44 protein-coding genes and 1 riboswitch (2 of these 45 only partly in view) are annotated in these 57,671 nt (G+C 71.0%); of the genes, 26 read left to right on the top strand and 18 right to left on the bottom strand.

Annotation, left to right across the window (positions count from 1 at the left end):
- The 4 genes from groL to thrC all read right to left on the bottom strand — a co-directional run.
- Positions 1 to 991: the 5' portion of a chaperonin GroEL gene (groL, locus tag ACIOMQ_RS04520; protein ID WP_072487928.1), read on the bottom strand. 632 nt of this gene lie to the left of the window's left edge; 991 of the gene's 1,623 nt are visible here — the first part of the coding sequence; it begins with the start codon at positions 989 to 991; its stop codon lies off the left edge, out of view.
- Between the two features lie 321 nt (positions 992 to 1,312).
- Positions 1,313 to 1,519 carry a cold-shock protein gene (locus ACIOMQ_RS04525; protein WP_003967346.1) on the bottom strand — a complete coding sequence of 69 codons (207 nt, stop codon included), beginning with the start codon at positions 1,517 to 1,519 and terminating at the stop codon, positions 1,313 to 1,315.
- A 422-nt stretch (positions 1,520 to 1,941) separates the two neighbouring features.
- Complete coding sequence (locus ACIOMQ_RS04530; RefSeq protein WP_072487929.1) at positions 1,942 to 2,220, bottom strand: MoaD/ThiS family protein; 279 nt, start codon at positions 2,218 to 2,220, stop codon at positions 1,942 to 1,944.
- 29 nt (positions 2,221 to 2,249) lie between these two features.
- A complete protein-coding gene (thrC, locus tag ACIOMQ_RS04535) occupies positions 2,250 to 3,569 on the bottom strand; it encodes a threonine synthase (RefSeq protein ID WP_362195134.1) in 1,320 nt (439 codons plus the stop codon).
- 17 nt (positions 3,570 to 3,586) lie between these two features.
- Positions 3,587 to 3,713: riboswitch (SAM riboswitch) on the bottom strand.
- Between the two features lie 153 nt (positions 3,714 to 3,866).
- Between thrC and ACIOMQ_RS04540 the strand changes: the two genes are divergently transcribed.
- Entirely contained in the window at positions 3,867 to 4,811 is a 945-nt protein-coding gene (locus ACIOMQ_RS04540; RefSeq protein ID WP_362195130.1) for a glucosyl-3-phosphoglycerate synthase, read from the top strand.
- 54 nt (positions 4,812 to 4,865) lie between these two features.
- Positions 4,866 to 6,257 carry a trehalose-6-phosphate synthase gene (locus ACIOMQ_RS04545; protein WP_362195127.1) on the top strand — a complete coding sequence of 464 codons (1,392 nt, stop codon included), beginning with the start codon at positions 4,866 to 4,868 and terminating at the stop codon, positions 6,255 to 6,257.
- A 4-nt stretch (positions 6,258 to 6,261) separates the two neighbouring features.
- On the opposite strand, the gene otsB is transcribed toward ACIOMQ_RS04545, so the two are convergent.
- The 3 genes from otsB to ACIOMQ_RS04560 form a co-directional block, all read right to left on the bottom strand.
- A complete protein-coding gene (otsB, locus tag ACIOMQ_RS04550) occupies positions 6,262 to 7,140 on the bottom strand; it encodes a trehalose-phosphatase (protein WP_401262968.1) in 879 nt (292 codons plus the stop codon).
- 170 nt (positions 7,141 to 7,310) lie between these two features.
- Entirely contained in the window at positions 7,311 to 7,577 is a 267-nt protein-coding gene (locus ACIOMQ_RS04555; protein WP_362195121.1) for a DUF3263 domain-containing protein, read from the bottom strand.
- Between the two features lie 104 nt (positions 7,578 to 7,681).
- Entirely contained in the window at positions 7,682 to 8,980 is a 1,299-nt protein-coding gene (locus ACIOMQ_RS04560) for an extracellular solute-binding protein (RefSeq protein ID WP_362195118.1), read from the bottom strand.
- Between the two features lie 273 nt (positions 8,981 to 9,253).
- Between ACIOMQ_RS04560 and ACIOMQ_RS04565 the strand changes: the two genes are divergently transcribed.
- From ACIOMQ_RS04565 to ACIOMQ_RS04585, 5 genes are all read left to right on the top strand, one after another.
- Positions 9,254 to 10,162 (top strand): sugar isomerase, encoded by a 909-nt coding sequence (locus ACIOMQ_RS04565; protein WP_362195115.1) that lies wholly within the window; start codon positions 9,254 to 9,256, stop codon positions 10,160 to 10,162.
- 113 nt (positions 10,163 to 10,275) lie between these two features.
- Positions 10,276 to 11,208, top strand: a complete 933-nt coding sequence (locus ACIOMQ_RS04570) for an ROK family protein (protein WP_401262967.1) — start codon at positions 10,276 to 10,278, stop codon at positions 11,206 to 11,208.
- Entirely contained in the window at positions 11,208 to 12,362 is a 1,155-nt protein-coding gene (gene nagA / locus ACIOMQ_RS04575) for an N-acetylglucosamine-6-phosphate deacetylase (protein ID WP_362195105.1), read from the top strand. The genes ACIOMQ_RS04570 and nagA overlap by 1 nt, the downstream gene beginning before the upstream one ends.
- 170 nt (positions 12,363 to 12,532) lie before the next feature.
- Entirely contained in the window at positions 12,533 to 13,513 is a 981-nt protein-coding gene (locus ACIOMQ_RS04580; protein ID WP_401262965.1) for a 1-phosphofructokinase family hexose kinase, read from the top strand.
- A 76-nt stretch (positions 13,514 to 13,589) separates the two neighbouring features.
- Positions 13,590 to 14,441, top strand: a complete 852-nt coding sequence (locus ACIOMQ_RS04585; RefSeq protein ID WP_362195099.1) for a class II fructose-bisphosphate aldolase — start codon at positions 13,590 to 13,592, stop codon at positions 14,439 to 14,441.
- Positions 14,442 to 14,712: 271 nt separating this feature from the next.
- Here the strand turns inward: ACIOMQ_RS04585 and ACIOMQ_RS04590 are convergent, their stop codons facing one another.
- Positions 14,713 to 15,672 (bottom strand): CBM35 domain-containing protein, encoded by a 960-nt coding sequence (locus ACIOMQ_RS04590; protein ID WP_362195096.1) that lies wholly within the window; start codon positions 15,670 to 15,672, stop codon positions 14,713 to 14,715.
- 152 nt (positions 15,673 to 15,824) lie between these two features.
- Positions 15,825 to 17,468, bottom strand: a complete 1,644-nt coding sequence (cdgB, locus tag ACIOMQ_RS04595; RefSeq protein ID WP_362195092.1) for a diguanylate cyclase CdgB — start codon at positions 17,466 to 17,468, stop codon at positions 15,825 to 15,827.
- A gap of 370 nt (positions 17,469 to 17,838) precedes the next feature.
- Between cdgB and ACIOMQ_RS04600 the strand changes: the two genes are divergently transcribed.
- The gene (locus ACIOMQ_RS04600; RefSeq protein ID WP_362195089.1) at positions 17,839 to 18,345 is read left to right on the top strand and encodes a flavin reductase family protein; all 507 of its coding nucleotides are present in this window, start codon (positions 17,839 to 17,841) and stop codon (positions 18,343 to 18,345) included.
- A gap of 211 nt (positions 18,346 to 18,556) precedes the next feature.
- Here ACIOMQ_RS04600 and arfB read toward each other — a convergent pair whose 3' ends face one another.
- Complete coding sequence (gene arfB, locus ACIOMQ_RS04605; protein ID WP_362195086.1) at positions 18,557 to 18,982, bottom strand: alternative ribosome rescue aminoacyl-tRNA hydrolase ArfB; 426 nt, start codon at positions 18,980 to 18,982, stop codon at positions 18,557 to 18,559.
- Positions 18,983 to 19,238: 256 nt separating this feature from the next.
- Here arfB and ACIOMQ_RS04610 point away from each other — a divergent pair, with 256 nt between their 5' ends.
- Together ACIOMQ_RS04610 and ACIOMQ_RS04615 are read left to right on the top strand one after the other, a co-directional pair.
- The gene (locus ACIOMQ_RS04610) at positions 19,239 to 19,814 is read left to right on the top strand and encodes a TerD family protein (protein WP_072487943.1); all 576 of its coding nucleotides are present in this window, start codon (positions 19,239 to 19,241) and stop codon (positions 19,812 to 19,814) included.
- Positions 19,815 to 20,092: 278 nt separating this feature from the next.
- Positions 20,093 to 21,673, top strand: a complete 1,581-nt coding sequence (locus ACIOMQ_RS04615; RefSeq protein WP_362195083.1) for a M4 family metallopeptidase — start codon at positions 20,093 to 20,095, stop codon at positions 21,671 to 21,673.
- A gap of 28 nt (positions 21,674 to 21,701) precedes the next feature.
- Here ACIOMQ_RS04615 and ACIOMQ_RS04620 read toward each other — a convergent pair whose 3' ends face one another.
- Together ACIOMQ_RS04620 and ACIOMQ_RS04625 are read right to left on the bottom strand one after the other, a co-directional pair.
- On the bottom strand, positions 21,702 to 23,111 hold the full coding sequence (locus ACIOMQ_RS04620) for a M1 family metallopeptidase (RefSeq protein ID WP_362195080.1): 1,410 nt from the start codon (positions 23,109 to 23,111) through the stop codon (positions 21,702 to 21,704).
- Positions 23,112 to 23,178: 67 nt separating this feature from the next.
- Positions 23,179 to 23,736: a heme-binding protein gene (locus ACIOMQ_RS04625; protein ID WP_401936886.1), complete on the bottom strand. Its 558-nt coding sequence runs from the start codon at positions 23,734 to 23,736 to the stop codon at positions 23,179 to 23,181.
- A 211-nt stretch (positions 23,737 to 23,947) separates the two neighbouring features.
- Here ACIOMQ_RS04625 and ACIOMQ_RS04630 point away from each other — a divergent pair, with 211 nt between their 5' ends.
- From ACIOMQ_RS04630 to ACIOMQ_RS04640, 3 genes are all read left to right on the top strand, one after another.
- Positions 23,948 to 25,453, top strand: coding sequence for a sensor histidine kinase (locus tag ACIOMQ_RS04630; RefSeq protein WP_402187820.1), 1,506 nt, complete (start codon positions 23,948 to 23,950; stop codon positions 25,451 to 25,453).
- Entirely contained in the window at positions 25,450 to 26,079 is a 630-nt protein-coding gene (locus ACIOMQ_RS04635; RefSeq protein WP_362195071.1) for a response regulator transcription factor, read from the top strand. The genes ACIOMQ_RS04630 and ACIOMQ_RS04635 overlap by 4 nt, the downstream gene beginning before the upstream one ends.
- A 111-nt stretch (positions 26,080 to 26,190) precedes the next feature.
- Complete coding sequence (locus ACIOMQ_RS04640) at positions 26,191 to 26,688, top strand: hypothetical protein (RefSeq protein ID WP_362195068.1); 498 nt, start codon at positions 26,191 to 26,193, stop codon at positions 26,686 to 26,688.
- Between the two features lie 65 nt (positions 26,689 to 26,753).
- On the opposite strand, the gene ACIOMQ_RS04645 is transcribed toward ACIOMQ_RS04640, so the two are convergent.
- Positions 26,754 to 27,431: a pentapeptide repeat-containing protein gene (locus tag ACIOMQ_RS04645; RefSeq protein WP_402187822.1), complete on the bottom strand. Its 678-nt coding sequence runs from the start codon at positions 27,429 to 27,431 to the stop codon at positions 26,754 to 26,756.
- Between the two features lie 112 nt (positions 27,432 to 27,543).
- The gene (locus ACIOMQ_RS04650) at positions 27,544 to 28,020 is read right to left on the bottom strand and encodes a GNAT family N-acetyltransferase (protein ID WP_362195062.1); all 477 of its coding nucleotides are present in this window, start codon (positions 28,018 to 28,020) and stop codon (positions 27,544 to 27,546) included.
- Positions 28,021 to 28,266: 246 nt separating this feature from the next.
- Here ACIOMQ_RS04650 and ACIOMQ_RS04655 point away from each other — a divergent pair, with 246 nt between their 5' ends.
- Both ACIOMQ_RS04655 and ACIOMQ_RS04660 read left to right on the top strand, forming a co-directional pair.
- Positions 28,267 to 28,947 (top strand): rhomboid-like protein, encoded by a 681-nt coding sequence (locus ACIOMQ_RS04655; RefSeq protein WP_362195059.1) that lies wholly within the window; start codon positions 28,267 to 28,269, stop codon positions 28,945 to 28,947.
- A 61-nt stretch (positions 28,948 to 29,008) separates the two neighbouring features.
- On the top strand, positions 29,009 to 30,409 hold the full coding sequence (locus ACIOMQ_RS04660; RefSeq protein WP_362195056.1) for an FAD-dependent oxidoreductase: 1,401 nt from the start codon (positions 29,009 to 29,011) through the stop codon (positions 30,407 to 30,409).
- Positions 30,410 to 30,493: 84 nt separating this feature from the next.
- Here ACIOMQ_RS04660 and ACIOMQ_RS04665 read toward each other — a convergent pair whose 3' ends face one another.
- The 3 genes from ACIOMQ_RS04665 to ACIOMQ_RS04675 form a co-directional block, all read right to left on the bottom strand.
- A complete protein-coding gene (locus tag ACIOMQ_RS04665; RefSeq protein ID WP_402187825.1) occupies positions 30,494 to 31,402 on the bottom strand; it encodes an aminoglycoside phosphotransferase family protein in 909 nt (302 codons plus the stop codon).
- 85 nt (positions 31,403 to 31,487) lie between these two features.
- Positions 31,488 to 31,940, bottom strand: a complete 453-nt coding sequence (locus ACIOMQ_RS04670; protein ID WP_401936879.1) for an NUDIX hydrolase — start codon at positions 31,938 to 31,940, stop codon at positions 31,488 to 31,490.
- A 40-nt stretch (positions 31,941 to 31,980) separates the two neighbouring features.
- Positions 31,981 to 32,388, bottom strand: coding sequence for a hypothetical protein (locus tag ACIOMQ_RS04675; protein ID WP_402187827.1), 408 nt, complete (start codon positions 32,386 to 32,388; stop codon positions 31,981 to 31,983).
- 365 nt (positions 32,389 to 32,753) lie between these two features.
- Here ACIOMQ_RS04675 and ACIOMQ_RS04680 point away from each other — a divergent pair, with 365 nt between their 5' ends.
- Positions 32,754 to 36,056, top strand: coding sequence for a right-handed parallel beta-helix repeat-containing protein (locus ACIOMQ_RS04680; RefSeq protein WP_362195047.1), 3,303 nt, complete (start codon positions 32,754 to 32,756; stop codon positions 36,054 to 36,056).
- A 77-nt stretch (positions 36,057 to 36,133) separates the two neighbouring features.
- Positions 36,134 to 37,324 (top strand): S8 family serine peptidase, encoded by a 1,191-nt coding sequence (locus ACIOMQ_RS04685; protein ID WP_402187829.1) that lies wholly within the window; start codon positions 36,134 to 36,136, stop codon positions 37,322 to 37,324.
- 64 nt (positions 37,325 to 37,388) lie between these two features.
- Here ACIOMQ_RS04685 and eccCa read toward each other — a convergent pair whose 3' ends face one another.
- Entirely contained in the window at positions 37,389 to 41,363 is a 3,975-nt protein-coding gene (gene eccCa / locus ACIOMQ_RS04690; RefSeq protein WP_362195041.1) for a type VII secretion protein EccCa, read from the bottom strand.
- Between the two features lie 201 nt (positions 41,364 to 41,564).
- Between eccCa and eccD the strand changes: the two genes are divergently transcribed.
- The 9 genes from eccD to ACIOMQ_RS04735 form a co-directional block, all read left to right on the top strand.
- The gene (eccD, locus tag ACIOMQ_RS04695) at positions 41,565 to 42,971 is read left to right on the top strand and encodes a type VII secretion integral membrane protein EccD (RefSeq protein ID WP_401262955.1); all 1,407 of its coding nucleotides are present in this window, start codon (positions 41,565 to 41,567) and stop codon (positions 42,969 to 42,971) included.
- Between the two features lie 12 nt (positions 42,972 to 42,983).
- On the top strand, positions 42,984 to 44,465 hold the full coding sequence (eccB, locus tag ACIOMQ_RS04700) for a type VII secretion protein EccB (RefSeq protein ID WP_362195035.1): 1,482 nt from the start codon (positions 42,984 to 42,986) through the stop codon (positions 44,463 to 44,465).
- 198 nt (positions 44,466 to 44,663) lie between these two features.
- Positions 44,664 to 45,023, top strand: coding sequence for a hypothetical protein (locus tag ACIOMQ_RS04705; RefSeq protein WP_362195032.1), 360 nt, complete (start codon positions 44,664 to 44,666; stop codon positions 45,021 to 45,023).
- Positions 45,024 to 45,200: 177 nt separating this feature from the next.
- Positions 45,201 to 45,527: a WXG100 family type VII secretion target gene (locus tag ACIOMQ_RS04710; protein ID WP_362195029.1), complete on the top strand. Its 327-nt coding sequence runs from the start codon at positions 45,201 to 45,203 to the stop codon at positions 45,525 to 45,527.
- Between the two features lie 132 nt (positions 45,528 to 45,659).
- The gene (locus tag ACIOMQ_RS04715) at positions 45,660 to 46,157 is read left to right on the top strand and encodes a type VII secretion system-associated protein (RefSeq protein WP_401262950.1); all 498 of its coding nucleotides are present in this window, start codon (positions 45,660 to 45,662) and stop codon (positions 46,155 to 46,157) included.
- Positions 46,158 to 46,202: 45 nt separating this feature from the next.
- Positions 46,203 to 49,133, top strand: a complete 2,931-nt coding sequence (locus ACIOMQ_RS04720) for an AAWKG family protein (protein ID WP_401262948.1) — start codon at positions 46,203 to 46,205, stop codon at positions 49,131 to 49,133.
- Positions 49,134 to 49,281: 148 nt separating this feature from the next.
- Complete coding sequence (locus ACIOMQ_RS04725; RefSeq protein ID WP_362195020.1) at positions 49,282 to 49,779, top strand: YbaB/EbfC family nucleoid-associated protein; 498 nt, start codon at positions 49,282 to 49,284, stop codon at positions 49,777 to 49,779.
- Positions 49,776 to 50,099 (top strand): hypothetical protein, encoded by a 324-nt coding sequence (locus tag ACIOMQ_RS04730; protein ID WP_362195017.1) that lies wholly within the window; start codon positions 49,776 to 49,778, stop codon positions 50,097 to 50,099. The genes ACIOMQ_RS04725 and ACIOMQ_RS04730 overlap by 4 nt, the downstream gene beginning before the upstream one ends.
- 6 nt (positions 50,100 to 50,105) lie before the next feature.
- Positions 50,106 to 57,671, top strand: partial view of a hypothetical protein gene (locus ACIOMQ_RS04735; RefSeq protein WP_402187832.1) — the 5' portion only. 5,412 nt of this gene lie beyond the right edge of the window; only the first 7,566 of its 12,978 coding nucleotides appear in the window; its start codon is at positions 50,106 to 50,108; the stop codon falls past the right edge of the window.

Consider the following 57,671-nt stretch of genomic DNA (forward strand, 5'->3'; position numbering starts at 1 on the left):
CGATCGTGGTCTCGTCCTTGGTGATGACGACCTTGCGGGCGCGGCCGAGCAGGTCGAGACCGGCGTTCTCCAGCTTGAGGCCGACCTCCTCGGAGATGACGGTGCCACCGGTGAGGATGGCGATGTCGCCGAGCATGGCCTTGCGGCGGTCACCGAAGCCCGGAGCCTTGACGGCGACGGACTTGAAGGTGCCACGGATCTTGTTGACGACCAGGGTCGACAGGGCCTCGCCCTCGACGTCCTCGGCGATGATCAGCAGCGGCTTGCCGGACTGCATGACCTTCTCCAGCAGCGGAAGGAGGTCCTTCACGTTGCTGACCTTCGAGTTCACGATCAGGATGTACGGGTCGTCGAGGGACGACTCCATGCGCTCCATGTCCGTGGCGAAGTACGCCGAGATGTAGCCCTTGTCGAAGCGCATACCCTCGGTGAGCTCCAGCTCCAGACCGAAGGTCTGGGACTCCTCGACGGTGATGACGCCTTCCTTGCCGACCTTGTCCATGGCCTCGGCGATGAGCTCGCCGATCTGGGTGTCGGCGGCGGAGATGGAGGCGGTCGAAGCGATCTGCTCCTTGGTCTCCACGTCCTTGGCCTGCTCCAGGAGGGCGGCGGAGACGGCCTCGACGGCCTTCTCGATACCCCGCTTGAGGGCCATCGGGTTGGCACCCGCGGCGACGTTGCGAAGGCCCTCGCGGACGAGCGCCTGGGCGAGAACGGTGGCGGTGGTCGTACCGTCGCCGGCGACGTCGTCCGTCTTCTTGGCGACCTCCTTGACCAGCTCCGCACCGATCTTCTCGTACGGGTCCTCCAGCTCGATCTCCTTGGCGATGGACACACCATCGTTGGTGATCGTGGGGGCGCCCCACTTCTTCTCAAGGACGACGTTGCGACCCTTGGGGCCAAGGGTGACCTTGACGGCGTCGGCGAGCTGGTTCATGCCGCGCTCGAGACCGCGCCGGGCCTCCTCGTCGAACGCGATGATCTTGGCCATGTGAAGTGGTCCTCCCGGACAGGGGTGGATTTCTCCGGACCGAGTGGCGCCCGCGACGGACGGCCTGCGTGACCGGTGGTTCCTTGCCCCACCGGACCTGCGGGCCTCACCGGCCCGGTCCAAGTTCTGTCACTCTCACCTGGAGAGTGCTAACGCCAATGATTAGCACTCGACCCCGGAGAGTGCAAGCGTCCCCCTCGGGATGTGGACAACCACGCCCCCTCCCGGGCGGCCCCGGACGCACGGACGCACGGAGGGCCCGTACCCCAGGGGTACGGACCCTCCGTGCGTGAGTAGTGTCGTTGGCCGACCGCGTCGAGCTCAGCCGACGGCGAGCTTGACCATGTCCGCCTGCGGCCCCTTCTGGCCCTGCGAGATCTCGAATTCAACTCGCTGACCCTCTTCGAGGGTGCGGTACCCGTCCATCTGGATCGCGCTGTAGTGGACGAAAACATCCGCACCACCGTCGACCGCGATGAAGCCGTACCCCTTCTCCGCGTTGAACCACTTGACGGTGCCCTGAGCCATGCCTAACTCCCCTATTACTGGCCCTTGCACAGGACCGCACTTCGCGGACCCGGGTCAGAACTCACCCTCCGACAGGAGAGGGTGTGTGCGCCGGAACGCGTCGACCGCGGCCGAATGTATCTGCCCAACTGCCCTCTGCAACAGGTCAATCGGACGAGAATTCTGGGCAGCACCGAACGCCCGAATATGAGGGATTCATGAGATTCCAGGGCAAGTCGGGCCGGGCAAAGGCGACTTATGGCGCAAGGAGATCGAGCACTTTGGCTGCTTCTTGTCGCGACCGGGCGCATTCTCGTATGCGGGCGGTACGGGCAGCTGGGGGGACTTCCCACACTGTACCGCGCTCAACCATGCAGAATTGCCCCCTCCGCTTCTCTCGCAGAGGGGGCAATTCCGATAACGCCGTGAAACCGGACAGGGGGTCAGCAGCCGCCCGCGACCGCCGGGATGATCGAGATGCCGGCGCCGTCCGGCGTCGCCGTCTCCAGGCCGCCCTCGAAGCGCACGTCGTCGTCGTTGACGTACACGTTCACGAAGCGGCGCAGCTTGCCCTGGTCGTCCAGGACGCGCGCGGCGATGCCCGGGTGGTTCTGCTCCAGGGACTCGATGACCTGCGAGAGGGTCGAGCCCTCCGCCGGGACCTCGGCCTGGCCGCCCGTGTAGGTGCGGAGGATGGTGGGGATGCGGACCTTGACGCTCATGGCGGGTGCCTCTCTTCGGTCTCGGGTGGTCAGCTGGTGGCGAGGCCGGCGGCGCGGAACGCGTCCAGGCTCGGGCGGATCGTCGCGGTCGCCTGCGAGGTGGCGGCCACCGCGTCCAGGGTCTTGAGGCCGTCACCGGTGTTGAGGACGACGGTGGTCAGCGCCGGGTCGAGCAGACCGGCCTCGATGAGCTTCTTCGTCACGCCGACCGTCACCCCGCCGGCCGTCTCCGCGAAGATGCCCTCGGTGCGCGCCAGCAGCTTGATCGCGTCGACGACCTGCTCGTCGTCGACGTCCTCGACCGCGCCGCCGGTGCGGCGGGCGATGTCCAGGACGTACGGGCCGTCGGCCGGGTTGCCGATCGCCAGGGACTTGGCGATGGTGTTCGGCTTCTGGGGCCGTACGACGTCGAGTCCGGCCTTGAAGGCGGTGGAGACCGGGGAGCAGCCCTCGGCCTGGGCACCGAAGATCTTGTACGGCTTGTCCTCGACCAGACCGAGCTTGATCAGCTCCTGGAGGCCCTTGTCGATCTTCGTGAGCTGCGAGCCGGACGCGATCGGGATGACGATCTGGTCGGGCAGCCGCCAGCCGAGCTGCTCGCAGATCTCGTAGGCCAGGGTCTTGGAGCCCTCGCCGTAGTAGGGGCGCAGGTTGACGTTGACGAAGCCCCAGCCCTCGCCGAGCGGGTCGCCGATGAGCTCCGAGCAGAAGCGGTTGACGTCGTCGTAGTTGCCCTCGATGCCGACCAGCTCACCGCCGTACACCGCGGCCATGACGACCTTGCCCTGTTCCAGGTCGTGCGGGATGAACACGCAGGAGCGGAAACCGGCGCGGGCGGCGGCGGCGCCCACCGCACCGGCGAGATTGCCGGTGGAGGAGCAGGAGAGGGTGGTGAATCCGAAGGCGCGGGCGGCCTCGACGGCGATGGCGACGACCCGGTCCTTGAAGGAGTGCGTCGGGTTGCCGGAGTCGTCCTTGACGTACAGGCCGCCGGTGACGCCCAGCTCACGGGCGAGGTTGTCGGCCTTGACCAGCTTGGTGAAGCCGGGGTTGATGTTGGGCTTGTCCGCGACATCGGCGGGGACCGGCAGCAGCGGCGCGTAACGCCAGATGTTGTTCGGTCCGGCCTCGATGCGCTTCTTCAGCTCGTCGGGGGAGCCGCTCGGCAGGTCGTACGCCACTTCGAGCGGCCCGAAACACGACGCGCAGGCGAAAAGGGGGCCGAGCTCGAAACGCTCGCCGCACTCCCGGCAGGAAAGCGCCGCGGCGGGGCCCAGATCGACGGTGCCGGTCTCGGCGTCAGCGCCGGTGGAAGAATTGGTGCTTACTGCAACAGTCTGCGCAGCCATGGAGGCGAGGCCCTTTCTCCTCATCTTCCTCGCGGCGCATTTCGCCACGAGACGGAATTGGCACCTTCCCTACCTGACCTCGCGGTCGGCAGGAGGGTTGCCGGGACTTCAACGGGCCGTTCCCTCAGTCCCTCTGGATGAGCGCTGTGGCACCGGATCCACGATCCGGGCATTTATTGGCGGACTGACCCCGACATGCGACGGCCATCCGCGTTGTTCAAGACTGTAACCGAAGCAGCGGACAGTTGAGATAGTCGTCCGAACCGCGAGATGGATCACATACAGGGAGTATCGACCGTGCTGGAAGAGGTCGAACGCTGGCTGGCCAGGCGTTCCTGGTCGGTCGCCGACCGCCCGCTGGACCGGCTCCTCGCAGCCAAGGAACCGGGCCGCGGGAGCGTGAGCGTCGTGCTGCCCGCGCTGAACGAGGAGGCGACGGTCGGCGCGATCGTCGCGACGATCCGGCGCGAGCTGATGGAGAAGGTCCAGCTGGTCGACGAACTCGTGGTGATCGATTCCGGTTCCACGGACGCCACCGCGAAGGCGGCCCGGGAGGCCGGCGCGCGGGTGGTCCACCGGGACGACATACTGCCCCGGATACCTGCCGTGCCCGGCAAGGGCGAGGTGCTGTGGCGGTCGCTCCTGGTGACCGGCGGTGACATCGTCTGCTTCGTCGACGCCGACCTGAAGGACTTCTCGGCCGACTTCGTCTCCGGCATCGTGGGCCCGCTGCTGACCGATCCGGACGTGCGGTTCGTCAAGGCGATGTACGACCGGCCGCTCGGCGACACCGCGGGGCAGGGCGGCCGCGTCACCGAGCTGGTGGCCCGTCCGCTGCTCAATATGCACTGGCCGCAGCTGGCCGGTTTCGTCCAGCCGCTGGGCGGCGAGTACGCCGTACGCCGCTCCCTCCTCGAACAGCTGCCCTTCCCCGTCGGCTACGGGGTGGAACTGGGTCTCCTGGTCGACGCGCTGCACACGGTGGGCCTGGACGCGCTGGCCCAGGTCGACGTGGGGGTGCGCAAGCACCGCCACCAGGACGGTCAGGCGCTCGGCCGAATGGCGGCGGCGATCTACCGGACCGCCCAGCTCCGGCTGTCCCGCGGGCACCTGGTACGGCCTTCGCTCACCCAGTTCGAGCGCGGTGAGGACGGCTTCGTACCGCACACCCATGCGGTGGACACCGAGGAGCGGCCGCCGATGCGCGAGATCGAGGAGTACATTTCACGCCGCGCGGCCTGACGTGACCCGACTTCGCACGTTTGGGCGGTTCGTGATCGGGCTAGATTCCGCAACATGGTCTCCGAGCACGAAGCCCAGCCCGCCGCCCAGGTCCTCGTCGCGTCCAACCGCGGCCCGGTGTCGTACGCGCTGGGCACCGACGGGTCACTCGACGCGAAACGGGGCGGCGGCGGGCTCGTCTCCGGGCTGAGCGCCGTCAAGGACAAGCTGTGGGTGTGCGCCGCGCTCGGTGACGGGGACCGGGAGGCGGTCCGGCGCGGGGTCGGTGAGCCGGGCGTGCGGATGCTCGACATCGACGCGGCCGTGCACGCGGACGCGTACAACGGCATCGCGAACTCGGTGCTCTGGTTCATCCACCACCTGCTGTACCAGACCCCGCTGGAGCCGGTCTTCGACGCGGAGTTCCGGCGGCAGTGGGCGTCGTTCGAGACGTACAACCGGGCCTTCGCCGAGGCGCTCGCCGCGGAGGCGGGTCCCGGCGCGGCGGTGCTGGTGCAGGACTACCACCTGGCGCTGGTGCCCGGCATGCTCCGCGAGCTCCGCCCCGACCTGCAAATCGGCCACTTCACGCACACCCCGTGGGCGCCCGTCGACTACTTCCGCCTGCTTCCCGACGACATCGCCGAGCAGTTGCTGCACGGCATCCTGGGCGCGGACCGGGCGGCGTTCCTGACCCGGCGCTGGGCGGACGCCTTCATCGACTGCTGCACACAGATCCTGGGCGGCACCGGGCGGACCAGGGTCGGGGTGCACGGGCTCGGCGCGGACGCGGACTTCCTGCGCCGGCGCGCGCACGAGGCGGACGTGGACGAGCGGATGGCGGCGCTGCGGGAGCAGGTCGGCCCCGGGCGGAGGACGATCGTACGAGTGGACCGGACGGAACTGTCCAAGAACATCGTGCGCGGGCTGCTCGCCTACCGCGCGCTCCTGGACGAGCGGCCCGAATGGCGCGAGCGCGTCGTCCACGTCGCCTTCGCCTACCCCTCGCGGCAGGACCTGACGGTGTACCGCGACTACACGGCCGAGGTCCGGCAGGTCGCCGACGACATCAACGCCGCGTACGGCACGGCGGGCTGGACGCCGGTCGTGCTGCACGTCAAGGACGACTTCGCCCGCTCGCTCGCCGCATACCGGCTGGCCGACGTGGCGCTCGTCAACCCGATCCGCGACGGCATGAACCTGGTCGCCAAGGAGATCCCGGTCGTCTCCGACCACGGCTGCGCGCTGGTGCTGTCGCGGGAGGCGGGGGCGTACGAGGAGCTGGGCAGCGACGCGGTCGTGGTGAACCCGTACGACGTGTCCGCGACGGCCGCGGCGCTGCACGAGGCGCTCACGATGGCGGACGACGAACGGGCCGCGCGCACCGAACGGCTGGCCGCGGCGGCGGTGGCGCTCCCGCCGCAGCAGTGGTTCCTCGACCAGCTGGACGCGTTGCGGCGGGAGTGAGCCGTCAGACGCGCTCGGCCAGCGCCGCCAGGAAGGCGACGACGGCCCCCGGGCCGTCGAGCAGCAGGTCCGCGCGTTCGGCCAGTTCGGGCACCTCCGCGCTGCCGCTGCACACCAGCAGGCCGGGGATGCCGTCGGGGCCCTCGGTGCGGAGCTTCTCCACGGCGGCGTACGCGGCGAGGTCGCCCAGGTCGTCGCCCGCGTAGAGGACGGACTCGGCGTCCGTCTCCCGTACGTAGCGTGCGAGCGCCACGCCCTTGTCCATGCCCGGCGGGCGCAACTCCAGGACCAGGCGGCCCGGTTCGACGATCAGTCCGTGCCGGGCGGCGAGCTCGCCGAGGGGTTCGCGCAGGGCCTCGAACGCGGCCTGCGGGTCGGCGGCGCGGCGGGTGTGGACGGCGAGCGCCTGGCCCTTCTCCTCGATCCAGGTGCCGTGCCATGAGCCGAACCGGTCGAGCACACCGGGGAGTTCGGCGCGGACCGCGGCCGTGCCGGGGTGCGGGGCGGGGGTGCGGACGGTGCCGGTCACGGCGTCCCAGCGTTCGGCGCCGTAGTGGCCGAGGACGACGAGGTGGTCCAGTCCCCGTACTCCGGCGAAGCCGCCGTGCCGGACCGCGACGCCGGCCGGGCGGCCGGTGATCACGGCGATGGAGGCCACTTTCGGAGCGAGCGCGACGAGCGCGTCGACGGCGCCGGGGTGGGCTCGGGCCTGCTCCGGGTCGGGGACGATGTCCGCGAGGGTGCCGTCGAAATCGAGCGCGACGACGGCGCGGTCGGGGCGCGCGAGGATCGCGTCGAGGGCTTCTCGGCCGGCTGGGGTGGTGGGGGTGGGGAGCTCGGACGGGGTCTCGCTCGGCGCGGGTGCGTGCGGGTTGCTGCCCATGGGGCGAGCCTATAGCGGCGACGCGGCGCCGGGGGCCTGTGGCGGGCTTTCCCAGGGGCGCCGCCCCCGGACCGCCGCTCCTCGATCACCGAGGGGCCTGATGTCGCGGGGCGAAAACCGCAGCAGCAGCCCGGACGCGCTCACCGCAGCGGCGGCCCGGACACGCCCCCTCAGCGGCGCCCCCGCTTCGCGTCCCGTACGCGGCGCAGGCGGTTCACCGTCACGGGGTCGGCCTCCAGGGCCCGGCGGTCGTCGAGGAGCGCGTTGAGCAGTTGGTAGTAGCGCGTCGGCGAGATGCCGAGCCGTTCGCGGATCGCGCGGTCCTTCGCCCCGGGCCCGGCCCACGACTGCCGCTCGACGGCGAGCACGGCACGGTCCCGGTCGGAGAGGCCGCCGGGGCCGTCCGCGGTGCCGGGGCCGTTCGAGGAGGTGGTCACATCAGCCAACCTATCGCCCGGCCGGGGAGCCGCCACCCGTTCCCCCGGCCGCTCCGTGCTCCGGTGCCCGGTGTCCTTCGTCCGCCCTCCGCTCGCGTCCTGCGCTACTCGGCGCCCTCCGCCGCCGTCGCGTCCCGTGCGATCCGTCCCAGCGTCCTCGCGGGGCTGCCGCCCGGTTCGACCGCCTTGCCGATGTTCTCCTTGATCGACTCGCTGGTCCGGGCCCAGGACGTCTTGCCGTACGGGTAGAACTCCGCGTTCGGCAGCGCAACCAGGAACTTCCGCAGCGGCTTGTAGCGGGGGTCGGACTCCATCGCCGCGGAAGCGCTGTCGGTGACCGGCAGCATGTCGTACTCGTCGGCGAAGTCGATGACGTTCTTGTCGGTGAACAGGTAGTTGAAGAATTTGCCCATCTCCACCCGGTGGCCGCGCTGCTTGAAGCCCATGATCCAGTCGGCGACACCCATCGAGCCCTTGGAGGGACCGCCGGCACCGGGCAGCGGGACCATGCCGACCTGGATGCCCTTCTTCTCGGCCTCCTGCATCAGCGTCGGGTGGCCGTTCAGCATGCCGACCTCGCCGCGCGTGAACGCGGCGAACGCCTTGCCCCGGTCGAGCTTGCCGGGCGCGACCGGGCCCACGAGGCCCTTGTCGACCAGGTTCGTCCGCAGCCAGTCGAACGTCCTGACGTTCTCGGCCGAGTCGATCTCGTACGAGCCGGCGTCGTCGACATAGCCGCTGCCCCCGCTGAGCAGCCACATCATCGTCTCGCCCTGGGCCTCCTCCGGGCCGAACGGCAGCGCGATCGGGTAGGTCACGCCCCGCTGCTTGAGCACCGCCGCGTCCTCGCGTATGTCGTTCCAGGTCCGCGGGGCGTCGAGGCCGGCCCGCGCGAAGTACTTCTTGTTGTAGAAGAGCAGCCGGGTGCTGGCGACGAACGGCATTCCGTACTGGGTCCGGTCCACGCTGCCCGCCTCGGCGAGGTGCGGCAGGAAGTTGGCCTGGGCGGGGATGGTCAGCAACTGGTCGGCCCGGTAGAGCTTGCCGGCCTTGGCGTAGTCGGCGTACGAACCGATCTGGGCGATGTCGGGGGCCTGCCCCTTCTTCACCATCCCGGCGACCTCGCGGTCGATGTCCGTCCACGCGTAGACGCTGACATCGATTCTGATGCCGGGGTGGGACGCCTCGAAGCCCTTCACGAGCCGGGCCCAGTACTTCTCGGAGCTGTTGGCCGCGCCGGTGCCGTAGTCGGCCGCGACGAGCCTGAGGGTGACGTCCCCCGATCCCCTGCCGGTGCCCCCGCAGCCCGACGACGTTGCTGCCAGTCCCAGTGCGGCCACAGCCGCTATAAGTCCCGAGTAGCGCCGCTCCACAGCCCAGACCGTCCTTGTCCGTCGTGTCATCCGGGCCGGCCACGTCCTCGTGGGGCCTCCGGATGAGGTGCGATCCTCCCGCGGACGATCGCCGAAGGTCTACACCAGCGCGGTATCGCTTTCGCAACGTCGTCGGATCCGCGTCCGGTCGGCGCGCGAGGGCATTGCCCTTGATCGACGCCGACTGCTAAGCAGGTTGCGGCGCAAGGCACTTCCGGGTCTTTGGCGGTCCGGGCCTTGTTCCGACGCTGTGCCGCACCGCCCGCATCGCCACCCGTTCCATGCCGCAAGGAGCCGTTCAGCATGTCCCGTACCGCATCAGAGATTGCCACCCAGCCCGACTGCTGGCGGCGTGCCGCAGAGGCGGGGGCGGTGTTCGACGGACTGCCGCGGCCCGGTGAGCGGGTCGCCGTCACCGGGTGCGGCACCTCCTGGTTCATGGCCATCGCGTACGCGGCGCTGCGCGAGGCGGCCGGGCAGGGCGAGACGGATGCGTACCCCGCCTCGGAGTTCCCCGCCGGGCGGCCGTACGACCGGGTGGTGGCGATCACCCGCTCCGGTACGACGACCGAGGTGCTGGAACTCCTCGGCGAGCTGCGCGGCAAGGCCGTCACCGTCGCGCTGACCGCCGACCCGAGGACGCCGGTCATGGACGCCGCCGACGCGGTGGCCGTACTGGACTGGGCGGACGAGGAGTCGGTCGTCCAGACCCGGTTCGCCACCACCGCGCTGGCCTTCCTGCGGGCCGGTCTGGAGGCGTCGGGCCCGCTTCCGGCCGGGGTGAAGACGGTCGCCGCCGCGGCGGTCGACGCGGAGCTCGCGGTGACGGAGCCGCTGGACGAGGCGGTGGTCTCGGCCGAGCAGTGGACGTTCCTGGGGCGCGGCTGGACGTACGGCCTGGCGCAGGAGGCGGGGCTGAAGATGCGTGAGGCGGCGGGCGCCTGGACGGAGTCGTACCCGGCCATGGAGTACCGCCACGGCCCGATCTCGATCACCGGGCCGCACCGGGTGGCCTGGGTGTTCGGCCCGCTGCCGGAGGGGCTCGCCGGTGAGGTGGCGCGGGTGGGCGGCACCCTGGTCGCGCGCGCCGCCGCGGACCCGATGGCGGATCTGATCCGGGCGCAGCGGCTGGCGGTCGCGCTCGCGGAGTCGAAGGGGTACGACCCGGACCACCCGCGCAACCTCTCGCGCAGTGTGATCCTCTCGCCTTGAACCCGCCTGCCCGGTCCACCGGGGCGGGTGAGCGGACGCGATTTTGTATGGATGCGCAACAAACCCCCATAGTGGACTAGACCTTTTTGGCTCCTCGGGCGAAACTGTTTCCCGTGAAACACGTCATCGCCCTCGATGTGGGCGGCACCGGAATGAAGGCCGCACTGGTCGGGGCGGACGGCACCCTGCTGTACGAGGCACGGCGGGCGACCGGCAGAGAGCGCGGTCCCGATGCCGTGGTGGAGTCGATCCTCGCCTTCGCCGCGGACCTGCGGGCGTACGGCGAGGAGCACTTCGGCGAGAGCGCCGTCGCGGCCGGTGTCGCCGTGCCCGGCCTCGTCGACGCCGAGAACGGGATCGCCGTCTACGCCTCGAACCTGGGCTGGCGCGACGTACCCATGCGGCAACTGCTCGGCGAGCGGCTCGGCGGTGTCCCTGTCGCGCTCGGCCACGATGTGCGCACCGGCGGGCTCGCCGAGGGCCGGATCGGCGCGGGCAAGGGCGCCGACCGCTTCCTCTTCGTACCGCTGGGCACCGGAATAGCCGGGGCCATCGGCATCGCGGGCACCATCGAGGCCGGCGCGCACGGGTACGCGGGCGAGATCGGCCACATCGTGGTCCGGCCGGACGGCCCGGACTGCGGCTGCGGCCAGCGCGGCTGCCTGGAGACCCTGGCGTCCGCCTCCGCGGTGTCCCGGGCCTGGGCCACCGCGTCCGGCGACCCGACGGCGGACGCCGCGGACTGCGCGAAGGCCGTCGAGTCGGGCGACCCGGCGGCCATGGAGGTCTGGCGGAACGCCGTCGACGCGCTCGCCGCCGGACTGGTCACCGCGCTGACCCTGCTCGATCCCCGCATGCTCATCATCGGTGGCGGGCTCGCCGAGGCCGGGGAAACCTTGTTCACACCACTCCGTGCGGCCGTCGGGGAACGTGTCACGTTCCAGACGCTGCCCCACATCGCCCCGGCGGCCCTCGGGGACACCGCCGGATGCCTGGGCGCAGGGCTGCTCGCCTGGGATCTTCTCTCCACGGAGGTAACCGCCTGATGGCCGGACGCGCAGACAGCACAGTGCTCGCAGGTGCCCGGGTGGTGCTTCCCACCGGGACCGTCGAGGACGGCCGGGTGGTCGTCGAGGGCACCCGGATCGCCGGCTCGACGCCGGAGGGCGCCCGGACGGTCGACCTGAGCGGCCACTGGGTGGTCCCGGGCTTCGTCGACATGCACAACCACGGCGGCGGCGGCGCGTCCTTCACCTCCGGCACCGTGGACGAGGTCCTCACCGGCATCCGCACCCACCGCGAGCACGGCACCACCACGCTGGTCGCCTCCACCGTCACCGGAGAGATGGACTTCCTGGCCCACCGGGCCGGTGTCCTGTCCGAGCTGGTCGAGCAGGGCGACCTGGCCGGCATCCACTTCGAGGGGCCGTTCATCTCGCCGTGCCGCAAGGGCGCGCACAGCGAGGACCTGCTGCGCCACCCGGACCCGGCCGAGGTCCGCAAGCTGATGGACGCGGCGCGCGGCACCGCGAAGATGTTCACCCTCGCCACCGAACTCCCGGGCGGCATCGAGTCGGTGCGGCTGCTCGCCGAGCACGGTGTCATCGCCGCGATCGGGCACACCGACGCCACGTACGAGCAGACCGTCGAGGCGATCGACGCGGGCGCCACCGTCGCCACCCACCTGTTCAACGCGATGCCTCCGCTCGCCCACCGCGAGCCCGGCCCGATCGCCGCCCTCCTGGAGGACGAGCGGATCACCGTCGAGCTGATCAACGACGGTACGCATCTGCACCCCGCCGCCCTGGAGCTGGCCTACCACCACGCGGGCGCCCACCGCGTCGCGCTGATCACCGACGCCATGGACGCGGCGGGCTTCGGCGACGGCCGGTACCAGCTCGGCCCGCTCGCCGTCGAGGTCAAGGACGGCGTCGCGCGGCTGGTGGAGGGCGACTCGATCGCGGGCTCCACGCTCACCCTGGACACCGCGTTCCACCGGGCCGTGACGGTCGACAGGATCCCGGTCGAGGACGTCGTGCAGTCCATCTCCGCCAACCCGGCCCGGTTGCTCGGCGTGTACGACAAGGTCGGCTCGCTGGAACCGGGCAAGGACGCGGACCTCGTGGTCCTGGACGCGGACTTCACCCTCCGGGGCGTCATGCGCAAGGGCGAATGGATCAAAGAGCCCCGGATCGGGTGATTTGCCCCCTTACTGACGGCGAGTCGAATACGTAACGAAGAGACGGCGGTTGGTCCGGGGGTCTGGGCCGACTGCCACCTCTTTGGCATGATCGCCTGAGAAACAGGCAGAGAAAGCGCATTCCGTCCACGGATTCGCGCTCCAGAGCAGGGATCGAGGGAGCGGCCGCGGTGATCCTCACGGTCACACTGAATACGGCACTCGACCTGACGTACGGCGTCCCGGAACTTGTCCCGCACGCCAGCCACCGCGTCAGCGACATGTCCGAGCGGCCCGGCGGCAAGGGCCTCAACGTGGCCCGGGTGCTCTCCGCCCTCGGCCACGAAACGGTGGTCACCGGCTTCGCCGGAGGCTCCACCGGAGCCGTGCTGCGCGAGCTGCTGGCCGGCCTGTCGCCGCTGGAGGCCGGCCCGAAGGCCGCGAACGGCGCCCTCCCCGCCGCCGCGCCGGTCACCGACGCCCTCGTCACCGTCGCCGGGAACACCCGCCGCACGATCGCCGTCGTCGACCGGGCCACCGGCGACACCACCCAGCTCAACGAACCCGGCCCGCTCATCACCGCCGACGAATGGGCCGCCCTCCTCGGCCGGTACGAGGAGCTCCTCACCGGGGCCGACGCCGTCGCCCTCTGCGGCAGCCTGCCGCCGGGCATCCACGTCGGCGCCTACGGCGAACTGGTCCGCCTGGCCCGCACCGCCGGTGTCCCCGTACTCCTGGACACCAGCGGCGAACCGCTGCGCCGCGGCATAGCCGCCCGCCCCGACCTGATCAAGCCCAACGCCGACGAGCTCGCCCAGCTCACCGGCTCCCGCGAACCGCTGCGCGCCACCCGCGACGCCCGCCGCCGCGGCGCGCACGGCGTCATCGCGTCACTGGGCCCGGACGGCATGCTGGCGGTCACCCCCGACGGCATCTGGCAGGCATCGCCGCCCGCCAAGGTCCTGGGCAATCCGACCGGTGCGGGCGACTCCGCGGTGGCCGGGCTGCTGTCCGGCCTCGTCGAGGGGCTGAGCTGGCCGGACCGGCTGCGGCGGGCGGTGGCACTGTCGACGGCGACCGTGCTCTCCCCGACGGCCGGCGACTTCGACCGCGCGGCGTACGAGGAGCTGCTGCCGCGCGTCGGCATCGAAGAACACACCGCGGCGGCCTGAGCCGCCACCCGTATCGGCCCTCCCGGCCCCTCCGGCCGGCCGGGCCGTTCAGCACAGAGAAGCAACAGAGGTCAGCATGCCGCTCGTCAGCACCGGTGAACTCGTCTCCGCCGCACAGGCCGAGGGACGCGGAATCGCCGCCTTCAATGTCATCACGCTGGAGCACGCGGAGGCCATCGCGGCCGGCGCCGAGCGCGCCGGAGCGCCCGCCATCCTGCAGATCTCCGAGAACGCCGTGAAGTTCCACGGTGGGCGGCTCTCCGCGATCGCCGCCGCGGCCGCCGCCGTCGCCCGCACCTCCGGCGCCCCCCTCGCACTCCACCTCGACCACGTCGAGTCCGTGGAGCTGCTGCACCAGGCGCACACGGAGGGCTTCGGCTCGGTGATGTTCGACGCCTCCAAGCTCTCGTACGAGGAGAACGTGCGGGCCACGGCCGAGGCGGTGGCCTGGGGGCACGAGCGCGGCATCTGGATCGAGGCCGAGCTCGGCAAGGTCGGCGGCAAGGAGGGCGAGGCCCCGCTCGACGCCCACGCCCCCGGCGTCCGCACCGACCCGGCCGAGGCTGCGGCCTACGTCCGCGACACCGGCGTGGACGCGCTGGCCGTGGCGGTCGGCTCCTCCCACGCCATGACCGAGCGCACCGCCGCCCTGGACCACGCCCTGATCGGCCGGCTGCGCGACGCGGTCCCCGTCCCGCTGGTGCTGCACGGCTCCAGCGGCGTCCCCGACGAGGAGATCCGGCAGGCGGTCGCCTCCTCCGGCATGGTCAAGATCAACGTCGGCACGGCGCTGAACACGGCGTTCACCGGCGCGGTACGGGCGTACCTGGCCGAGAACACCACGGGCGTGGACCCGCGCAAGTACATCGCGCCGGGGCGCGAGGCGATGGCCGCGACGGTGGCCGGGTTCCTGGCCCTGATGGGCTGACCGCGGCACGCAGCGCGTTGCGCGCGCCGAATCATGGAGTTTTCTCATCCTGGCTCGTCGCGAGGTCGGACGGTCTTGAACAGGTGAGTGTCTTCCGGGTTCAGTGTCCCGATCCCGGACCGAGGACCGGGTGCCCTCACCAAGGGCACTGCTGATGCAAGAGATGACATTCGCGCAACAGACGCCACATCACTCAGCGCAGGAAATATAAATGCGGCCTCTCCCGGGTTCGGACACCAGGAGAGGCCGCAAAGCGTTCGCCCTCAATGGGCTAACCGTTCGCAGGGGCGACTTTCAGCCAATCCAGGATCACGTCGCACTGATTCCCTTCCTGGCACGAGATGCTGACCTCGTTCTCACCCTTGATCAGGTCGACCGGCGCCCAGGTGGTCTGCCAGTTCTTTTCCCAGTTCGAGTCGGACGAGTGGATGAAGTTCTTGAGGCCGATGGGCTGCGAATTCGGCTTCCCGTTCACCGTCAGCGTTGCATTGGCGTCCTTGGCGGGAATCGCGTAGCGCACCGTCAGGCGGTACTTGCCTTCCTCCTCTATCGCTGCCTTCCACGTCACGGATGACCCAACCGCGTTGAAGCCCGTGACGTATGAGCCGTTCGGGCCTTCCGCGCCCTTGACCGACTGGCTGACTACCGCCGTACCGCCGAGCTTCAGCGTCGCCGCATCCTGCTTGGGGAGCTCGGCCGGGGCCTCGGGGCTCGCGGACTTCTCGGACTTCGGGGACTCCTCGACCTGGTCGCCGGGTCCGGCGGAGGTGGTGGCCTCGTCCTTCTTCCGGTCCTTCTTGTCATTGCCCGTGAGCAGCGCGGCGCCGATGCCGATGAGCACGACCAGGACCACCGCGACCGCGGCGATCAGCAGGCCCTTGGTGTTCGGGCCGCCCTTGCCGGGGCCGCCGGCGCGACCACCGCGGCCGCCCTGCTGCGGGGCATACCCGGGGGAGGCGGCGCCGGGGTACGTCTCCGGGGCGGCGTACTGCGCGTTCGGCTGGCCGTACGGCTGCTGCGGCGGCACCTGCTGCCCGTACTGGCGCTCACCCACCGTCCGCACCTGGTTGTACGAGGTCCGGGGCACACCGGGCTGCTGGGCCGCCGGACCCGGGTAGCCGTAGCCGCCCGTTCGCGGCGGCTGGGCGCCCGCTGCCTGTCCGTCCTCGTACAGGTAGCCGAACGGATCGTCGTCCTCGGGCTTGTTTGCGCCGTTGTTCCCGGCCGTCATCCCTGGGTCACTCCTCACCATGTCGCCAGCCGTCGCCGAATATCGCCAGCCGTGGCCGACCGGCCGAGCCTACCCCGAACGGACCACACCAAGAATTGCCGTCGCAGGTCCTGGAACCGCCCGGGGCGGGGAAACAAGCACCGCCGTGAACGTCAGCCGGCCCTGCGGTGAACCTTCGACCTGGACCGCTTCTCCACGTACATCCGCTGGTCGGCGGAGCGCAGCACCTCTTCGGCGGTCATGCCGCAGGCGGCCCAGCCGATGCCGAAGCTCGCCCCGACGCGCACCGCCCGGCCGTCGACCCTGATGGGCGGAATGATGGCATTGCGCAGGCGTACGGCCAGGTCCGCGGCGTCCGCCGCGCCGAGCCCGTCGGCCAGGACGACGAATTCGTCGCCCCCGAGCCGGGCGACGGTGTCGCCGTCGCGGACACAGGTGGTGAGGCGGCGGGCGACCTCGATCAGGACGGCGTCCCCGGTGTGGTGGCCGAAGCGGTCGTTGATGGACTTGAAGCCGTCGAGGTCGCAGAAGAGGACCGCAAGGCCCTTCGCGCCGTCGTCGTGGTCGGTTTCGGGTGCGACGGAGTGCACATGGTGGTCGTACGGGCCGCCGGGCGCCGAGTCCACGTCGTAGCCGTGCGTCCGCCCGTCCGGGTCGTCGGCGTCGCCGTACGCCGCGTCCAGCGCCTCGACCGCGGAGGTGGCCACCGAGTGCGGGCGCTCGCAGAGCCGGGAGCTGAGCCGGGAACGCAGCTCGGCGCTGTTGGGCAGGCCGGTGAGCGCGTCGTGCGAGGCGCGGTGCGCGAGGTTCAGCTCGTGGCGCTTGCGCTCCTCTATGTCCTCGACATGGGTGAGCAGGAAGCGGGGGCCGTCCGTGGTGTCGGCGACGACGGAGTTGCGCAGCGAGACCCAGAGGTAGGTGCCGTCCCGCCGCCCCAGCCGCAGCTCGGCGCGACCGCCCTCGGCGGAGGTGCGCAGCAGGGTGCCGATGTCCTCCGGGTGGACGAGGTCGGCGAAGGAATAGCGGCGCAGGACGGACGCCGGGCGGCCGAGGAGCCGGCACAGGGCGTCGTTGGTGCGCAGCAGCCGACCGTGCTGGTCGCCGCCCATCTCGGCGATGGCCATGCCACTGGGGGCGTACTCGAAGGCCTGGCGGAAGGACTCCTCGCTGGCCCGCAGCGCCTGCTGTTCACGCTCCAGACGGACCAGGGCGCGCTGCATGTTTGCTCTCAGCCGGGCGTTGCTGATCGCAATGGCCGCCTGCGACGCGTACATCTGGAGCGCCTCACGGCCCCAGGCGCCGGGGCGGCGGCCGTTGCGCGGGCGGTCGACGGAGATGACGCCCAGGAGGTCGTTGCCCCCGCCGGACGCGTACATCGGGGCATAGAGCCGGTCCTCGGGGTGCCACTCGTCCTCGAAGCGGGGCTCGGGGCCCTCGGTGTGCCACTGCGGCACGTCGTCGTCGAGGAGGACCCAGCCGTCGGTATGGGGTATGAAACGGAGCTCGTCCCAGACCTCGCCCATCGACAGCCTGCGCTCCCAGGAGCTGCGCGAGCCGACGCGGCCGGTGATCAGGGCTTCCGCGGCGCTGTTGCCGGCGAAGGCGGCGACGACGAGGTCTCCGTCGGGACGGACCAGGTTCACGCAGGCCAGCTCGTAGCCGAGACCGGCGACGATTCCGTCGGCCACGGTCTGCAGTGTGTCGGCCAGGCTCCGCGCCGTGTTGAGATCGGCCACGGCCTGGTGCAGCTGCCGCATCGTCGCAAGACGGACGTACGGCTCCGACTCGGCCTCCATTGCTCGCACTCCCCGAGACCTCGACAGCACTCCAGGTTTCATATCGACGTACTTACTGCAGTGTCACGGCCACTGAATCACAGTGAGCTGTGCAGCCGGTACACAGGGTCAGCAAATATTGCACTCTGTGACTCAAGTCACAACAGATGGTGAAGGGGCTACGGTGCGGCGCCCCCGCGGTCCGTCCTTTTCTTGAACGCAAATCCGGGCGTTGCAGCGCCGCTCCCCCGGCACTCCCGGCCGGGGGTCCTAGGACCAGGCTGGTCCCCTGGCCCGATGCGACGGCGCGCCGCCCGCCGCTAGCGTGCCGGATGTGTTGCAGACGAAGCCTCCCGCCCCGCGTTCCGAGCCCGTCCCCCATGCTGAGGGGGTGAGCAACGATGAGTTCCGGGCCGCCCTCGCCCGGCTGGCCGCCGGTGTCGTGCTGATCACCGCCGAGGAGCCGCCGCTCGACGAGAACGGGCACGGCGAGGACGTCGGGATGACGGCGACCGCCTTCATGTCGGTGTCGCTGGACCCGCCCCTCGTCATGGTCAGCCTGCGCAACGACTCACGGATGGACGACCTGCTGTCGGAGCAGCCGCTGTGGGCGGTCTCCGTGCTCACCGAGAGCCAGCGGCACATCGCCGGACGGTTCGCGATGAAGGGCCGGATCAGCGACCGGCTGCTGTTCGAGGACATCCCCTACCGGAGGGGAGAGATCACCGGCGCGCCCCTGGTCGGCGGCGCACTGGCCACGCTGGAGTGCCGCACCGAGCAACGGGTCCTGGCGGGCGACCACACCCTGGTGATCGGCCGGGTCCTGAGCGCGGACCTGCCGAGCGGGGACGGCTCACCGCTGACGTACTTCCGGGGGCGGTACCGGCAGCTCGGCTGAGAGGGCGGTACCGGCGGCCGGGCCGAGGGGGCGTCACCGGAACGCGCGGCCGTTGGCGAAGGGGCGTCACCCGAACGCGGCCGGCCTGAAGGCGCGTCACCGGAAGCCGCGGCCGGGGTGCGGGGGCGCCGGCGGAACGCGGCCGGGCTGAGGGAGCGTCACCGCGGATCGCGCGGCCGGGGCGAGGGGCGCCGGAATCGCGGGGGCGCGGTCACCAGTCGCGGCCGGAGCGGCCGCGCTTCGTATCGCCGCGCTGCTTCTTCTCGCGCAGGCGGCGTTCATTGATGCCGCGCGGAATCCTGGTCTTGCGACGCGGCCTGGGGGGCGGCGCCGTGGCCTCGGCCAGCAGGGAGGCCAGCCGTACGAGAGCCGTCTCGCGGTTGCGCCACTGGGAGCGGTGCTCCGACGCCCGTACCGCGATCACCCCGCCCACGAGCCTGCCCTCCAGACGCTGGAGCGCCCGCTCCTTCCACACCGGGGGGAGCGACTCGGTCGCCGCGAGGTCGAAGCGGAGCTCCACCTGGGAGTCGCTGGTGTTGACGTGCTGCCCGCCGGGCCCGGAGGACCGCGAGAAACGCCACATGAGCTCGGCCTCCGGCAGGGAGACCGAACCGCGGATGACATAGGGCCCGGACATGGCACCCATGTTCCCCGGCCCACCGGGCGTTCGTCACCTTTTTTTGCCGGACCCGTGCCGTACGAGGGCCCTACGAGCGCTGCACGCGTGCCGTACGAGTGCCGTACGGGCCCGGCCGGCCGCCGGGCCGACCGGGGGACTTCGGTAAAGAAAGTAAAGGGAGCAGGAACCTCCCGGCCCCTTCTCCGCGTTATGACCTGTGACGGTAGCTTCGTGATGGCATGAAGCCCGCACTCGACGATGAAAGGGACTTCCCATGGCTGTAAGCCTGTCCAAGGGCGGCAACGTCTCGCTCACCAAGGAGGCCCCGGGCCTGACCGCCGTCACGGTCGGCCTCGGCTGGGACGTCCGCACCACCACCGGCACCGACTTCGACCTCGACGCCTCGGCGATCGCGGTCAACCCGGCCGGCAAAGTCGTCTCCGACGGCCACTTCGTCTTCTTCAACAACAAGTCGACGCCGGACCAGACCATTGTCCACACCGGTGACAACGTCACGGGCCAGGGCGAGGGCGACGACGAGCAGATCAACGTCAACCTGGCGGGCCTGCCGGCCGACGTCGACAAGATCGTCTTCCCGGTCTCGATCTACGACGCCGAGACCCGCAGCCAGAACTTCGGCCAGGTGCGCAACGCGTTCATCCGCATCATCAACCAGGCCGGCGGCACCGAGATCGCCCGCTACGACCTGAGCGAGGACGCCGCCACCGAGACCGCCATGGTCTTCGGCGAGCTCTACCGCAACGGCGCGGAGTGGAAGTTCCGTGCCGTCGGCCAGGGTTACGCCTCCGGCCTGCGCGGCATCGCCCAGGACTTCGGCGTCAACCTCTGACGTACGGCACCGCTCTCCGACCCGAGAGCCCATCACACCGAAGCCCCCGGCCACGGCCGGGGGCTTCGGTGTGCGCCGACCGGGTCCGGTCCCCAGCCGTTCCACACAAATACCCTGCGAACATTCACAGTTGACCGAATAGCGAACGTAAGCGAACCCCATTCGGACAAGAAGTGGTCAAAAAAATGTGAGGCATTTGTTAGTGCACCGTCAATCTTGGTCATTCGGTGGCACGCTCTCGGCTCGTAACCCCCCACGGATCGAGCAACGGAGAGCACATGACCCCCCACATGAACACCCGTCGCGCCGCAGCCCTGGCCGCCGTGGCCGCGATGGTCGTCGTCGGTGTCCAGAGCGGTGCGGCAAGCGCCGCTCCCGACAACGGCACTGACGGTTCCTCCGCCTCTCGCAGCGTCGTCCCCTTCGGCGCGAACAGTGCCTCGCAGCGCACCGCCGCCATCAAGTCGGCCCAGACCGACGCCTCCTCGACCGCCGAGTCCCTCGGTCTCGGCAGCCAGGAGAAGCTGATCGTCCGTGACGTGATCAAGGACGCGGACGGCACCGTCCACACCCGTTACGAGCGCACCTACGCCGGGCTCCCGGTGCTCGGCGGCGACCTCGTGACCCACACCGCCCGCAGTGGAAAGCTCAAGGGCGTCACCAAGGCGGCCAAGGCCCGGATAGCCGTGCCGTCGACGACGGCGAAGATCAAGACGGCGGCCGCCGCCCGCAAGGTGATCTGGGCGGCCGGCTCCAAGCCCGTCCTCGCCTTCGAGACGGTGAAGACCGGGGTGCAGAAGGACGGCACGCCCAGCAGGCTGCACATCATCACCGACGCGACCACCGGCAAGAAGCTCCAGAGCTACGAGGCGGTCGAGACCGGCATCGGCAACAGCCAGTACAGCGGCCAGGTCGACCTGTCGACCACCGCGGCCGGTTCCGGTTTCGAGCTGGTCGACGGCGACCGCGGCGGCCACAAGACGTACGACCTCAACCAGGGCGAGAGCGGCACCGGTGCCCTCGTCACGGACGACGACGACACCTGGGGCGACGGCACCGGCAACGACCGTCAGACCGCCGCCGTCGACGCCGCCTACGGCGCCGCGAAGACCTGGGACTTCTACAAGTCGGCGTTCGGCCGCGACGGCATCGCCGGTGACGGCAAGGCCGCGTACTCGCGGGTCCACTACGGCGACGCGTACGTCAACGCCTTCTGGGACGACAGCTGCTTCTGCATGACGTACGGCGACGGCGCCGACAACAAGAGCGCCCTCACCGCGCTCGACGTCGCGGGCCACGAGATGAGCCACGGCCTGACCGCGTCCACCGCCAACCTCGACTACTACGGCGAGTCCGGCGGCCTGAACGAGGCGACCAGCGACATCTTCGGCACCGCGGTGGAGTTCGCCGCCGACAACAGCACCGACGTCGGCGACTACCTCATCGGCGAGAAGATCGACATCAACGGCGACGGCACCCCGCTGCGCTACATGGACAAGCCGAGCAAGGACGGCGGCTCCGCGGACTACTGGGACAGCAGCGTCGGCGACCTCGACGTGCACTACTCCTCCGGCGTCGCCAACCACTTCTTCTACCTGCTTTCCGAGGGCAGCGGCGCGAAGACGATCAACGGCGTCGACTACGACTCCCCGACCAGCGACGGCTCCACGGTCACCGGCATCGGCCGGGACAAGGCCGTCCAGATCTGGTACAAGGCCCTCTCCGAGTACATGACCTCCAGCACCGACTACGCGGCCGCCCGCACGGCGACCGAGAAGGCGGCGACCGACCTGTACGGGGCCGACAGCGCCGAGCTCAAGGCCGTCGACGCCGCCTGGAGCGGTGTCAACGTGAAGTAGTTCCGACCAGCGGTACGGCGGGAGCCGGTCAGCCCTTCGAGGCGGGCCGGCTCCTGCCGTACAGCCAGGTGTTCCACAGCTCCGTCAGATCCTTGCCGGTCGTCTTCTCCACATAGGCGGTGAAGTCCGCGGTCGACGCGTTGCCGTGCCGGTGGGCCTTCGTCCAGCCCCTGACGAGCGCGAAGAAGCGCTTGTCGTCGCCCACAGCCTGCCGGATCCTGTGGATGACCATGGCCCCGCGCCCGTACACCGGCGCCTGCGAGATGTCCGCGGCCGTCGGCGGATCGGCGGGCGGAAAGGCCCAGTTGTCGTCGTCGTCGAAGGCGGCGTCGAACCGCTTCTGGACCGGGTTGCCGTCCTGGTCGTCCTCCCACAGCCACTCCGCGTAGGTCGCGAAGCCCTCGTTGAGCCACATGTCCCGCCAGCTCTTGGGCGTGACGGAGTTCCCGAACCACTGGTGCGCCATCTCGTGGACGAGGAGCCCGGCGCCCGGCGGCCCGGGGAAGAAGGGCCGGTTCTGGGTCTCCAGGGCGTATCCGGCGTCCCCGGAACGGTCGATGATCGCCCCGGTGGCGGAGAAGGGGTACGGGCCGAAACGTTCCGCCTCCCATGCCACGACCTCGGGGACCCGGGCGAGAATCCGCGCGCTCTGCGCCGCCACCGTCCTCTCCGCGGCGGTGAACACCTTGATGCCGTCCGGGGTGGTCGACGTCTTCGTGTCGAAGCGGCCGATGGCGACCGTCGCGAGGTAACTCGCCATCGGTTCGGCCACGTGCCAGTGGTACGTGGCGGTGTCGCCCGAGGTCCTGCGCGACGTCAGCTCGCCGTTGGAGACGGCCGTCAGCCCCTTGGGGACGGTCACGGCGATGTCGTACGTCGCCTTGTCGCTCGGGTGGTTGTTGCCGGGGAACCAGGCCATGGCCCCCACCGGTTCACCGAGCGCCACCGATCCGTCCGCGGTCCTCAGCCAGCCCTCCTTCGACCTGTCGGGGTCGGTCAGGGTCTGCGGGGAGCCGGAGTAGTGGACGACCGTGCGGAACGTCCTGCCCTTGCGGAGCCGGCTCTCGACCTCGGCGTCGGGGCGCAGCGTCAGCTCGTGGCCCGCGCGGTTGACGGCGGCCGGGCGGCCCTCGACGGTCGCGGACCCCACGGTGAGCCCGGCGAGGTCGAGATTGAAGGCGCTGAGGTCCTGGGTGGCCCGCGCGGTGATCGTGGCGGTGCCGCGCAGCCGGCCGGCGGCCGGGTCGGCGTCGAGGGCGAGGTCGTAGTGCGTGACGTCGTAGCCGCCGTTGCCGGCCCTCGGGAAGTACGGGTCGCGCAGACCGGCGGCGCCGGGGGTGCCCCCGACACCGCCGGTGCAGCCCGTGGTGGTCATCAGAACCAGCAGGGCGAGGGAGGCGGCGCGGGCCGTGCGGCGTACTGGTGTTCGCTGATCCACGCCTGCGATCCTAGGGCGCCCGCCGACGCCCCGCCTGTGGACGCCGGTGCACCGGCACGGCGGGAACCTACTTCGCGAGGGCGGCGACGCCGGCGTTCGCGAACTTCTCGTCGAGGTCGCCGCCGGGGGCTCCGGCCACGCCGATGCCCGCCACCGGGGCGCCCTTGACCTGCACCGGGGCGCCGCCCGCGAGGAACAGGGTGCCGGGGATGTCCTTGAGGTTCGGGGCCTGCTCCAGGCGCCCTGCCAGCTCGGAGGTGGGCGCGTTCCAGGAGACGGCGGTGTACGCCTTCTTCACGGCCGACTCGTACGCCTGCGGGCCCGCGCCGTCGCCGCGCAGCGTCACGACGGTGTTGCCGTTGCGGTCGACGACGGCGACGGAGACGCGCTGGTTCTCCTTCCGCGCGGCGTCGAGGGTGGCCTGCGCGGCCCTGGTGGCGGCGGCCACGGTCAGGTGGGTGGTCTGCTGGAGGTTCCGGTTCGCGGCGTCGGCCTCGACCGCGGCGGCGGGTGCGGCGGCCGGGGTGGAGGCATTGGCGGACAGGGCGCCGAACGTTCCGGCGCCGAGGGCGGTGGCGGCGACGGCACCGGTCAGGACGCGGGTGCGCAGCGACGGCTTCTTCATGGTGGGTTCCTTCGGCAGCGGTGCGGTGGATGAGCGGGACGAGCCTGTTCGGCTCTGCCATCGATCCTCCGGCCGCGTCCCGCGCCGTACGGTCGACGAACCGGCTCGACGCCGCGTGCGGGACGGCCGACGGCCCCATCGGCCGATCGGTTGATGCGCGGGGGGCCGTCCGGGGTGACCATGGAGGTATCCGTGCAGGTCAGGAGCGTCGATGGCGGTGAGGAGCGAGGGGTACGAGGTGGAGCACCGAACCCGGTCGGTACGCGGCGCCGCCCCAGGGCCGACCGGCACCTCCGGCGCACACGGGCACGGGGGCGGCTCCGGGGACGACGGGGGCGAGGGCGGGAATGGCGGGAGCGGGGGCGGGAACGACGGCCCCGTGAATGACGGCGTCGGCTCCGGATCCGGCGAGGGCGAGGGCGGGTCCGGGAACGGCGAGGGCGGGTACGACGGGGGCGGGTACGGCGACGGCTCCGGGGACGTCTCCGGGGACGGCGACCCGGATGCGCGCCGGCTCACGCTCCTGATGCACGCCGCGTTCTTCCTGCTGCTCGGCGCCTCGCTCGCCCGCTTCCTGCTGCGGCACCCCGGCGAGGCCCGCACCCCGTGGGTCATCGCGCTGTCCGTCGCCCTGGCCGTGCTGTACGTGCTCGGGCCCGTGCTCGGTTCGCGTCCGACGCCGCGCAGTGTGGTGTGGCTGGGAGTGCTGGTCGCCGTGTGGATGGTGCTGGTCGTCCTCGCGCCGAGCTTCGCGTGGTGCGCGGTCCCGCTCTTCTACACCGGGCTGCGGATCCTTCCGCCTCGCGCGGCGCTCGCGCTCGTCGCTCTGCTCACCGTGTTCGTCGTCGCCGCGCAACTGCGGCTGGCCCACGGTTTCGACCCGAACCTGGTGCTGGCCCCGCCCGCGGTGGCGGCCGTCGCGACAGCGGTCTTCGTCCACATGCAACGGCAGGCCGCGCGCCAGCGCGCGCTGTCCGAGCGGCAGGGCGAACTGATCGACGACCTGCTGCGCACCCGCCGCGAACTGGCCGCCACCGAACGCCGCGAGGGAACCCTCGCCGAGCGCCAGCGGCTCTCGATGGAGATCCACGACACCCTCGCGCAGGGCCTGTCCAGCCAGCAGATGCTGCTCCAGGCCGCCGACCGCACCTGGGACGCCGACCCGGCGACCGCCCGCCGCCATGTCCGTACGGCAACGGGCATCGCGGAACGCAATCTCGCCGAGGCCCGCCGCTTCGTCCACGACCTGGCCCCGGCCGATCTCGCCGAGGGCGGCGGCCTGGAGGCGGCCCTGCACGCGCTGGCCGCCCGCGAGACGGCCCAGGCGCAGGGACGGCTCACCGTCCGCTGCCACGTGGAGGGGGAGCGGCACACCGCGCTGCCCGACCGTGTGCAGTCCGCGCTGCTCCGCATCGCGCAGGGGGCGCTGGCCAATGTGAGGGAACACGCGCACGCGACGCAGGCCGCGCTGACGCTGACCCATCTCGACGACCGGATCGTCCTGGACATCGCCGACAACGGGCGGGGCTTCACACCCGCCGGGCGCACCGGGGCCACCGGCGGCGTGCGCGGCCACGGACTGCCCGCGATGCGCGCCAGGCTGCACCAGCTCGGCGGCACACTGACGATCGAGTCGGCACCGGGCGAGGGCGCGGTCCTGTCCGCCGCCGTCCCCCTCACCCCCGCCCCCGCCCCGGCCCCGGAGGACCCCGCATGAACGCGACGCCGCCCGTACGCATCCTGCTCTGCGACGACCACGCCGTCGTACGCGCCGGGCTGCTCGCCCTCCTCGGCAGCGAACCCGACATCGAGGTCGCCGGGGAGGCCGGCAGTGGTGCGGAGGCCGTCGCCCTGGCCGCCCGGCTCGCCCCGGACGTCGTCCTGATGGACCTCCAGCTCGGCGAGGGCATCGACGGCGTCGAGGCCACCCGCCGCATCTCCGCCACCGGCGTCCACGTGCTGGTCCTCACCACGTACGACACGGACGCCGACATCACCCGCGCCATCGAGGCGGGCGCCACCGGGTACCTGCTGAAGGCCGAGCGCCCGGAGGAACTGTTCGCCGCGATCCGCGCGGCCTCGCAGGGCCGCACGACGCTCTCCCCGCCCGTGGCCAGCCGCGTCATGGCCCGCATGCGCAGGCCCCGGCCCACCCTGACCGACCGCGAACGCGACATCCTGGCCCAGCTCTCCCAGGGCCTGGGCAACCGGGACATCGCCCGCGCGCTGTTCATCAGCGAGGCCACGGTCAAGACACACCTGGGCCGCATCTACGACAAACTCGGCGTCGACACCCGCGCGGGCGCCGTCGCCGTGGCGAAGGAGCAGCGGCTGCTGCCGTAGACCGCGCCGCCCCGCCCGCCCCGCGGTGGTCCGGGCGCCCGCAGCACGCCCGGAGCCTGTCGGCCGGACGCCCCGGCACCGGCGCGCCTCCGGGCGTGACACCATCGAACCGTGCTCGACATCGGCTACTCCCTCTCCCGACGCTTCCCCGATCCCCCGCAGACCGACTACCGCCGCGCGGACGTCCACGCCCTGCGGCACGACCTGTTCTCCGGGGACGTCTACCTCGCGGACACCAAGGCGGACCGCGAGGTGTCCACAGCCTGGGGATGGGTGCCGGTGCTCGACTTCGCGTGGGCGCTGTGCGACATCGTCGAGCAGATCGACCAGGACCCGCGCGGCAACCGCTCGCACCGGCAGCAGTTCGCCGAGCTGGACTTCACCGAGTCCTCCGACCGGATGCTCTTCGAGCGCCGCTTCGGCTGGGTCGACGTGGAGGCCGACTGGATGCCCGGCGACGAGCCCCCGCTCACCTTCAGCCACGCGCTGCTGCGCCGCGAGGCCCGCGACTTCCTGCACGATCTGATCGCCGACCTCGCGGACATGCACGAAGGTCTCGCCGACAACCCCGTGATCTGGGACCTCCAGGCCCGCTTCCCCCGTATCTGACCCCGCACCCGGTCCGGACGGGAAGCCCTACGCCTCCACCCGCCCCCGGTCCGGACGGGAAGCCCCTACCCCTCCACCCGCACCCCGATCTGCGCCGCGAACGCCGGCGCCAGCTCCATCAGCTGCGCCGGGCTGATCACCGCGCCCGCCAGCCGCTCCACCCCGCGCGCGATGTCCAGCTCCGCGACCGTCCGCAGGTCCACCGACTCCATCCGCACGGAACTGAAGTCGGCCCGCTTCAGCACACAGTCGCGGAACTCCACCCGCACCAGCTGCGCATCCCCGAAATCGGGCTCGGACAGCACACAGCCCTCGAACACCACGTCCTTCAGCCGCGCCTTGCGCAGGTTCAGGTAGTCGATCTTCCCGCCGCGCACCAGCACCCGTTCCAGCGCCGCACCGTGCAGCTGCACCCCGCCCAGCCGTGCGTCCACCACCTCCACGTCGCGCAGCGACGCCCCCGCGAGATCGGTGCCCACCCCCCGCACGCCCGTCAGCACCGAGTCGATGAAGCGGGCTCTGACCAGCTCCGTACGGTCCAGGGCGCAGCCGTCCAGCGCGCAGTCCATGAAGCGGGCCCCCGGACCCGACTCGTCCGCGAGGTCCGTCCCCTCGAAACGCACACTGTCGTAGTCCCCGTCGGGCTCCAGTCCCGCCCCGTCGTACGGAACGAGCGGCGGCAGCCGCACCTCCGGCCGCCGTGCCGCTGTGATGGTGTCCTGCTTCCCGCTGCTGCGTGCCATGCCCCCATCGTGAACCACCCCACTGACAACGCCCCCGCCGGCCGCACGCTCCCCGGCCGGCCCCGGCAGGCCCGCGCCCGCCTCGACGGACTCGGCCGGGCCCGGCGGGGGCTCACTCACCGCCGAGCTTCGCCAGCGCCCCGTCCGCCAGCCGGTACACCGTCCACTCGTCCTGCGGCCGTGCGCCCAGCGACTCGTAGAACGCGATGGACGGGGTGTTCCAGTTCAGCACCGACCACTCCAGACGCCCGTAGCCGCGCTCCACACAGATCCGCGCCAGCTCCCTCAGCAGCGCCTTCCCGTGCCCGCCGCCACGCCGCTCCGGGCGTACGTACAGATCCTCCAGGTAGATGCCGTGCACCCCGCGCCAGGTGGAGAAGTTCAGGAACCACAGCGCGAAGCCGACCACCTCGCCGTCCTCGTCCGACTCGGCGATGTGCGCGTACGCGGCGGGCCGTTCGCCGAAGAGCGCCTCGTGCAACTGCTCCTCGGTGGCCTGCACCTCGTGCAGGGCCTTCTCGTAGTCGGCCAGCTCACGGACCATGGCGTGGATGACGGAAACGTCGTCAGGGGTAGCGGTACGAATCATGAGGGCAGCGTAAGCACGGGCCTCGACTCCGCCGACCCCGCCCCGGCAGGCGCCCGGCGGTCCCGGCCTGCTCCGGCTCCCTCCCGGCCCGCACACTCCCGTGGTCCGGGTCCCCGTGCAGCAACCGGTCCCCCGGCTCCCCCGCGACCCCCGCCCGGCCGCCCCGCTGTACCCGGACCGGGTCTCGATCGGCTCGGCGGGAATGTCGATCACGCCGACGATCGCGAGCCCGTGCGTCAATCGGTTATGACTCCGAGCAGCCCCGCCCCGCCCACCCGGCGCCGCACCGCGGCCGGTTCGTGGATCCGCAGCGCCGGCTCATGGATCCGCAGCGCACCGGGCACGTACGTCTGGCTGACCGCACTCTTCGTCACCACCGTCATCGTCCGCCGGATGTCACCGGGGTTCGAAGAGGACTTCCTGCTCCAGCGCTCGACCAACATCCACGAACTCTCCCGGGACCCCGTACGCGTACTGATCGCCAGCGCCTTCTGGATCGACAGCGGCCAATGGGTCCCCTACGCCGTCCTCTACACCGTCTTCCACGCCACCGCCGAGCGCTGGCTCGGCACCCTGCGCTGGTTCGCCGTCGCCATCGCCGCCCATGTCCTCGCCACCCTCGTCAGCGAAGGCGTCCTGGCCTGGGCCATCCGGCACGGACACGTACCGCAGTCCGCCGCCAACACGCTCGACGTCGGGGTCAGTTACGCGCTCGCGGGCGTCATCGCCGTCCTCACGTACCGCGTCCCGCAGCCCTGGCGGTACGTGTATCTCTTCGCCGTCTCCGTCTTCTACGGCATCCCGCTCCTCACCGGCCGCACCTTCACCGACCTCGGCCACTTCGCCTCCGTACTCATCGGCCTGGCCTGCTATCCACTGACCCGGGCACGGTCCCGGACGCAGACGAAAACCCCTCCGGCGCAGTAACGTCCCGCCCCATGGAGAGCGGCCGCAACCAGGGCTTCGCACCGGACAGAGCAGGGGCAGCATGAGCACCGTCAGCACCGCCAACGGCGGCATATCGTTCTGGTACGCGGACCAGGGCACTCCCCTCCCCCGGGAGCCCCTGCCCGGCGACACCACCGCCGACGTCTGCATCGTCGGCGGCGGATACACCGGACTGTGGACCGCCTACTACCTCAAGAAGGCCGTCCCCTTCCTCAACATCACCGTCCTCGAAGCCAAGTTCTGCGGCTACGGCGCCTCCGGGCGCAACGGCGGCTGGCTCTACAACGGCATCGCGGGCCGCGACCGCTACGCGAAACTCCACGGCCACGAGGCCGCCGTCCGCCTCCAGCAGGCGATGAACGACACCGTCGACGAAGTCGTCCGCGTGGCCGCCGAGGAGGGCATCGACGCCGACATCCACCGGGGCGGCGTCCTCGAAGTCGCCTACACCCCCGCCCAGCTGGCCCGGCTCAGGGACTTCCACTCCGTGGAGATCGCCTTCGGCGAGAAGGACCGCGTCCTGCGCGGCGCCCGCGAGACCGGCGAGCGCATCAATGTCACCGGAGCCGTCGGCTCCAGCTGGACGCCGCACGGCGCCCGCCTGCACCCGGTCAAACTCGTCAAGGGTCTCGCCGCCACCGTCGAGGCGCTCGGCGTCACCCTCCACGAGTCGACGCCCGTCACCGAGATCAGGCCCAAGCACGCCCACACCCCGTACGGCACCGTCCGCGCCCCGTACATCCTGCGCTGCACCGAGGGCTTCACCGCGAACCTCAAGGGCCAGAAGCGCACCTGGCTCCCCATGAACTCCTCGATGATCGCCACCGAACCGCTCCCCCGGTCCGTCTGGGACACCATCGGCTGGGACGGCCGCGAAACCCTCGGCGACATGGCCCACGCCTACATGTACGCCCAGCGCACCGCCGACGACCGCATCGCGCTCGGCGGCCGCGGCGTCCCGTACCGCTACGGGTCGGCCACCGACAACGACGGACGCACCCGCCCCGCCACCGTCGAGGCGCTCCGCGACATCCTCGTCCGCCTCTTCCCCACCACCGCGGGAGCCCGCATCGACCACGCCTGGTCCGGTGTCCTCGGCGTCCCCCGCGACTGGTGCGCCACCGTCACCCTCGACCGCTCCACCGGCCTCGGCTGGGCCGGCGGTTACGTCGGCTCCGGCGTCGCCACCACCAACCTCGCCGCCCGCACCCTGCGCGACCTGATCCAGCAGGACTCCGGCCAGTCCGGCCCCACCGAACTGACCACCCTCCCCTGGGTCGGCCACCGCGTCCGCCGCTGGGAACCGGAACCCTTCCGCTGGCTCGGCGTCCACGGCATGTACGCCGCCTACCGCACCGCCGACCGCCGCGAACTCACCTCTCCCCGCCCCGGCACGGACCCCCTCGCGCAAGCCGCGGACCGGCTGGCGGGACGGCACTGAGCAGACGGACGGACACCCGCCACCAGGTGGTGGCGGGTGCCCGTGCGGCGAACGGCGCGCCGGGAACGGCGTCCTGAGGGCGGGTCACCTGCCGGCTCGGTGGTCGGCCAGGACCTCCGCGATCACGTGCCGCGAGCGGGCGGCGAGCGGCGGATTCGTGTGCTGGTAGTAGGGCAGCTGGATCAACGCGACGGAGAGTGCCCAGCCGCGGCCCCGCTGCCAGGTCGCGGCGTCGACCGACAGCGCGTCGCGGAAACCTTCCCGGTGCTCGGCGGAGAAGATCTCCCACGCGGGGATCAGGTCGCAGGCGGGGTCACCGACGCCCAGGCCCCCGAAGTCGATGACCGCGCTCAGCCTGTCCTGCTGGAACAGCAGGTTTCCCGAGGACAGATCGCCGTGGATCCAGACGGCCGCCCCGCTCAGGGCCGGGGCCCGGAGCGCCGCCTCCCATGCCGCGGTCACCTCGTCGGTGTCGACGGCCGCAGCCAGTTCCGCGATCGCCCCGCGGGTGGCGGCGTCGCGGGCGGCCAGCGGCACACCGCGGAAGAAGTTGTGCCCGCCCGGGGGCGGCCCGCCGTCGGTGCCGATCGCGTGCAGGGCGGTGACGAACCCGGCCAGGTCCACGGCAGTGCGGCCCGGATCGGCGATGCGCTCCACGTTCGCGCCCTTGAGCCAGGGATACACCGACCAGTTCCAGGGATAGCCCTCACCAGGGGTCCCCTGCCCGAGCGGCTCGGGAACGGGCAGCGGCAGCAGCGGCGCGAGCCTCGGCAGCCACTGCTGCTCCTTGGCGACCTGATCAGCCGCTCCCGGGATACGGGGCAGCCGTACCACCATGTCCTCGCCGAGCCGGTACAGGGCGTTGTCCGTCCCCGCGGAGGCGACCGGGTCGAGCGGGAGATCCGCCCACTGCGGAAACTGCGCGCCGACCAGCCTCCTCACGAGCGAGACATCGATCTCCGCCTCGTCGGCGTGCATCTTCCCAGCGGTCACGGACACTCCTTCATCGGCCCGGCAGGCCCGTTGTCGTCCGGCCCACCGTTCCGGAAGATCCGGCACGCCACAAACGAATAACCGCTCAGCGGGCGGCCGCGGTCCGTCCGCCCGGAGCGCCGATCAGCCCGAGGGCGTCGATCGTGGCCGGGGACAGCGCCGAGTCGTCCAGGCCGGACAACGGCATCCAGGCGACGGCGCTCGTCGAGTCACCGGCCTTGGTGACCGTCAGCGGGCCGGGCTTGAGCTCGACGCGGTAGAAGAGCCCCACCAGATTCCAGCTGATCCCGAGCCGCTGGGCCGTGTACGACCGCGCGTCCACCAGCCGGGCATCGAGGAGTTCGAGACCGGTCTCCTCGTACAGCTCGCGCGCCAGCGCCTCCCCCGGCTGCTCGCCCGGGTCGATTCCACCACCGGGCAGGTGCCACAGCCCCGGCTCGAAGACCGGCGAGGACTCCGAGAGCCGAGTCAGCAGCAGCCGGCCGTGCGCGGTGGCCATGGCATAGGCCGATACGCGCGAATGGACGTGACTTCCCACCGTGTTCCTCCGGGCTTCGAGCGGTGCGGTACGCGGTACTTCAAGAGCGGCAGCGCTTCGAGCGATGCGGCGCTTCAAGCGATGCGGCGCTGCGAGCGGTGCGGCGCTTCAAGCGATGCGGCGCTGCGAGCGGTGCGGCGCTGCGGCACTTCACGCTACGCGGCATCAACCACCCCCGCGGAGCGTTGCGTTGATGCCGTCCCCGTACGCCGGCATCAACCCGCGCCACCACCCGCGGCTCCCCCGGCCGCAGGAGGGCGCACCCGCGGCGGAAGAAGGCCGGTGTCCCGGGGCGGGGCGCCGGCCGGCCTTCTCGCCGGGGTCGGGCGACGAGTTCCGGCTCCTCGGCCGGGGCGGCGGGCTCGGGCTCGCCGTCGCGCATGACCAGCGTGGCCAGGAGGGCGGCGGCGAGGACACCGATCGCGCTGATGGTGAAGGTGGTGGACATCGAGGAGGTGAAGGCCTCCCGGCGGCCCCGGCCATGCCGGACCCCGCCGGGCACGGGCCGTGACAGGACCGGCAGCCGCAAGGACGGCGGGAAGGAACGGAAGGAACGAGAAGGGAAGGGGGCGAGAAGGGAAGGGGCGGGACGGGACGGGCCGTCCGGTCACGTCCTCCCGGGGAGCAGGGGCCGACGCGCCGCGAGCCTGACCAGTCGCTTCCCGTTCGCCTTGCTTCCTCCGGATTCCTTGACGACGGCGGTGGCGGGCCGTCCGCCCCGACAGGCATGATGGGCACATCAGTTCCACACGCCCCGGGTGCAAGCGGACGCTGTACAGCGGAACGGCGTCGGGGCGCCCGGGAGGTCACAACGTGTCACGCCAGCTGCTCACCGTCGCGCAGGACGGGACGGGCGACTGCCGCACCATCTCCGAGGCTCTCCGCATGGCCCGTACCGGAGCCGTGATCAGTATCGCCCCCGGGCGCTACGAGGAAACCCTCACGCTCGCCACTTCCCTGACGCTGACCAGCACGGAAGGCCGCGGCACCGTGGAGCTGGCCCCCCGCCGGGGCTCGGCACTGACCCTGGCCTGCGACTCGGCCATGGTGAACTCCCTCGTGCTGCGGGGCCACGACGAGGAGTTGCCGGTGGTGGACGTCCCGCGCGGGCAGCTCCTGCTCGACCGGTGCGATGTGTACGGGGCCTCCTGGGCGGCGCTGTTCGCCCGGGGCGCCGGCTCGCTGGCGGTCCGCCAGTGCCGGATCGAGAACCCCAAGGGCGCCGGGGTGGTGTCCACTTCGGCGGTGGAGAGCCTCCTGGAGGAGTGCGTCGTCGAGCACCTGGGCACCTCCGCCGTGGTCGCGGGCGAGCAGGGCAGGGTCTCGGTGCGTGCGGGCAGGCTCCGCGACGCGCGCGGCAACGGCGTCCTCGCCAACGGCCGCGCCCAGGTGCTGGTGGAGGAGTGCGAGATCTCCGCCGCCGACAAGCCCGGGATCGCCGCCGAGGAGGAGAGCACCGTCACCGTGACACGGTCCGCCGTGACGGACTCGGTGGTGGGCGTGTTCATGAGCACCACCGGGGCGACCGTCCTGGAGGACGTGACCGTACGGAACACCACCGGGCACGGGTACGTGGTCAGCGCCGGTTCCTCGCCCACCCTGCGCCGCTGCCGCACGGACCGGACCGCGGGACACGGGCTGCTGGTGACGGAGCGCAGCCGCGGAGTGTTCGAGGAGTGCGTGTTCGTCGCCGCCCGGGACTCCGCGATCCGGGTCACCGACTTCTCGTCCCCGGTGCTCACCGGGACCGCGGTCCGTGAAGCGGAGGGGACCGGGGTCCTGCTGGAGGAGAACTCCGCCGCGGAGATCGACCGGCTGGAGGTGGTCGGCAGCGGCGGCAGCGGGATACTCATCCGCGCGAGCGCCAACCCGCTGCTGCGGCGCACCACCGTGACACGCTCCGCGGAGCACGGGGTGGAGGTCCTGGGGGACGGCCGCGGCCGGCTGGAGGACTGCCTGATCGAGGAGTGCGAGGGCGCGGGGCTGCATGTGTCCGGGCACGGCAACCTGTACGTCGGCCAGGCCAGGCTGCGGACCGCGAAGGGCGCCGGTGTGCAGGTGGGCGCCCTCGGCGCGGTGACCCTGCGCGACACCGAGGTGAGTGACTGCCTCGCCGTGGGGATCCGGGTCGACGAGCAGGCCGAACTGACGGCGGCCCGGTCACGGGTGCGGGACGCGGGCGAGCACGGGGTGCTGATCGCGGCAGGCGCGAGGGCGTCTCTCAACTCCTGCGAGGTGACCGGATCGGCCGCCGACGGAGTCCGGGTGGAGGGTTCGGATCCGGTCTCGGTGATCGGCTGCACCCTGCGGGACAACCGGGGCAGCGGACTGCGCCAGTCCGTGCCCGGCGACCGGCTCGCGGTGGAGCAGCTGACGAGCGCCGACAACGGCGCTCCGGACGCCTGGGGCAGCGCCGCCGACGCGGTGGCGGCCGGCGACGGCCGGCTGCCCGGCGGGGCGGCCGTCGTGACCGCCGAGGTGGACGCGGAGAGCGGCGCGGTGGCGGAGCTGCGGTCCCTGATCGGCCTCGACGACGTCAAGGACCAGGTACTGACGCTGATCAACCTGAACCGGATGGCGCAGCGCCGGGCCGGTCTCGGCATGCCGGCGCCGCCGATGAGCCGCCATCTGATCTTCGCGGGCCCCCCGGGCACGGGCAAGACCACGGTGGCCCGCCTCTACGGTTCGATCCTCGCCTCGCTGGGAGTGCTGCGCTCGGGCCATCTGGTGGAGGTGTCGCGGGCCGATCTCGTCGCGCAGATCGTCGGCGGGACGGCGATCAAGACGACGGAGACCTTCAACAAGGCGCTCGGCGGGGTGCTGTTCATCGACGAGGCGTACACGCTCCTGTCGGACTCCGCCGGTTCGGGGGCGGACTTCGGCCGGGAGGCGATCGACACCCTGGTGAAGCTGATGGAGGACCACCGCGAGGACGTCGTGGTGGTGGCGGCCGGCTACCCGAAGGAGATGACGGACTTCCTCGCCTCCAACCCGGGCCTGGCCTCGCGGTTCACCCGCAGCGTCGAGTTCGCCGACTACACGTCGGAGGAACTGGTCACCATCGTGGAGCGGATGTGCTCCGCCCACCGCTACGAGCTGGACCCGGAGGCCCGTTCGGCGCTGCACACGCACTTCGAGCGGATGCCCCGCGACGCCGGCTTCGGCAACGGGCGCACCGCGCGGAAGGTCTTCGAGGAGATAGTGGACCGGCAGGCGTCCCGGCTCGCCGCGCGCGGCGATGTCGGGGAGCGCGATCTGGCCCTGCTGACCACCGAGGACGTGGGGCTCCCGCCCGCCGCCGCCGCGGACGACCAGGACCCGCTGCTGCGGCTGGACGCGCTGACCGGTCTGGGCGCGGTCAAGCGCGAGGTGAGCGACCTCGTCAACCTGCTGGCCACGGCGCGGCGCCGGGCCGCGGCGGGGCTGCCGGCGCCCCGGATCAGCAACCACCTCGTCTTCGCCGGCCCGCCCGGTACCGGAAAGACCACGGTGGCGCGCCTGTACGGCGAACTGCTGGCCTCCCTGGGCGTGCTCCCGCGCGGGCAGCTGGTGGAGGTGGCCCGCGCGGACCTGGTGGGCCGGTACGTCGGGCACACGGCGCAGTTGACCAAGGAGGTCTTCCAACGCGCCCTCGGCGGTGTCCTCTTCGTCGACGAGGCGTACACGCTGACCCCGGGGGCCGCCGGTTCCTCCTCCGACTTCGGTCAGGAGGCGGTGGACACGCTGCTGAAACTGATGGAGGACCACCGCGACGAGGTGGTGGTGATCGTGGCCGGCTACACGGAGGAGATGGACCGCTTCCTCAACTCCAATCCGGGCCTGGCCTCGCGGTTCACCCGGCACATCGAGTTCCCGGACTACTCCTCGGACGAACTGGTCACCATCGTGCGCCGGCAAGCGGTGGACAACGGTTACGAGTGCGCCCCGGGGGCGGCCTCGGCGCTGCGGACGTACTTCGACGCGATCCCGCGCGGCCGTACCTTCGGCAACGCCCGTCTGGCGCGCCAGACGCTGGAGAGCATGATGACCCGGCAGGCGCGCCGGCTCAGTGCCGTGGCCGCGCCGAGCCTGGACGATCTGCGGCTGCTGCTCCCCGAGGACCTTCAGGGGCGCTGAACCGGCCGGCCCGGCCCGTACCCGACCGAGAAGAACTCCCGCCCCCGCCGGGCGGCGGACCGAACCGAGGATGCCCCATGCGTCGCCGTACCAGTCTGCTGCTGTGTGTCACCGCCCTCGCGGCACTGGCCGGACCGGCCCCCCTCGCGGTGGCGGGAGTCGCGGAGGACGGCGGCACCGCGCTGCCGGGCATGCCGGACCGGCTTTCCCAGGACCAGGGCTGCACGACCGTGAAGGGCAAGGACACGGCGGCGGCTCCGTGGACCCGGGGCGCCCTGGGGCTGGACCAGGTGTGGCATCTGTCGCGGGGGCGCGGGGTGACGGTGGCGGTGGTCGGGACCGGGGTGAGTGACGACCCGGCCGTGCTCGCGGGCCGGGTGCGGGTACGGGGCTCGGCGGGCAAGGACTGTGTGGGCCGGGGCACCTTCCAGGCGGGTCTGGTCGCCGGGGCGGCGATGCCCGGCCAGGGCTTCTCCGGGGTGGCGCCCGAGGCGCGGATCCTGGCCGTGCGCGGCACCGGTGAGCGGGGCGAGCCGGACACGGGCCGGCTGGCGGCCGGAGTGCGGGAGGCGGCCGAGGCCGGTGCGGACGTCATCACGGTGGCCTCCCCCCTGGACGGCTCCGACAAGCGGGTGCGCGAGGCGATGGCCGTGGCCCGCGCGAAGGACGCCCTGGTGATCGTGCCGGCGGCGGCGGACAGCGTGCCGCCGGGGGTCTCCGGGGCGCCCCCGGCCCCGGTGGCCCCGGCCCAGGCGCTGGCGGTGCTCGACACCGGGCCGCAGGGGACGAGGCCGGAGTCCGCACCGCCCTTCCGGCACGCCGACCTGACCGCCCCGGGCGGCGCCCTGGTGGGGCCCGGCCCGGTGGGCGACGGCAAGTGGACCGCCTCGGGTTCCTCCTTGGCCGCGGCGATCACCGCGGGCACCGCGGCGCTGGTGCGCTCCTACCACCCCGGGCTGAGCGCCGCCGAGGTGCGCGAGCGGCTGCTGGCGGGTGCGTATCCGGGGGATCTGCCCGCGCTCGACCCGTACGGGGCAGTCTCCGGGGCCGCCGGTGGCAAGGCTCCGGCGGCCGTCGCGCACGCGGACCCGGTCCGTCTGCCGGGGGAGCCGCAGACGGCGGGCGCCCGGTCCACCGCCTACCTGGTGACGGCCGCCGCGGCGGGGACGGTCCTGCTGGTGGCCTTCCTCGCCGTGGTCCTGCCACGCGGCCGCGGCCGTCGCTGGCAGCCGGGCCGGCTGGACTCCGAGGGCCGGCCGCTCGGCTGACCGCTCGACGGCCTGCAAAGACGGAGACGGCGGGAGCCCGCGGGGGCTCACGCCGTCTCCGGGCTCACTCCTCCTCGGCGGTTTCCTCACCGGGCTCGGGCAGGGCGAGGTGGACCAGCCGGGTCTTGCGGCGGACGACGCTCTGGGCCCGGCCGGGCGGCATGATGCGCGGCTTGACGTTGTCGAGGAGGTAGCCCTCCGACGGCGGGCAGGACATCAGCAGGGCGGACGAGTTGACCTCGTTCATCTTGCGGACGAGGGCGTCCGGCCGGCCCGCGCCGGTGGAGGCGCGGGCGACGATCATGTGCAGGCCGATCTCGAAGCCGAGCGGCAGGTGGTTGAGCAGCGGTTCGAAGGGGCCGTCGAAGGGCGAGCCGACCATCTCGTAGTCGTCGACGACGACGAAGAGGCGCGGCCCGTTCCACCAGTCGGCACGGCGCATCCGGGCCGGGGAGATGTCCTCCCCGGGGAGCCGCTCGGTCATCGCGCGGGCCACACCGTCGACGTACTCGCGCAGCGGGTCCGCGGAGACGGCGTGCCCGAGCCGGTACTCCTCGGGGATGGCCTCGATCAGTTCCCGGCGGTAGTCGACCACCAGGAAGTTCGCCTGGTCGGGACCGTGGGTCGCCATGATCCGCTGGGCCAGCAGCTTGAGCGCACTGGTCTTGCCGCTCTCGGTGTCACCGACCAGGTAGAGGTGCGGGCTCTGGCCGAAGTCGTGCCAGACGGGCGCGAGTTCCACCTCGTCGATGCCGATCGCCACGCGCAGCGGCCGGTCGGAGGCGGGAAGTCCGGCGGCGGGCAGGTGGGTGGGGAGCATCCGCACCGCAGGTGCCGGCGGTGCGTCCCAGCTCTCCGCGACGGCCTCGACGAGGTCGGCGAGCGCCTCCGAGAGGTCCTCCGCCTGCTCCTGGCCGTCGATCCGGGGCAGGGCCGCGAGGAAGTGCATCTTGTCGGGGCTGAGGCCCCGGCCGGGCGACGTGGGGATGGTGCCGGCCTTGCGGATGTCGATGGCGGAGTCCATGGGGTCGCCCATGCGCAGTTCGAGCCGGGTGCCGATCTGGTCGCGCAGGGCGGCGGAGAGCTCCACCCAGCGCGAGGTGGCGATCACGAGGTGGACACCGTAGTTCAGGCCGCGGGAGGCCAGTTCGCCGAAGACACCGAGGTCGTCCATGAGGTCGTTGCGCACCGTGGACCAGCCGTCCACGACGAGGAAGACGTCCCCGAACGGCTGGTCGGCGAATTCGCCCGCCGCGCGCCGCTTGCGGTAGGAGGGCATCGAGTCGATGCCCTCCTCCTGGAAGAACAGCTCGCGCCGGTTCAGCAGCGAGGTGACCTCCGCGAGGGTGCGGGATATCCGCTCCCGGTCCAGCCGCCCGGCGACGCCGCCGACGTGCGGAAGGCCCCCGAGCGAGGCCAGCGCGCCACCGCCGAAGTCCAGGCAGTAGAACTGCACTTCGCGGGGGGAGTGGGTGAGGGCGAGGGAGCAGATCAACGTACGCAGCAGGGTGCTCTTGCCGCTCTGCGGTCCGCCCGCGACGGCGACGTGGCCGCCGGCGCCGGAGAGGTCGACGGTGAGCAGATCCCGCACCTGCTCGAAGGGGCGGTCCACGAGGCCGACCGGAACGCGGAGCCGTCCGCGGTCCACCGAACCGGCGGCGGTGAGCCCGAAGTCGGGGTCCGGAGTCAGCGGCGGCAGCAGGGCGTCGAGGCTCGGCGGGGTGTCCAGCGGGGGCAGCCACACCTGGTGGGCGGGCGGTCCGCTGTCCCGCAGCCGGTCCAGGGCGAGGCCGAGCAGGCTCTCCTCGGTCTCCGGTTCGGTCTCCGGCTCCGGGTCGGGAGCGGCCGGCAGGGTGTGGGGCACCACCCACTCGGTCCCCCAGGGGACCACCTGCCGGGCGATCTGCTCCCGGCGGGCACCCCGGCGGGGCGCCTTGTACGTACCGGACACATAGGCGGCGCGGAAGCGGGTCAGCGCCTCGACCCCGCTCTTGAGGTAGCCGCTGCCGGGCTGCGAGGGCAGGTGGTAGGCGTCGGGGACGCCGAGGACGCCGCGGCTCTCGATGGCGGAGAAGGTGCGCAGACCGATGCGGTACGAGAGATGGCCCTCCAGCTGGTTCATCCGGCCCTCCTCCAGCCGCTGGGAGGCGAGCAGCAGGTGCACCCCCAGCGACCGGCCGAGCCGGCCGATCATGATGAACAGCTCCATGAAGTCGCGGTGCGCGGCGAGCAGTTCGCTGAACTCGTCGACGACGACGAACAGGCTGGGCAGCGGCGCGAGGGGCGTCCCGGCGGCGCGGGCCCGTTCGTACTCCAGGAGGGAGGCGTAGTTGCCGGCCTTGCGCAGCAGCTCCTGACGGCGGATCAGTTCCCCGTGCAGGGCGTCCTGCATGCGGCCGACGAGGGCGACCTCGTCGGCGAGGTTGGTGATGACGGCGGACGTGTGCGGCAGTCTGTCCATGCCGAGGAAGGTGGCGCCGCCCTTGAAGTCGACGAGGACGAAGTTGAGCGTCTCGGAGGAGTGGGTGAGCGCCAGACCGAGGACGAGGGTGCGCAGCAGCTCGCTCTTGCCGGAGCCGGTGGCGCCGATGAGCATGCCGTGCGGGCCCATGCCGCCCTGGGCGGACTCCTTGATGTCGAGTTCGACGGGCGTGCCGTCCTCGCCGACGGCGATGGGCACCCGCAGCCGCCCGCGCCCCTCCACGGGATGGCGCCAGAGCCGGGCGGGCTCGTGCCGCCGCAGGTCGGGAATGCCGAGCAGCGCCGTCAGTTCGGTGTCGGTGACGAAGGGCTCCGAGGCCGTGGCACCGCCGCCGAGCCGGTACGGGGAGAGCCGCGCGGCCAGGGCGCGGGCGGCGGCCGGTCCGAACCGGTCCGGCTGCCCCAGCAGAGTGGCCTGCTCTTTGCGCTCGCGATCGGTCCGGACGAGGGACAGCCCGTCCTGGTCGAGGCGCAGTCGCAGCGTGCCCCGGGCGGCCTTCCAGGCGAGAGCCCCGCTGAGGTCCACCAGTACGGTGTTGCGGTAGCCGGGCCCGGTCACACGGTGCCCGGCGGGCACGGCCCCGCCGTCGACCACGACGACGGTGAACGGCTCGTCGCGCCCCGGCGGGGTCTCCGGGTCGAAGGGCGGCCGCTGGGTGAAGTCGGCGCCCAGCAACTCCTCCAGAGCCTGGAAGTCCGCCGCGGCGAGCCGGGCCTGACCGGCACCGTCCCGCTGGTAGCCGTGCTGGGCGTGGGGCAGCCACTTGAGCCACTCCCATCCGGCGCGCCGCTCGTCGCTCACGCAGAGCGCGATGTTCAGCTCCTCCGGGGCGTGGAAGGTGACCAGTTGGGCGATCAGGGACCGCAGCAGCGCCCGGGACCGCTGCTCGCCCTCGCCCTCCTCCCGGATCACCACCCGCGACCAGGCGCGCAGATACAGGGCGATGGGCTGGTCGGGGACGGTGCCGTAGGCGCGGATGAAACTGCGCAGGGCGTGTGCCGCCAGCGGTTCGAGGTCCTCGACCGGCTTGGTGGCGAGGGGCGCCAGCCGCATGGCGAGCTTCTGGTCCCCGACCGCCACCCGCACCTCGGCGAAGTCGTCGTCGGAAGGCCGGCGCTCCCACTGCCGGCTGGTGCCGGTCAGCGCCCACAGTGCGGCGGGAGCCGGATGGCGCCAGGCCAGGGCCTTCTGCTGGGCGCCCACCGTGACGCGGATCTTGCGGCGCATCTGCGTCAGATAGCGCAGGTAGTCGCGCCGCTCTCCCTTGAGTTTGCGTTTGCGTTCACCGGCGGTACGGATCAGCTGCGCCAGGATCATGGCCACGGAGGAGAGCAGCATCAACCCGATGGCGATATAGCTGAAGGCGGTCGCCTGGCCGGGACGCAGGAACATCATGAGCATCGCCAGCGACGTGAGGCCCATCGGCAGGTACGTCCACATCGCGGACGTGTTGGGTTCCGCCTCCGGCAGCGTCGGCGGCTCCTGAAGACCGAGTTCCCCGTCAGGCATGTCGGGACCCCGCCGACGGGCGGGCCGGCGGAACTGAACGGTGCTCACGCTGGGTGTCTCCTCGGGCTTGTCGCGTCCAGTCCTCGGCCGCGCGCGGGGTTCCGTCGGTGCGGGCCGCTCCCCGCCGGGCGCCGCGGGCGAGGGCAGGCCAAGGGGCCCGGGGGGCCTGGGACCTGACGTGTTGACCAAGGTAATGTGCGCCTCCCCACTTCGGTACCCCGGCCCCTCGGAGAGGTGCGGCCACCCGCCATGACTGAAACTTCGGGCATATCGAGCCCCGGTCTGTGCCGACTCACAGTGAAGACCCCCAAGCGTCTGCTCGACCTCGCCGTGCCGGTCGACGTGCCGCTGGCCGACCTTCTGCCGACCCTGCTCGACCACGCCGGTGAGGAACTCGCGGAGCAGGGGATCGAACACGGCGGCTGGGTGCTGCAACGGCTCGGCGAGGAGCCGCTGGACGAGGAGAGCACCCCCGAGGTGCTGTCCCTGCGCGACGGGGAGACGCTCCACCTGCGGCCCCGCGTCGAGGCACTGCCCGCGATCCACTTCGACGACCTCGTCGACGGGGTCGCCAGCACCATGCGCGAACGCCCGCACGGCTGGGACAGCCGCACCGGCCGCTGGCTGCTGCGCACCTCGGCCGTGCTGCTGCTCGCCGCCGGCTGGGTGGTCTGCGCCCTGCCCGGCGGCGAGGGACCGACCCGGGCCGCTGTCGCCGGCGTCGCGGGACTGCTGGTCCTCTTCGGTGCCGCCGCGGCCTCCCGCGCGGTCGGGGACTCGGCCGCCGGAGCCGCCCTCGGGGTCTTCGTACCGCCCTACCTGGCCCTGGCCGGCGCCCTGCTGCCGGTCGGAGAGGCGGACGGCGGCGGGCAGTTGACCGGTGCCCGCCTGCTGGCCGCGTCCGCCGCCGCCGTGGGCGGTGCGGTCCTGGCCGTGGCCGCGGTGGCGGCCTTCGTCCCGCTGCTGCTGTCGGTGGCGGTGATCGCCCTGGCCGGGGCGGTGTGGGGGACGCTGATGCTGACCCTGGACGTCGGCCTCGGGCATGCCGCGAGCGTGGTGGCCGTGCTCGCCGTCGCCGTCGGCGGCCTGGTCCCCGGGCTCTCCTTCCGGCTGTCGGGACTGCGGCTGCCCGTCCTGCCCTCCAACGCCGAGGAGTTGCAGGAAGGCATCGACCCGCACCCGCACGGGCACGTCGTCGGCCGCACCGCGCTCGCCGAGGAGTGGATGACCGCCCTGTACGCGGCAGTCGGCCTGGTCTGCGCCGCCGTGCTCACCGCACTGCTCCTGGACGACCCGGACACCCCGGCCCGGGTCACCGCCGGGGTTCTGTGCCTGCTCCTGCTGCTGCACTCCCGCGCCATCGGCAACGTCTGGCAGCGCCCGGCGGTCTTCCTGCCCGGCCTGTACGGGCTGGTCCTCGCGGCCCTCACCGAGGGGGCCGAACTCTCCCCCGAAGACCGTCCGGTCCTGCTCGCCGCCCTGTTCGCCCTCGCGGGCATCGCGGCCATCACCTCCTGGACGGTGCCCGGCCGCCGGGTCCTGCCCCACTGGGGACGGGCCGGCGACATCCTGCACACCTGCGCGGCGGTGGCACTGATCCCGCTGGCGCTGTGGGTATTCGGCGTCTACGGCGACCTGCGCGCCATTTCCGGCTGACGGGAGCACGGCATGCAGTCCAGGAAAGACCAGGTACAGGCCCACATGTTCGTCATGGGCCGGCTCACCAGCGGCATGCTGCGCCACGATCCGGACGCCGCGGAGAGCCCCGTCGGCCGCACCAACCGCGGCCTGGCCTGGGGCATCGGGCTCGGCGCGGTGCTCGTCGTCGGCTTCCTGCTGTTCGGGCTCATCTCCCCGGCCGGCACCAAGACCTGGCGCACGGCCAACGCCCTGATCGTGCAGAAGGAGACCGGCACGCGCTACCTGTACCTCGACGGCCGGCTCCGCCCCGTACGCAACTACGCCTCGGCACGCCTCGTCTCGGAGAAGGAGCTGAGCACGGTCACCGTCTCGGCCGCCTCGCTGCGCGGCGAGGCGCACGGCACCCCCGTCGGCATCCCCGGCGCCCCGGACGCGCTGCCCGGCCCCGGTGACCTGGAGAAGGGCGCCTGGCAGGTCTGCGCCGACGAGCCGCAGCGCACCGGACCGGACGGCGCCGACCGGAAGGCCCGCACCTCCCTGCGCCTCGGCTTCGCGACCGGCGGTGAATTCCCCGGGAAGCAGGCGGGCGTGCTGGTCGAAGGCCCCGACGGCAGCAAGCACCTGCTGTGGGGCGACCACCGGCTGCGGATCGGCGGACACGGAGCCATGCAGGCGCTCGGCTACTCCGGCACCGTCCCCGCCCCCGTCTCGGCCGCCTTCCTGGACAGCCTGCCCGCCGGCGCCGACCTGCTGGCGCCCGAAATCGACGGCCGCGGTACGGCGACGGGCAAGGTCGCCGGCGCGACGGCGCGGGTGGGCCAGGTCTTCGCGCTCTCCTCCCCCGGCACCGCCAAGCAGTACTTCCTGCTGGAGAAGGCCGGGCTGCGCCCGCTCACTCCGCTGGCGGCGGCCCTCGTGCTCGGCGACGACCGCACCGCGGGCCAGGCCTACCGGGGCAGGGCCCCGGAGCCGCTGGCCCTGACCGCCGACGAGCTGACCCGCCGGCAGGCCGGCACCGGGAAGACCGCGACGGACCCGGCGGACTGGCCCGGCAGCGCCCCGTCCGTGCGGACCGTCGCCACCGGCTCGGCGCTCTGCTCCCAGATCCAGCCCGAGGGGACCGCCCCCCGGGTGCGTCTCGCCCTGGTGCACGAGAGCGGAGGCGTCCCGGAGCCGGCCACCGGCCCCGAGATCGCGCGGGCCTGCCTGCCGGTGGACGGGATCGCGGTCCGCCCGGGAGGCGGCGCCCTGGTGCAGGCGCTCGGCGCCGGCGGCGGGGTGCGCGGCACCACGACGTACCTGGTCACCGACGTCGGTGTGAAGTACCGGCTGCCGGACGCCACCGCGGTGGAGCGGCTGGGCCTGAAGGGCGGCCACGCCCAGGCCGTGCCGTCCAGGCTGCTGGACATGCTGCCCACGGGACCGCGACTGGATGTGGCCACGGCGACGGACAGTCAGTCGACGTCCGCGGCCGATGCGTTGACGGCTCCACAGTCGAACTGTGGGTGAATCTCTGCCGACTTGCCGGCATCTACTCCCATGTCTTCGGCCCCACGTCCGGGTTCGAAGATCAGAAGAACCTCAAATGACTCACAGAACGTTGCATGGGTCACACAAGCCTCTTTAGCATCAGGCTTTATCTAGACGAGTGTTCGACTCCCCTCGCTCGTCAGTTCTCATTGCCGCGCGTCAGACAAGGAACCCACCATGGCGACTCCCCCGCCTCCCGGTAACACCCAGACTTCGGCCCAGAGTGAGAACCAGCGCGGCTACAACGCACTCTCCCAGGCCAAGGAGGGGGTGACGAGGGCCCAGAACGACGTGAAGACCGTGATGGACGGCCTCATCAGGGCCTACGGCGGCGCGGACGGCGCGGCGTTCCAGAGCCTGCTCAACGAGTGGAGCGGCCAGGTGGACGTAATCACCCGGAGCATGGGCGAGATGATGCAGACGCTGACCGAGACCGGGCAGGCGCAGTCGCGCACCCAGGCCGAGATCAACGAATTCATCGCTGCGGCCAAGCGCTCCAGCATCTCCCAGGGCACCGAGAACAAGCTCAACCCCTGAGCCGGTTCCGCTTCCCGAGCCGGGTCCACTTCCTGAGCGGGTTCCGCTTCCCGAGCCGGATCCACTTCCTGAGCCAGGTCCGCTTCCTGAGCCGGTTCCGTTTCCTGGGCGGGGGCCGCTTCCTGAGCCGGCCGCCTTCGTCACTTCTCCCATCCGTCTGACGTCCGAGGAGCTTTCATGCCCGACTTCTACGCCAACAAGACCGACGGTGTCATTCACGTCGAGTACCAGCACGTCGACCGCGCCGCAGAGGACATGCGGATGCAGACGAAGGCGATCCAGAACACCGTCACCGCGCTCAACGAGGAACTGGCCGGCCTCCGCGGAGCCTGGCAGGGTGCCGATGCCTCCGTGTACGGGCAGAAGCAGAACGAATGGAACCGGGCCTCGGAGGGCCTCGGCACCATTCTCCAGAGCCACAGCGCCCTGCTGAACCAGATCAGCGAGATCTACCGGAAGCACGAGAACCGCAGCGCCGACCAGTGGTCCAACGTGCGCATCTGACCCTGCCGCCGACAGCGCCACCGGCGACGACCGGTGGCGCTGGTACGTCGCTCCGGGCCGCCGCCTTCGGCATGCCGGCCTGGGACACCGGCTCCTCCCCACCGCTCCGCCCCGCCGTTCGAGAGAGAGACCATGGCCGAAGGTATCGATCTTTCCCATCTCGACGAGGACCATCTGGAAAAATTCAGAACAGATGGCGTCCACGGAATTGCCGCGTTCGTCACACAGCTGGGAACCCTGACGAGCACAGCGCCGCAGGCGGGTTCGAACATCACCATGATTCTGCTCTCCAGAGCACTGGAGAAACCCTCGGACCCCTTCGCCTCAAATCCTCCGCAGTTCGGCAGGCTGGCCCTGAACGACGACAAGGAGGAGACACCGGTAAATGGCACGCCGTTCATTAAATACATGACTTCGTGTTCCACTTCACTCGCCGGGATCCTGGCCAAGCAGAAAACCCTTTTCGGGGAGATCGACGGCGAGCTGATAAAAACCATCAAGGATCTGAAGGAAGCCCAGAACGAAAGCCTCGACGACATAAAGGGGCAAGATTTCCTCGACGACTGGAAAGACGTCAACCAGGTTTTCGCACCGCCGACCACGACCACCCCGCCTCCGGCGACCGCCTGACCCCCTCGCCACCCGCCGCACTCCCCGGAAGGGCTCCCTCCTCCCATGGCCACACCCTCCTCGCCGCAGACCCGGTGGGAATACGTCGTCGGGCAAATCACGGGCTTCGCCGGCGGCAAGCGCGAGGACGTGGGCAAGGTGGGAAGCACGGGCGACCAACCCGTCCCGGGAACCGGTTGGCTGAGAGCGAAGCCCGAAGTTCTTTCGCTGTCCACCTCCACCGACGGCGACACCAGCACCGTGGGCGAAAACGCCGAGAAGGGACCCGAAAGGGTCATCAGGTTCTATGACATAACAAGCAAGACCCAGGGCATCAGAAAATATTGGAAAGTAACCCTGTCGGTGCCGTGGAACGAAGGCGGGAACGACTTCAGCAACACCGGAAAGGCGAGTGCCTACGACTGGGGCTATGGCATGGCCCTCAAGAAGTTCATCGACGACTGCACCACCGCAGGACTCGATCTGGGCTACACCGGCGTACCCGCGGTGGAGAAGAAGGACAGCATAGAACTGGCCACGATCACGAACACTGCCAAGTCGTTCGATGACGTGCGCAAATTCTTCCTTGACTACCAGAAAGAAATCGAGATCTGGCACAAGAGCCTCGGCGAGGAGGACGCGGCCTGGAAGGGATCGGCCGCGGACGTATTTCGCACCCTGATCGACGGGCTCAATCTGGGATACAAGGACATCGGCGATGATCTCAGTTCGAACCAGGGCTTGAGCAGCATCACGCTGGGAAATCTGAACGCAACCGCCGACTCGTCGGTCGGCAAAGAGATTCTCCGCTGCGTAAAAGCCATCCATGATGCCGCGGGCAAGCTCCATACGGCCTGGACCGAGTGGACGAGCTCAACCGCAGAGCACCCCACTTCCTTCATGCCGACCAATTATCTGGATAAATTGATCGACAAGGTCGCCGTCTATCTCAACGAGAACAACATCAAAAAGGTGTCGGTCTCCTCGAATGGCGCGCTCATCAGTCAGCTCGACGGCTTTTCCATTTACTACGAACCGTTCGGCGACCTGACGCACAAGGAAGCGTGGGAGAAGCTCGCGCAGCAGGCCTATCTGGACTGGGTGGCGAACCTGGCGACGCTGGACACGGCCGCCACCGACCAGGCCATCGCGCTCAACAACGCCTTCGCGGACCTCGAAACCGTCACCAGCAGCTTCGCCTTCAACCCCGGCTTCACCGATCTGAAGACCAAGTACACCGAGAACCAGACGAAACAGCAGCAGGAAGACCTGAAGAACGAGCAGAAGGACCTGGAGAACAAGAAGGACGAGCTGGAGAAGAAACTTGGTGGGGACGGCGACGGCGACCAGAAGCCGCCGCCGACGCTCGGTCAGAACGACACCGGCGGCGGCCTGGACGACAACAAGACGCCCCCGGGTCTGAACGACGGCAAGGCGCCCCCCGGCCTGGAGGACAAGGTCCCCCCGCCCACCCTGGGTCTCAACGGCCCCGGCACGGGCACCGGCCTCAACGACGTCGTCCACAACCCGGACGGTTCCACCAGTGTGCGCAACCCCGACGGTTCGTACACCACGACCTTCCCGGACGGGCACCAGGAGAAGACGCCCCCTGGGGCGCCCCCGCCCCTGCTCGGACCGAACGCGCCCGGCTTCGGCACCGGCCCGAACACCCCGACCGCGCTCAAGACCACCAAGGGCCCGGACGGCAGCACCACCACGTACAACCAGGACGGCTCCCGCACCATCACGCACAAGGACGGGACCACCACCACTGTCGGCCGCGACGGCACGACGACCACGGTCAACCCGGACGGTTCCACCAGCGTGCTGCACAAGGACGGCAGCGAATCGGTCACCTATCCGGACGGCACCAAGACCACGATCCGCCCGGACGGCAGCACCGTCACGCAGTACAAGGACGGTTCCACCCAGAGCCGCGCGGCCGACGGCACGCTGACCACGACCGACGCCGACGGCCACAAGACCGTCTCCCATCCGCAGCCGGGCCAGACCATCCACAACCCGGACGGCTCGACCACGACCTTCAACAAGGACGGCTCGGCCACGACGGTGCACCCCAACGGCACCAGGACCACGGTGAGTTCCAACGGATCGGTCACCACGATCGACCCGGACGGCACCAAGACGGTCTCGCACCTGGGCAAGAACACCTCGACCATCGAGTACGCCGACGGTTCGGTCGCCAAGGTGGACAAGGACGGCACGGTCGTCACCACGTACAAGGACGGCACGTCCACCAAGCTCGGGCCGGACGGCACCTACACCACCACCGACCCGGACGGGCACAAGAAGACCGAGCACCTGAATCCCCTCGGCGGGAACGCGGGCGCGGATACCAAGCACAACGCGGACGGCTCCACGACCACGAAGTATCCGGACGGCACGGTGGACCAGAAGTTCAAGGACGGCGGCCACAAGATCAGCTACCCGGACGGGCGGACGGTCACCACGGACGCCGACGGCCGCACGGTCTCGGTCACGGGCGGCCCGTCCGGTCTCGGCGGCAACAAGTCCTCCGGCCATTTCGGCAACTTCGACTACTACGACTACCCGGACGACTACAAGAAGCTGAACACGTCCCTGACCGGCGGCGGTTACGGCGGCTACGGCTCGGGCGGTTCCTCCTCGCCGCCCCCGCTGTCCGCCAACCCCCTGGGGCAGAGCCTCGCCCCGCCCGGCGGCGCGAGTGCCGGCGGCGCCCTCCCCGGAGAGCGCACCCGGATGTCCGCGGTCAACGAGTCGGCGGCCGCCCGCAGTCGCGCCGCCCAGCTCGCCGCCGAGGAGGCGACCGCGATGCGCCGCCCGGCGACCACCTCCGGCGGGATGCCGATGATGCCTCCGATGGGCGGCGGCATGGGCGGCGCCGGCGGCCAGGGCACCCAGAGCGACGAGCGCGAGCGCGCCACCTGGATCAGCGAGGACGAAGAGGTCTGGGGCACCGACGAGGGCGGGGTCGCCGGCGTGATCGGCCGGTGAGCCCGGTGTACGGGGGCTCAGGTGCCGGACACAGCCGACGGGGTCCGGTCTGCCGCCCGGTGTACGGGGGCACGGGTGCCGGGCACAGCCGACGGGGTCCGGCCTCCCGCCGTTGTCAGGATGCGCACGAACAAGGAGGGGCGGGGCGATGAGCAATCCCCTGGAGGAGCGGCTGGCGGAGGCGCTGGCCGAGTTCGAGGAGACGCGGACCCGGCTGGACACGGCCGCGGCGGAGGCGTCCCGGATATCCGCGACGGTCACGGCCAAGGACCGTTCGGTGGAGGCGACCGTCGGGGCCCAGGGCGAGGTGACCCACCTGCGCTTCCCCACGTCGCGGTATCGCACGATGGCCCCCGCCGAGCTGGCGAGCGCGGTGCTGAGCACCATCACCGCCGCACGCTCCCAGGCAGCTGCCCAGCTCCTGGACATCTACCGGCCCTTCGGCCCCGTCCCCGGACTGTCCCCGGACGCCGAGGGCGGCTTCGCGCCCGTCGAGTGGGACGAGCTGTTCGCCCCGCTGCGGGAGGACACGGACCTGGTGGTGCCGGACTCCCGCTCCAGTGCCACCTCCGGCGGGGCCCTGCTGGACGAGCTGGTGGACGACGAGGAGAGCGGGACCGGCATCGGGAAGGGGACGGAACGATGAGCGAACTCGACGTCGACAGCGAGGGCCTCGACCGCAGCGGTGAGGCCGTGAAGGACGTAAGCGGCGTACTCAAGGTCGCCCGCGACGAGTACGTGGACAAGATCACCAGCTATCGCGGCTGCTGGGGCACCGGGGAGTTCGGCGAGACCTTCGCCAAGAAGTACTACCAGGGCCTCGGTCTTGTCGTGGACGGGACCGAGGCGCTGGTCAAAGCGCTTGAGTCCAGCGGGCAGAGCCTCAACGACACCTCCAAGAAGTTCAAGAAGACACAGCAGGACGTGATCGACCACGTCAACACCGGTACGACGAAGAAGCACTGAGCAGCCATGTCCCTGCAGTTTCCCCCCGAGTGCGCCTGGCTGTTCGCGGCCCTGACCGGTGAGGTCCCGCCGGACGGCGACGAGGACAAGATGTTCGCCCTCGCCGAGGCGCACAAAGGGCTGCACGGGAAACTGAACGGCGACATCCAGAAACAGGTGGCCGACGCCCTCGGTTACACCAGGAAGAACTTCGACGGCACCGCCGCCGAGATGTACCAGGAGGCGATGAAGGCCTTCCTCGGCGGTCAGGAGGGACTCGACTACTTCAACTCCGTCACCGAGCAGGCGGAGCTGATCGCCGACTTCACCCGCAAGAGCGCCACCCAGCTCCAGTACACCAAGTACATGATCATCGCCCAGCTGGTGGAGCTGCTGGTCGAAGCCGCGGTGGCGATGGCGCTGTCCTTCTTCTTCGGCGCCTCCATCGCGGCCTATCTGCAGAAGCAGGCCATCGTCCGGCTGATCATCCGCACGCGGCTGGGGCGGATGCTCCTCACACTGCTCATGCACGAGATCATCAACGTGGGCATGGGCGTGGCCATGGACGCTCTGGTCCAGTGGACGCAGCTGAACCAGGGCACCCGGGACGAGTGGGACGGCGACCTCACCAAGAACGCGGCTCTCTCCGGAGCGATCCAGGGCCTGCTGGCGGGCCCCTTCCACGCCCTGGGCGAGAAGTTCAGCAAGCTCCTTTCCAAGATGTTCGGCGACGACGCCGGCAAGCAGCTCGGCAAGAAGCTCGACGACGTACTGCCGCCGCCCAAGAACCTCGGCGACGGCGCCGGAAAGAACCTGGGGAAGCACGGCGGTGATCTGCCCCCGCCGAAGAACAAGGCGGGCGACGACATCGTCCCGCCCAAGAACAAGGCCGGCGACGACATCGCGCCGCCGCCCCCGTCCAAGAACAAAGGGGGCGACGACCTCGCGCCTCCGCCCAAGAACAAGGCGGGTGACGACGTCACGCCCCCGCCCGCGAAGACGCCGTCCGGCGACACCCCGAAGCCGAACGCCAACAAGGACCTCCCTCCCCCGCCGCAGTCCTTCGGTCAGGACATGACCGACATCTTCCGCAAGCACCTGCCGAACACGGCCGGCCCCAACCCGGAGAAGGCGGCGCGCAACTTCGTCAAGGACGTCGGGGACGCCTTCGAGCGGCGTTTCGGTGGCGCCGAGGCCCGCGACGCGGGCCGGCAGTGGGCGTCGACCCTGCTCATGGCGACCGGGCGGAAGGAACTGCCCGACGCGCTGGGGGAGGCGCTGGAACCGATCGCCAAGCAGCTCGACGACCGGGTGACGAAGGTCCTGACCGAGGGCACCGCGGACGCGATGGGCAAGAGCATCCTGCAGTCGATACGGGGCACGACCGTCACGGGCCTGTTCGAGGGCGCCCACGCGGCGGTCTCGGAGGGCACATACAACCTGATCTTCTCGGACGAGCACACCTTCTCGACCTCCGGGCTCACCTTCGGGTCCGGCATCGTCGAGGGGCGCGTCGGCCACGTGCTGGAGACCGGCGGCGAGAAGCTCGGGGCGGGGCTGCGCGGCTCCCTCGGCATGGACACCCCGAACCTCGGCCACGGCGCACCGTCGGGACTCACCGACGACATGCCGGACCTGGGCCTGGACACGTTCTTCGCGGAGCCGGAGACCGGCAGCCTCACCGACGACATGCCCGATCTCGCCCTGAACGAGTTCTTCGCCGACGCGGACGACGATCTCCAGTACCTGGATGTCGACGAGGATCCGGAGTACCTCGCGGGCGAGGGCGGAGATTCCGGTGCCGGCAAGGGCGACGCCCAGGGGCCCCCTACGCCGATCGCCACCAGCTCCACCCAGCCCACCGGCGTCACGGGCGGCGGTCAGGGCGCGACCAGCGGCTCCACCCCGGTCACGACATCGAACACCGCAAACACTGCGAGCACCGCAAACACTGCGAACACCTCAAACACGGGGAACACCGCGAACACGTCGGGCAACCCGGCCAACTCCAGCAACTCGGCCTCGTCGAACGCCTCCCAGCAGAAGGCGCAGGACAACCAGACGGCCACCACCTCCTCCGGAAACGGCGGCGACAACAGCACCCCGAATCAGCCGACCGGCCTCACCACCGAGAGCCACGGCACCCCGGTCGAGGACCCCTCCCGGGCGAACGAGAACACCGACGCGGAGAACCGCCGGACCGGCGAGGAGAACGCGGACCACCAGCGCCCGCCCACCGCGAGCGGTACCAACTCCTGGGAATCCGACGGCCAGGGGGGCGACGACAACAGCACGGCCGAAACGAAGACGTCCGACCAGACCGACTCCTCCACCTCGGACGAGAATTCCGGCTCGCCCGTCGCGACCACGTCCACTTCCACGTCCACCTCCGCCTCCACTTCCACGTACGAGAACGCGCAGACCCAGGGGAAGCTGGCTGACGACCCGGAATCCCTGAACTGGGGCACCAGCCAGGCCCCGCACCCCGCCAACCCCGTACAGCAGAACACGGGCGGGGACCAGCAGAAGATCTCCCAGGAGCAGCGGAACACCTCCGAGGAGCAGCGGAAGACCACCGAGGAACAGCAGCAGACCACCGAGGAACAGCAGGACTCCTCCGAGGGGCAGGGGAGCACCTCCGAGGAACAGCAGGACTCCTCCGAGGGGCAGGGGAGCACCTCCGAGGAACAGCAGAACGCCTCCGAGGAGCAGAGGAGCACCTCCGAGGAACAGCAGAACGCCTCCGAGGAGCAGGGGAATCCGCTGGCAGCCGCTCCGGTCACGCCTCCCACGCCCGGGGCCCCGGTCTCCCCCATCGCCCTTGTCTCCCAGGACCAGCCCACCACCCCCACGGAGACCGACCTCACGGAGACCGACTCCACGGATCCGGTCCCACCGGGCCAGACCCCTCCGCCCTCGCCGCCCCCGGTCCCCCATGCCCAGCCGGTCTCCACCCCGGCCACCCCTCGGCAGACGCCCGCCCCGCTCTCGGCGGCGGTGCAGAACCTCGGCACCGACAGCCGCGGGTTGCCGGGCGGAGTGCAGTTCTCGCCGCTCGCTCCCGAGCTCGTCAACACCCTGCACGAGCAGGTGCGGAACTCCCTGGAGATCCCCGAGGAACACCGGGCCGAGGTCGACGGCCAACTGGCCACCCTGCTGAGCGCCCAGGCCCTGCACGACAACCGGGTCATGCTGCTGAGCCCGGACGGGCACCGCATCCACCTGGTCCACGGCGGCGCCACCCACCCGGTCGATGTCCGGCTACGGCTGTCCGACCCGGCTCCCTCCCTCATGTACGGGCAGGGGCGGCGGATACCGCCGCGCAACAACGAGGAACGGTACTCCGCCGGTTACGACAGCAATTCCCAGGTCAGCACGACCGCCGTGCGTACGCTCACGGCGCCCTCCTGGGTCGGCACCTTCGCCAACAACGCCAAGACGTCCATTCCGCTCCTGTCCACGCTCTGGAACCGCATCACCGGCTTCCCCGTGTCGGTCTCGCCCACCGGGACACTGGGCCGCAACACCATGTCCACCACGGTCAGCCAGTCCGTCGTCCTGACCAGTCTGCTGCGCAGTAACGAACCGGCGACCCCGTACGACTACAAGGCTTCGTGGAGCGTCAGCACCCCGACCGTGAGCGTCAGCAGCCCGACCGGGCCGATCGGGCCGACCGTGAGCACGGGCGGAAACCTCACGTCCGCCTCGCTTCCGAACCCGGAGCACCAGGGCGAGCGGCCCGACGACCTCCCCTTGCAGACGTTCAGCGAGGACAACGCGCACACGGCCATCACCATCCCGGGCGACGAGAACGCGCGGACCACGGAGGAAGCCGAGAACCAGCAGGACTCCGGCGACGAGCAGAACTCGACGGACCATCTCGTCACCGCCTGGTTTCCCGAGCACCTCACCAAGCCGCCCGCGGCCGACGACACGGACCCCGCTCCCCTCTACGGCCACAGCGCCGACGACTTCCGCAAGCACCTGGACAAGCTGCCGCTGTGGGCACTGGACTCGATGTCCGACCCGGGGGTCCTGTTGCGGGACGTCAGACAGCGGTTCGGCTCCGAACTCGACCGGCTCTCCCCGGAATCGCTGGCCGCGGTGGAGCGGTTCTTCAGCGCCCAGCAGCTGCTCGGCGCACTCCCCCTGCAACTTCCGCAGCTCGGCCAGAACGCCGAGGACGCCTCGGGCATGCTCTCGCCGCTGCTGTTGGACGCGGACGGCAAGGCGCTCGGCATGTTCAAGGTCGTCGCGGAGGTGGACACGCGTCAGGGCGACGGCCTCCACGACATCAAGGTCGACAAGCGGTTCAACTTCGAGCGTTCCCTGGATCGCCAGATCAAGGTGGACGCCCTTTCCAAGGCCTCTCTCACCCTGGGTGGCGAGATCTCGGCGGGTGCGAACTGGAACGCGCTGGACCCCGACTCGGATTCCGGACTGCGGGACTTCAACGTCGGCCTCAACAGCGCGGTGAAGGGGGGCGGCAGCTGGCAGAAGGATCGCGGTTTCGGCGCCGGCTCCACCCACAACGCCCTGTACAACCTGCGGGCGAACAACGGGCATGTGCTGACCCCGGCGCGGGTCGCGTACCGGGTGGCCTTCATCGCCGCGGACGGGAGCGTCCGGCCGGATCCGACGGCCCAGGGAGACCGGACGACCGTGTCCGCCCCCGCCACCGATGTGTGGATTCGCGCCCTGAGTCCTCAGACGGTCAACGGCACCGTCCCCGAGAACAAGCCGCGGCCCCCTGCCGAGGTGGCGGCCCTGGAGTCCCTCGGGCTGAGCTCGACACCGCTTGCCCTCGACGGTGCGGGGGTACACCAGGTCCTGAAGGGCGCCGGCGACTGGCTCCGGGACAACGGGTATCTGCCCAAGGCCGACGAGTCGGCCATCCCCACAGACGAGCGCCTGATCAAGGCGCGCCTGGAGAACCTGCGCAAGCTGACGCTGCTGACCTCGCCGACCGGCCTCCAGGCCGGAGTGGACGAGATGATCGACGGCGGCTACGTCATCCACTTCAACAAGCCGACCATCGGCGGCGGCAACGACCGCGTGGCGCTCCAACTGGACCTGAGCCCCGAACCCCCGTCCACCAACGGGGCCGGCAGCCAGGGTGTCAGTCACCAGCGGACGATCAACGGCGTCGTCATCCCGAACATCAGCGGCCTGTCGGTGCCGGGAACGAGCCAGTCGGCGCAGACCACCTCCACGTGGATCGGCGGCAACACCGAACTGGGCGGCTCCGTCGACGGTCCGGTACGGGGAGCGGTCACCGGCGAGATCAAGCGCACGAAGACGTCCGCCGAAACACTGACCGTCGGTTCCGGACTCGCCTATTCGCAGTTGATCGCGACGAGCAACCAGGCCACCGAGGTCTTCCGGGTGCCGACCGTGCTCAGCGTGAAGATCCAGGCGGGCGAGAATTCGCTGTACTCGGACAACTCCAGTCGGTTCACACCCGCCGACACGAGCACCGAGAACGCTCGCGGCCCCAGGGCCTATCTGGATGTGGCCCTGCCCGCGAGCCGGACCCTGGCCGCCGCTGTGCAGGAGCAGGCCCCGGCCCAGGCCCAGGAACAGACGCAGGAACAGACGCAGGAGCAGAGGCAGAAGGAGGCCCAGGACCCGGGCGGCCTGTTGCCCGACGGCTCACTGGTCGACATCCTGCGGGGCAGCAAGGAACTCAACACGCTCCTGCACGACATGCTGGGCGAGGTACCACCCGCCCCGACGCCGTCCGAGACACCTGCATCCGAAACACCGACGTCCGAAACACCGCCTTCTGAGACACCGACGTCCGAAACTCTGTCGCCCGAAGAACAGGGCCACGTGGTGGGTGGCCCCATGCCGGGCGCTCTGCCGCCCGAGCAGCCGCCGCACACACAAACGCAGACACAGACACAAACGCAGGCACAGGCACAGGCACAGACCACCGTCAGCAACCAGACGCAGAGCCCGGCCCCGGGTACGAACACCGGCACTGCCTCCAGCCTGTGGACCTCGGCCGTGCACAGCGCCAAGTCCCTGGCCGGGCACATCCTGAACGCGGCCACGACGGTACGTCAGACCCTGGTCGGCGACACCCTCACGTCCGAGGAGATCTCCCTCAGCGAGGCCCTGCACGCCCAACTCACCCCCGCGGCGCTGTCCGCACGCGCCCATCAGCTCGTCAAGGGCGTCTACGTCATCGACGACCTCTTCGTGCCGGCCGCCCTCGCAGGCACCGATCTCGTCGTCGAGATCCGCGCGAAGCTGTCCAACCTCCGCAGCCTCGGTGAGGTCACCCAGTACGGCGAGATCGACCTCGGGCTCGTCGACAGCGCCTCCCGCCAGACCTCCAGCACCTCCTCCCTCGAAGGGGGTGGCGGCTTCAGCCTGAAGTCCACGGCACTCCGTGCGGACGCCGAGGCGGCCGCGGCCAAGGCAGCCGACCCGCTCTCCGCTCCCGACGAGGAGGCCAAGGGCAAGGGCAAGGGCAAGGCCGTGTCCGGCGGCGGGAGCGCCAAGGGGGTGTACGGCCGGGGCGACACCCGGGCGGTGACGGCCGCCGCGTCGACGAGCACGACACGCGTGCCCTCCGAGAGCGGCAAGCACGTCCGTATCTCCGCCGACATCACCTACGAGGTGACCCTGCGCCGCGGGACACGCGGGGGCCCGGTGAGCCGCTCCGGGGCGGTCACCGAGCCCAGGACGGTCACCATCGAGGGAGGAATACAGTTCCTCGCCACGCCGGAGCAACTGCGTCGCGACAACGGCCGGCTGGTCGATCTGTTGGGCCTGCAGGACCTGGGCGAGGGCACGCCCGCGAACGCCCCGCTGCCGTACCGGTTCGTACAGCGCGGAACCCTCGGCCTGGCGGCCGTGCTGGACGTCACCCCGCTGAGCAGCCCGTTGCCCCTTCCCGTGACCGCGAACGGCACACCCGGCGCCACGGAGCCGAACCCGGCGCCGCAGAACACGAATCCTGACGTTGATGGGCAGACGGAAACTCCGGACGTCCAGGAACAGCCCCAGCAGGAACAGAACGAACAGGAACAGAGCGAGCGGGAACAGATCGCACCGGAACAGGAAGAGACCACACCGGAACAGGAACAGATCACACCGGAACAGGAACAGATCACACCGGAGCAGGACCAGGCCACACCGGAGCAGGAGCAGACCGCACCGGAGCAGGAGACCACCGACCCCACGCCCCCGGCCGAGCCCCGGATCGAGCGCGATCTGTACCACCGCAGGCTGACCGCGCTGGTGGAGGCCCAGGCGCCCGGCGCCCTCACCCCCGGCAGCTCGCACTACGTGCCCGGACTGCGCCAGCGGCTCGCGGACTTCACCTCCCCCGCCGCCATGGCCGCTCTCACCGGCCGCGGCAGGGACCAGCCGCTCAGCTTCACCTTCCCGTACCCCGACGGCGTGACCACCAAGGACGTCACGGTGCACCTCGCGGGCCGCCCGAGCTGGAGCTCCGAACAGCTCCTACAGGTGAAGGGACGTGAGAGTGCGAAGGGAGCCGGGCTGGAGACCTTCACCCAGCACGCGCCCAACAACATCACCCAGACGCGGAGCCGGACCACCAAATGGGGAGGTGCCGCG

It is taken from the genome of Streptomyces sp. NPDC087845, assembly GCF_044742755.1.
GTDB lineage: Bacteria > Actinomycetota > Actinomycetes > Streptomycetales > Streptomycetaceae > Streptomyces.

Coding starts and splice junctions, on each gene's coding strand:
- cdgB (WP_362195092.1), bottom strand. CDS start 17,468: ATGGAGGCCGAGTCGGAGCCGTACGTCCGTCTTGCGACGATGCGGCAG.
- ACIOMQ_RS04545 (WP_362195127.1), top strand. CDS start 4,866: ATGGTCTCCGAGCACGAAGCCCAGCCCGCCGCCCAGGTCCTCGTCGCG.
- ACIOMQ_RS04710 (WP_362195029.1), top strand. CDS start 45,201: ATGCCCGACTTCTACGCCAACAAGACCGACGGTGTCATTCACGTCGAG.
- ACIOMQ_RS04625 (WP_401936886.1), bottom strand. CDS start 23,736: ATGAAGAAGCCGTCGCTGCGCACCCGCGTCCTGACCGGTGCCGTCGCC.
- ACIOMQ_RS04530 (WP_072487929.1), bottom strand. CDS start 2,220: ATGAGCGTCAAGGTCCGCATCCCCACCATCCTCCGCACCTACACGGGC.
- eccB (WP_362195035.1), top strand. CDS start 42,984: ATGCAGTCCAGGAAAGACCAGGTACAGGCCCACATGTTCGTCATGGGC.
- ACIOMQ_RS04585 (WP_362195099.1), top strand. CDS start 13,590: ATGCCGCTCGTCAGCACCGGTGAACTCGTCTCCGCCGCACAGGCCGAG.
- nagA (WP_362195105.1), top strand. CDS start 11,208: ATGGCCGGACGCGCAGACAGCACAGTGCTCGCAGGTGCCCGGGTGGTG.
- eccD (WP_401262955.1), top strand. CDS start 41,565: ATGACTGAAACTTCGGGCATATCGAGCCCCGGTCTGTGCCGACTCACA.
- ACIOMQ_RS04590 (WP_362195096.1), bottom strand. CDS start 15,672: ATGACGGCCGGGAACAACGGCGCAAACAAGCCCGAGGACGACGATCCG.
- ACIOMQ_RS04615 (WP_362195083.1), top strand. CDS start 20,093: ATGACCCCCCACATGAACACCCGTCGCGCCGCAGCCCTGGCCGCCGTG.
- ACIOMQ_RS04565 (WP_362195115.1), top strand. CDS start 9,254: ATGTCCCGTACCGCATCAGAGATTGCCACCCAGCCCGACTGCTGGCGG.
- otsB (WP_401262968.1), bottom strand. CDS start 7,140: ATGGGCAGCAACCCGCACGCACCCGCGCCGAGCGAGACCCCGTCCGAG.
- ACIOMQ_RS04560 (WP_362195118.1), bottom strand. CDS start 8,980: ATGACACGACGGACAAGGACGGTCTGGGCTGTGGAGCGGCGCTACTCG.
- ACIOMQ_RS04685 (WP_402187829.1), top strand. CDS start 36,134: ATGCGTCGCCGTACCAGTCTGCTGCTGTGTGTCACCGCCCTCGCGGCA.
- thrC (WP_362195134.1), bottom strand. CDS start 3,569: ATGGCTGCGCAGACTGTTGCAGTAAGCACCAATTCTTCCACCGGCGCT.
- ACIOMQ_RS04635 (WP_362195071.1), top strand. CDS start 25,450: ATGAACGCGACGCCGCCCGTACGCATCCTGCTCTGCGACGACCACGCC.
- ACIOMQ_RS04655 (WP_362195059.1), top strand. CDS start 28,267: ATGACTCCGAGCAGCCCCGCCCCGCCCACCCGGCGCCGCACCGCGGCC.
- ACIOMQ_RS04675 (WP_402187827.1), bottom strand. CDS start 32,388: ATGTCCACCACCTTCACCATCAGCGCGATCGGTGTCCTCGCCGCCGCC.
- ACIOMQ_RS04645 (WP_402187822.1), bottom strand. CDS start 27,431: ATGGCACGCAGCAGCGGGAAGCAGGACACCATCACAGCGGCACGGCGG.
- ACIOMQ_RS04725 (WP_362195020.1), top strand. CDS start 49,282: ATGAGCAATCCCCTGGAGGAGCGGCTGGCGGAGGCGCTGGCCGAGTTC.
- ACIOMQ_RS04650 (WP_362195062.1), bottom strand. CDS start 28,020: ATGATTCGTACCGCTACCCCTGACGACGTTTCCGTCATCCACGCCATG.
- ACIOMQ_RS04715 (WP_401262950.1), top strand. CDS start 45,660: ATGGCCGAAGGTATCGATCTTTCCCATCTCGACGAGGACCATCTGGAA.
- ACIOMQ_RS04610 (WP_072487943.1), top strand. CDS start 19,239: ATGGCTGTAAGCCTGTCCAAGGGCGGCAACGTCTCGCTCACCAAGGAG.
- ACIOMQ_RS04660 (WP_362195056.1), top strand. CDS start 29,009: ATGAGCACCGTCAGCACCGCCAACGGCGGCATATCGTTCTGGTACGCG.
- ACIOMQ_RS04730 (WP_362195017.1), top strand. CDS start 49,776: ATGAGCGAACTCGACGTCGACAGCGAGGGCCTCGACCGCAGCGGTGAG.
- ACIOMQ_RS04705 (WP_362195032.1), top strand. CDS start 44,664: ATGGCGACTCCCCCGCCTCCCGGTAACACCCAGACTTCGGCCCAGAGT.
- ACIOMQ_RS04525 (WP_003967346.1), bottom strand. CDS start 1,519: ATGGCTCAGGGCACCGTCAAGTGGTTCAACGCGGAGAAGGGGTACGGC.
- ACIOMQ_RS04630 (WP_402187820.1), top strand. CDS start 23,948: ATGGCGGTGAGGAGCGAGGGGTACGAGGTGGAGCACCGAACCCGGTCG.
- arfB (WP_362195086.1), bottom strand. CDS start 18,982: ATGTCCGGGCCCTATGTCATCCGCGGTTCGGTCTCCCTGCCGGAGGCC.
- ACIOMQ_RS04720 (WP_401262948.1), top strand. CDS start 46,203: ATGGCCACACCCTCCTCGCCGCAGACCCGGTGGGAATACGTCGTCGGG.